This is a genomic window from Mycobacterium scrofulaceum (genome assembly GCF_001667885.1).
Classification (GTDB): domain Bacteria; phylum Actinomycetota; class Actinomycetes; order Mycobacteriales; family Mycobacteriaceae; genus Mycobacterium; species Mycobacterium scrofulaceum_C.
The window spans coordinates 225,250-271,228 of sequence record NZ_LZJW01000075.1; the positions used below are offsets into that span (position 1 = coordinate 225,250).

Here is a 45,979-nt window from a genome sequence, read left to right on the forward strand (position 1 = left end):
CGCACCGCCAAGATGTCCTGCAGAGGTCCGTCGTGGATGGATTCCGAGATCCGCCGCTGCTCGACGTCGGAAGCGGTCATCGTCTGCGCGAGCAGCTCCTCGCGCAATGTGCTGAGCCCGGCCACCGAGCGGGTGTGCCGCTCTTCCACCCGGACCGCGACAAATGCTGTGACACAGAGGAATCCGTAAAGCAGGAAGCGGAACGTGGCCTCGGTGACGCCGATCGATCCGACCATTTCCGGGTCTTCGAGCACCGCGATCGCGAACCCCACCATCGAGAAGAGCAGCACCACGGCCGCTCGCCGGGACGAGACGTCGAGCCCGATCAGGATCGGCAGCGCCATCATGATCAGCAGCGGATGCAACCCGTTGGTCGACAACACCTGGAAGACGGTCAGCACGACCACATCGATGACCGTGAACGCGAACGGCTCCAGGCGGCCGACGCGGGTCAGCCGTCCCCGGGTGAGCCATCGTCGGCTCGGCGAGAAGGCCAGCGTCAGAGCGCAGAGCGCCATCGCGCCGTACAACACGATCAGCACGGATTGCTGGGTCCACTCGGACCGGCGGGTGCCACTGAGCATCGCAGCGACCATCAAGGCCACCACGCCGATGCGGAGGACCGACGCGAGCCGATACGAGCGCAGCTGATGCAGCTTGCGCACCCGATCCAGTTCCGCGTCACTGGCGAACGCCACGCGAACACAGTACTCATCCGCGCCGGCCGTCTCGGCGCAAAGCGCCCAGGTGTGCATCAGAGTTTCCGCTGGTTGTCGCGCAGTTGCGGTCTAGACTCATCGCCATGGCCGGCCCAGCAACGCCCGAGAAGGTGCGGGTGGTTGTCGGCGACGATCACCCCCTGTTTCGTGAGGGCGTCGTTCGGGCGCTGTCGTCGAGCGGTTCGGTCAATGTGGTCGGGGAGGCCGACGACGGCTCGGCCGCACTGGAACTGATCAAAGAGCACCGGCCCGATGTCGCCCTGCTCGATTTCCGCATGCCCGGCATGGATGGCGGCCAGGTGGCCGCGGCGGTGCGGAGTCAGGAGTTGCCGACCCGCGTGCTGCTGATTTCGGCGCACGACGAGCCGGCCATCGTGTACCAGGCGCTGCAGCAGGGCGCCGCCGGGTTCGTGCTCAAGGACTCGACGCGCAGCGAGATCGTCAAGGCGGTGCTCGACTGCGCGCAGGGCCGCGACGTGGTGGCGCCCGCGCTTGTCGGGGGCCTCACCGCGGAGATCCGTCACCGGGCCCAACCCACTGGACCCGTGCTCAGCGCGCGAGAGCGCGAGGTGCTCAACCGGATTGCGCGCGGGCAGAGCATCCCCGTGATCGCGTCCGAGCTGTTCGTGGCTCCGTCGACGGTCAAGACGCACGTGCAGCGCCTGTACGAGAAGCTCGGCGTCAGCGATCGCGCGGCCGCCGTAGCCGAGGCGATGCGGCAAGGCCTGCTCAGCTAGCGGCCGGCCAGTGACCCGATTCGCTGACCGCCGGACCCTCGGCCCGCAGGAGCGCGTTCGCGACCGCCGCGGCCTCGCCCACCAGGTGGCGAGCCTGCCGTTCCACCTCGTAGAGGTGCCCGGCGGCGACGCCGATGTTGGCCAGCTGGCGGCGGGCGTAAACCAGTGGATCGACCCCTGCGGGGTGGTTGGTCCGGTAGGTGACCGCCTCGACCATGCTGGGGCCGCCGCCGGCGCCGGCTCGCTGCACCGCTTCGTCGACCGAAGCACGCACTGCCGCAACGTTTTTGCCGTCGACCGACGAGACGGGTAACCCATAGCAGTCGCGCGGCCCGCGGCGCACACCGGACCCGTCGTGGATGCTCTCGATGACGAACACGAGCGGAAGCCGCCACGACACCGCAATCCGCGCGGCCGATTGAAACTCGGCGGACTTGGCGGCGTCATCCCCGATGACGCACAGGGTGACTCCGCCCGCGCCGGCCACCTGCTGCCCGTAGGCGTCGCCGATCGCGAACAGAATGGACTGCCTGACCGGGTTCGACGTGCCGAAGATCTGCTTCCATTCGGCGGCGAAGAGGCTTTCCTTCGCACCGCCGGCCGCAGCCCGCCGCGGGGCGGTCATCCCGGCGATGGCCGGGCCCAACGGCCGGGCGAGGCCGACCTCCTGGGCGTGTTGGAAGTGGCGAATCGCGGTGTTCAAGATGTCGCCCGGCCGAAGCGCCGCGATGGTGCCGACGGCCACGGCCTCCTGGCCGAAGGCGGCCTCCATGGGCCCGTTGAGCAGGCCGTCGATGCGCCGCTCCTCCAACGCCATGTCAAGCAGGCGCAGTACCCACATTTGGCGGTACAGCTCCAGCTGCTCTTCAACGCGTGCGGCCGACAGTTCGGGTGTGCGAGCCATGTGCCGGGTCTCCTAACTCGTCGCGGGATCGTGGCGGCGTCGGCCGGAGCGCTGCGACGGACGGTGGTCCGCTCGGTGGCTGAGGTGACTGCCGTTGTACACAAGATCAACGTAGGGCGGCTGGGCCGGCCCGAACTCCGCCGATCGGTCCGCAAAGGGGATGAATCCCCGTTCCCCCAATCGGGGGACAGCGCGGCGGCTTAGGCCTGCTCGCGCGGGGTCGGGGAGAGCAGCTGCTCGGCCGCCGAATAGGGGTCCTGGTCGCCGTCGACGACCGTCTCGGCGAGCCGGTCGAGGTCCGGCCGGCTCCGCAGTCGAGTCTGCGCCAGCGACAAGATCTGGGCACGGGCGCGGGCCAGTCGGCGGGAGCGACTGTCGGCGCGGTGGTGATCCTCGATGGCGGCCATCAACTCCGCGATGCCCTCGCCGCGCGCGGCGACGAGGCTGACGATGGGTGCGTCGGTCTCGGCCCGCAAGTCCCGCACGGTCTGTTCGGCGCCGTCACGGTCGGCCTTGTTGACGGCCACGATGTCGGCGACTTCGAGCACCCCCGCCTTGGCCGCCTGAACCGCGTCGCCGGCACCGGGATTGAGGATGACGACGGTGGGGTCGGCGACCGCGGCGATCTCGATTTCCGACTGTCCCACGCCGACGGTCTCCAGCAGGACTACGTGGTAGCCGATCGCTCCCAGCAGCCGGATGGCCGCGGGGATGGCGGCGGCCAACCCCCCGAGGTGGCCACGGGTCGCCACCGACCTGATCAGCACGTCGGAGTCGTTGATGTGCTCCGCCATTCGTATCCGATCGCCCAGCAGTGCGCCACCGCTGAACGGCGACGACGGGTCCACGGCCAGCACCGCCACCCGGAATCCCCGCTCCCGGTAGGCGCCGACCAGGGCGGCGATCGTCGTGGACTTGCCCGCGCCCGGCGGCCCGGTGATCCCGATGACATTTACCGATGACGGTTCGAGGCCGGCCAGCACCTCGTCACGGCGTTCGCCCTCGACCAGGGAAAGGAGCCGACCGGCCGCGCGCGGAGATCCGTTGCGCGCGCCGGCAATCAGGTCGGCGATCTCCATTTACGGGGCGGGGACCTCGATGACGGTGGCGGACCCCATGCCGCCGCCCGCGCACATGGCGGCGACGCCGATTCCGCCACCCCGGCGACGCAATTCGTAGACCAGCGTGACCAGCATCCGCGCGCCCGTCGCCGCCACCGGGTGACCGAGCGAGCATCCGCTGCCGCTGACGTTGACCGTGTCGGGGTCGAGATCGAGCAGCTTGACGGTGGCCACGCACATCGCGGCGAACGCCTCATTGATCTCGAACAGATCCACATCCGAGACCGAAAGGCCTGCGCGGCCAAGCGCTTTCGGGATCGCATCCACCGGCGCCAACCCGGTGATCGCCGGGTCTACCCCGACGGACGCCCAGGACCGCACCGTGGCCAGCGCCGGCAGGCCGAGCTCATCGCTCGCGATGGTCAGCACGGCCGCACCGTCGTTGGCGCCGCACGCGTTGCCGGCCGTGATGGAGAACCCCTCGATCTCCGGGTGCAGCGGCTTGAGGGCCGCCAGCTTCTCCATGGTGGTGTCGCGGCGCGGGTGCTCGTCGACCTCGAACAGCCCGTGGGGTGTCTCGATCGGGACGATCTCCTCTTTGAAGCGACCCTCGTCGATCGCGGCGATGGCGTTGCGATGCGACCGCAGCGCCCACGCGTCCATCTCCTCGCGACTCACACCGGCCTTGACCGCGGCGTTCCAGCCGACGGTGATCGACATGTCCATGTTCGGCGCCTCGGGACGGTCCGGGTGCGTCGGCGGGAACCAATCGACCCATTCGCCGTCCACCTGCATCCGCGACCGCGGGGAGGTCGAGGCGGAGTTCACGCCGCCGGCGATGACGAGCTGATCCATCCCCGCACGCACGCTGGCCGCCGCACCTTGCACCGCCGCCTGCCCGGCCGCGCAATGCCGGTTGTTGGCCAGGCCCGGAACGTGGGTCAGGCCCGCCGTGATGGCCGCGTGACGGGCGACAACGCCGCCGCCGTAGAGCCCTTCCCCCAGGATCACGTCGTCGACGCGCGCGGGGTCCAGATCCTTCGCCGCCTCGGAGACGACGTGGTGGGCGAGGTCGAAGGCGCTGGTGTCGCGCAGGGTGCCCTTTCGGGCAGTGCCAATGGGTGTCCGCAGGGCGGACACGATGACGGCTTCAGGCACGGGTTTCTCCAGTTCGGCGAGCGCGTCGCGAGTGCCCGAGAGCCCCCGCAAGAGTATGAGAACACTATTCTCTCATTGCGAGAGTCAGCGTTGCAAGGAGCGATCGGCTCGCGAGGGGACGCACAATCGCTTACACCGGCATCGAAAGGTGCGACTCTGCTCGGCTCGCCAACCAGGAGGCATCGTCGGCAATGGACGGAATGATCGCGGTTCCCGGCGGCAACGTGTGGTTCAACCGGGTCGGTGGCGGACCGGGTCTTCCGCTGCTCGTCGTGCACGGCGGGCCCGGATTACCCCACACCTATCTGCGCGCCCTGGAACGGTTGGCCGACGAGCGCGAAGTCGTTTACTGGGATCAGCTCGGGTGCGGCAATTCCGAGCGACCGTCGAATCGCGAGTTATGGACCATGCCACGGTCGGTGGCCGAGATGGACGCGGTTGTAAATGGGCTCGGACTCAACCGATTTCACGTCTTCGGCAACTCGTGGGGTGCGATGATGGCGCAGCAGTACGCGCTCGACGTGCCCTCGCAGGCCGTCAGTCTCACCCTCTCGAACAGCATCGCCTCCATCCCGCAGTTCACACAGATGGTGGCCCGGTTGAAGGCCGAGCTCGATCCGGCGATCCAGTCCGCGATCGACCGCCACGAAGCCGCCGGAACGACGTACACGGCGGAATATCAGGACGCCGTCCGCACCTGGAACGAAACCTATCTTTGCCGCGTACGCCCCTGGCCCCCAGAGCTTTCAGAGGCCTTCGCCAACATGGGAACCGACATCTTCGAGACGATGTTCGGGCCGAGTGACTTCCACATCGTCGGGACGATCCGCGAGTGGGACGTGTTCGACCGATTGCCGGAGATCACTCTGCCCACCCTCGTTCTTGCCGGCAGGTTCGACGAATGCGTGCCCGAACACATGTGGGAAATGCACCAACGCATCGCCGGCTCGCGCTTCGAGCTGTTCGAGTCGAGCGCCCACATGCCCTTCATCGAGGAGCCGGCCAAGTTCGACCGGGTGATGCGCGACTTTCTGCGCCAACACGATTCGCCGCGAGCGTAGCCGCACTGCGAGAACCGGCGTGAAATAGCGCAGTGCGGTTACGCTCGTGGGCTTCAGTTCTTGCCCGCCGCCAGCTTGGTGACGATCGACCGGAAGTCCTCGGTGGTGAACGACTGCTGCTCGGCCGAGAGGGCATAGTCCAAGCTCGCCAAGACCGCACGCTCCAGATGGATGTTGAGCACCCGCTTGGTGCTTTCGACCGCCTGCTGAGGCAGCTCCAAAATCTTTTTGGCGCAAGCGGTTGCGTCCGCGACCGGGTCGGCCGACACGTGATTGGCCAGGCCCAACTCGACAGCCCGCCGCGCACTGATGCGGGTTCCCGTCAACGCGAACTCCTTGGCCAGCAGCAGGCTGATGTGCAGCGGCCAGGTCAGCGGACCACCGTCGGCGGCCACCAACCCCACCTGCACATGCGGATCCGCGAGGTAGGCCTCTTCGGCGATGTAGACGATGTCGCTCAGGGCCACCAGGCTGCAGCCGAGCCCCACGGCCGGCCCATTCACCGCCGCCACCACCGGAATCCGGCACCGCGCCATGCCCAAGACGATCTCGCGCCCGTCCCGAATCGTCTTGGCCCGCAGATCGGCATCGGTCGACAGCTCCTTGAGGTAGGAGAAATCCCCGCCCGCCGAGAACGCCCTGCCGGCCCCGGTGATAACCGCGGCGCGGGCGGTGGGGTCATCGGTGAGTCGCTGCCACAGTCGTGCGAGCCCGACGTGCAGATCGTCGTTGACCGAGTTGAGCGATTCCGGCCGGTTCAATGTGATGATCCGCAGCGGTCCGTCGGCTTGGACGTCGATTTCGGCAGGCATGTCGTACACGTCAGACTCCTTCTATATGGTCGTGACCCGCTTCACCCGGGCTCCGCCCGCGCTCGCGATCACTCCTTCTATATGGTCGTGACCCGCTTCACCCGGGCTCCGCCCGCGCTCGCGATCACTCCTTCTCCGGTCGTGACCCGCTTCACCCGGGCTCCGCCCGCGCTTGCGATCACTAGGACAATCCCAAGATGCGTGAAGCGATGATGTTCTTTTGTATCTGTGATGTCCCGCCCATCACACTCTGCGCGCGGCTGTACAGGTAGGCGCTGAGCAGGTCCGGATCGCGGGTCCCGGTTACCGCCAGTGCGGCGTGTCCGACGGATTGCTCGACCCAGGTCATCAGCAGCTTGTCGAGCGATCCTTCGGGCCCGTGCGAGACGCCGTCGAGCTGTTCAGACAGCCGCCGCCGGACGTGATGCGTCAGCATCTCCGACTGGACCGCTGCCCAGGCCAGCTCCTCGCACACCGGCCCATCGGTGCGCGCGTACAGGCTTCGCACGAGTTTGCCGTACCGGGCGGCGTAGCCGAGGGTGGACGGTTCGCGCTCATGGCCGACGACGGTCATGGCCACCGCCCAGCCGTCACCCGGGGCACCGACCATCCGGTCGGCAGGAATCTTCGCGTCGTCGAAGAACACCTGGCCGAACTCGTTGGTCACACCGTTGATCATGCGCAGCGGGCGCTGTTGCACGCCAGGCTGTTTCATTTCCAGCACGAACGCCGACAGGCCACGGTGGCGTTTGGCGTCCGGGTCGGTGCGCGCCAGCAACAGGCACCAGTCCGCGACGTCGGAATAGCTGGTCCATATCTTGTGCCCGTTCACCACGTAGGTGTCACCCTCGAGGCGGGCGGTGGTGGTCAACGAGGCCAGGTCCGAGCCGGCGCCCGGCTCGCTGAAGCCCTGGCACCATCGCTCGGTGCCGTCGATGATGCCGGGCAGAAAGCGTTGACGCACTGCGTCATTGGCGTGCCGACCGATTCCGTAGATCAGGTAGCCGACGCTGGGCCGCGGCGGTGCGCCGGCTCGGGCGAGTTCCTCGTCGACGATGACGTCATAGACGGGCGGCAGCTCCCGGCCGCCGTACTCGCGGGGGAACGACAGCCCGAAGAATCCCTCCCGATACAGGGCCTGGTGCCACTCGGCCTGCCGGGCCCAGTATTCGTCGCCCGCCCCAGAAAACTCTTTCGCGTGCACGGAAAGCCAGGTCCGAAGTCGCTCGCGGAAGGCGGCTTCATCTGGTGAGTCACGAAAGTCCAAGATCGATCTCCTTCAACGCGACGGGCCACAGCTCCGTCGAGAGCAGGGCGCGTCGCAGATAGACGTGCACCACGCAGTCCCAGGTGTTGCCGATACCGCCGTGCACCTGAATCGCCGTCTCACACACGGTTCGGGCGGCTCGCGCGCAATAAACCTTCGCGACCTGGGCGGCGCGGATCGCGTCGGCGGGCGGCAGCTCGTCGACCGCCCACGCGGCGTGGCGCGACACGCTGATCGAACCCTCAATCAGCGCAAGGCTTTCCGCCAGCAGGTGGGCGATCGCTTGATAGGACCCGATCTGCTTGCCGTACTGTTCGCGGATTTTGGCGTAGTCGCACGCGACGGCGTGCGCACCCCGGGCGATGCCCACCAGGTCCGCCGTGGTGGTGACCAGCGCGAGCGCCCGCCATTGCGCGGCGACGTCCGGGGACACTTCTCCCAGAGCCACCGGCGTTCCCGCGATCATCGCGTCGGTACGGGTCAGGTCCGCGCCCTCGGTGCGGTCGCCGACGTCGGCGGCGATGACCTCGCGGCCGTCGAGGCTCAGGGCCCGCCGGGCGCCGCGCGCGTCGATCGCGCGGCCGTCGACCGCGATGGTCGAGCCCGCACCGTCCGCGCCGACGTGGCGGGTCAGATCGTCGGCGAGCACCGAGCCGATAAACGGCGCGTCGATCAGCCGCCGTCCGAATTCCTCGGCGACGATGGCCACTTCGACGCCGGAGGCCCCGTCCGAGCGCAGCGACCGCCAGCCAGTTGCCGCAAGTTGCTTGTCCAGGCGCGCAATTCGGCTTTGGTCGTCCAGGTCCTGCACCGCCGACGGCCCCAGGTCGTCGGCCAGTTTTGCGGCGGCGTCGCGCAATTGCTGTTGTTCAGCTGTCAGACGTACATCCATAGCGCTCCTTCAGCACTCGGCGCAGCACCTTGCCCGAGGGCAGGCGGGGAATGTCGGGCACGAAGACCACCCGGCTCAGGTGTTTGTAGGAAGCCAGCCGCTGATCGACCCGGGCGGTGAGTTCGCCGGCATCGACCGGTGCGCACGTCGCGACCGCGGCGACCACCGCTTCGCCGTTGATCCCGTCCGGCACGCCGAACACCGCGCAGTCCTTGACCGCTGGATGGCCGTGCAGGACGGTCTCGATCTCGGCGGGCGCTACCTGGAACCCCCGCACCTTGATCATCTCCTTGAGTCGATCGGTGATCCGCAGCCAGCCGCCGCCGTCGAGCCAGCCGATGTCACCGGTCCGGTACCAGCCGTCGTGGATCACCTCGCTGGTCGCTTCGGCTGGCAGGTAACCGGCCATCAGCGACGAGGAGCGGGCCTGAATCTCCCCGACCTCGCCGCGGCGGACCGGTTCCCCCGTCTCCGGCGCGACCACCCGCACCTGCACGCCCGGCACCGGGCGACCGACGGCGTCCAACCGGGCGCCGTCGATCGGATTGCAGGCTATGACAGGCAATTCCGTGGTTCCGTACGCCGGGACCCAGCCGACGCCGGTGCGCCGGGTCACGGTCTGCGCAACGTGGGCGCTGACCGGCGTGGCCCCCCACATGATGTAGCGCAGCGAAGACAGGTCGTAGGACTCGAGCGAGGGGTGTGAGGCGATGGCCAGCGCGATCGGTGCGACCGCCATTTCCACGGTGATGCGGTCGCTTTCGATGTGGTGCAACATCCGCTCGATGTCGAACCGGGGATGCAGCCGCACGCAGGCGCGGGTGCGCAGCGCCGTGAGGATGTTGAGCAGCCCGAGGATGTGCGACGGCGGCGTGGCGATTTGAATCCGGTCGTGCCGCGTGAGCTGCAGCGCCCCCCGCCAGTGCCGCACGGCCTCGTCCAGCGCGGCATGGGTGTGCCGGACGGCCTTCGGCAGCCCGGTGGTGCCGGAACTGAACACCAACACGGCGTCCGATCCCGGCGGTGGCGCCGCGGCCGTCGGCTCCCCCGGCGTGACCGGCTCGTCGAGGTGCAGCATCGGCATCGCGGCGGCCAGCACCGGGTGGTCCCCGACGGCGTGGGTGGGTTGGGTCAGCCCGAGCGCGTGGTCGACCTCGTCACGCTTCCATGCCGGGCTGATCAGTACCGCCGTTGCCGCCAGCCGCCAGATCGCAAGCACGACGGCGACGAATTCCGGCCGGTTGGACGCCATGACCGCGACGCGTTGATCCGCGGCGACACCGTTCTTGGCCAGGATCGCGGCCCAGCCGGCGGCCAATGCGTCGAGCTCAGGCAGGCTGAAACGCCGTTCCTCGAACACGACCGCAGCCGGCTCGGTCACGTCCCGTCCTTCCCTGACAGGCCGGGCTGACCTGACATCCCCGCAAGCTTGAGAAGATCCTATCGCTCTGTGAGAATAGTATTCTCTATAGTGAAGAATGCAAGTACGGAGGGGGCGGTCGAGGTGACGGTCACCCGAAGCAGCGAGGAGACCCCACGGGTGACAAATCCGTCAAACGGCTCCGGCGCGGGCACGGTGACCATCCACCTGGACCGCAAGAAGGTCTCGGTGCCGCTGGTCCCCGGCGAGACGCTGTTGCAGAGCGCGCGGCGGGCCGGCCTGGAACCGCCGTTCAGTTGCGAGGCGGGTAACTGCGGCACGTGCATGGCCAAGTTGGAAGAGGGCCACGCGACCATGCGGGTCAACGACGCTCTCGACGATGACGAGGTCGCCGAGGGCTACATTTTGACGTGCCAGGGCGTGCCGGACACGGATTCGGTCACGGTGCGCTACGAGTAGCGGCCCGAAGAGAGGTGGCGGCGATGGCCAAGGGAATCATGTACGTCGAAAGCCGGCCGAGTTCGCCTGAGCGCGAACAGGAATACAACACCTGGTATGACGAAGTGCACATACCCCAACTCCTGAGGCTCGACGGAATAGTCGCGGCACGACGGCTGCGCCCGGTTGACGGACAGGGCCCCTATATCGCCATCTACGAACTCGAAGGCGACGATCTGCAGGCCATCTTGGACAACATGATCGCCAACGCCGGGCAGCTGAACATGTCCGACGCCCTGCTGCTGGATCCCGCGCCCATCCCGAAACTGTTCGAGACGACGAGCGAGCGGAGCCGCTGAGCCTGATGAACGTCGACGACCTGATCCTGGTGAGCATCGACGACCATGTGGTGGAACCGCCGGACATGTTCCTGCGCCACGTGCCCGCCAAATACAAGGACGAGGCCCCGATCGTCATGGTCGACGACAAGGGCGTCGACCAGTGGATGTACCAGGGCAGGCCGCAGGGCGTGAGCGGGCTCAACGCCGTGGTGTCGTGGCCGGCCGAGGAATGGGGCCGCGACCCGGCCGGTTTCGCCGAAATGCGCCCGGGCGTCTACGACGTCCACGAACGCGTGCGGGATATGAACCGCAACGGGATCCTCGCCTCGATGTGCTTTCCCACCTTCACCGGCTTCTCCGCGCGGCACCTCAACATGACGCGCGAGGATGTCACGCTGGTGATGGTGTCGGCCTACAACGACTGGCACATCGACGAGTGGGCCGGCTCTTACCCGGACCGTTTCATCCCGATCGCCATCCTGCCGACGTGGACCCCCGAGGGCATGTGCGCCGAGATCCGCCGGGTCGCGGCCAAGGGCTGCCGGGCGGTCACGATGCCGGAACTGCCCCACCTGGAAGGGCTTCCGAGCTACCACGACGACGACTACTGGGGGCCGGTCTTCCGCACGCTATCCGAGCAGGACGTGGTGATGTGCCTGCACATCGGCACCGGGTTCGGGGCGATCAGCATGGCCCCCGACGCGCCGATCGACAACCTGATCATCCTGGCCACCCAGGTGTCGGCGATGTGTGCCCAGGATCTGTTGTGGGGCCCCGCTATGCGCAACTACCCCGACCTGAAGTTCGCCTTCTCCGAGGGCGGAATCGGCTGGATCCCCTTCTATTTGGACCGCAGCGACCGCCACTACACCAACCAGAAGTGGCTGCGGCGCGACTTCGGGGACAAGCTGCCCAGCGAGGTCTTCCGCGAACACTCGCTGGCCTGCTACGTCACCGACAAGACGTCGTTGAAGCTGCGCCACGAGATCGGCATCGACATCATCGCGTGGGAATGTGACTATCCGCACTCGGACTGCTTCTGGCCGGACGCCCCCGAACAGGTGCTGGCCGAGCTCAACGCCGCCGGCGCCGACGACTCCGACATCAACAAGATCACCTGGGGCAACGCCTGCCGGTTCTTCAGCTGGGATCCGTTCGCGCGAACGCCTCGGGATCAGGCAACGGTAAAAGCGTTGCGCGCCAAATCATCCGACGTCGACGTGTCCATCCGGTCGCGTGCTGAGTGGGCGCGGCTCTACGCGGAGAAGCAGCTCACGTCGCGGTAGCCGTCCGCCAACGCGCGGCTGACCGCACACTTGAACCCGAACGTGCGGCCAACCGCACGTTCGGGCAGCCAGCTTGACAGTGTCCGAGGGTCACGCCACGGTCGGCTCCAGCCCTGCCAGCGCCGGGCCTAGCTCCTCGAGTTGTTCGATGGCGGCGTTGAATTCGCCGCCGACCGGTGGCAACAACAGAACGTGGTCCGCTCCGGCCGCCAAGTGTCCGCGGATGCTGCGCGCGATGTTCGCCGGATGACCATGAGCGACAGCGGAATTGACCAGGCGGTCGCTGACTTCGTCGATGTCGCGCGACGAGTACCCCAGCCCCGCCAGCCGGGACGTATAGGATGGCACGGCGAGTCTCGCCGACACCGACTCGCGTGCGGCCTGGATGTCGCGAACCACCGACAGGCCGACGACCAGCAGCTTGTCCGGTCCGAGCACGCCGCGCGCCTGCGCTGTGAACGCCGGAGGTAGCCCGGCTGGCAGCGCCCCGTCGGCGAGATCCCTTGCCAGCGCCAGCATCTTGGGTCCGTTGGCGGCGACGATGCGGACGTAGGGCGCGCCCGGCGCCGGCGGCCACGTCGGGGCCTTCATCCCTTCCAGATAGTCGCGCATCGTGCTCAGTGGGCGCCCGAATTGCCGGCCGACGCTCGCCGCCTGCTCCGGATATCCAATGCCGATGCCCAGCACGAGCCGACCCGGATACGCCTGCGCCAGTTGGGCGGCCGCGGCGTGCATGGTCTGCGCGGGCCGCGCCCAGATGTTGGCGATGCAGGTGCCGAACACCATGCGCTCGGTGTCGGCCAGGAGCATGCCGAGTTGCACCAGGGCGTCCTTGCCAATCACCTCGTTGGTCCACGCGGCGCCGTATCCGGCCCGCTCGAGCCGGTGCGCGGTCTCGCGTAGCGTGTCGGCGGACGGTGTGTCGGTGAACGAGACGGGCAGGCATACGCCCAGCGGGCCCAGCGCCTTTCGAGTCGCGTCGACGACCGCGTCAGCCACGGTATCGCTCACTGTCCGAAGTAGTGGCCGGCGTCGAGGTCCTCGAGCAGCCCGGCGTGTTCGGGCCGCCAACCCAGCACCTTCTGTGTCAGCTCGCTCGACGTCGGGTTGTCCAGGGCCGCGAAGAGCGCCAGAAATCCGAAATGCCCGGCATTTTCGGCGGGAATGCTCACCGTCGGCACACCCAGATGCCGTCCGATGACGCCCGCGATATCGCGGAACGGCACGCCTTCGTCGGCCACCCCGTGGAAACGGCTTCCCGCGGGCGCGTTTTCGAGAGCGAGAAGGTAAAGGTGCGCGGCGTCGAGGGTGTGAACCCCAGGCCACCGGTTGGTCCCATCGCCGAGATAGGCGGAGACGCCGGTGTCGCGGGCGGTGTTGATCAGGTGGTGGGCGAAGCCGTGGTGGTCGAGGTCGCTGTGGACCAACGGGGACAACCGAATGACCGACGACCGCACTCCCCGTTCGGCCAGTGCGATCACCGCGTTCTCCGAGTCGACGCGCGGTCCGCTGGCCAGCGTGTCGTGCTCGGTTGCGACGCCGCCCTGGCCCAAGAGCGAGAGCAGAAGGGTTCCCGAGGTGCTGACGAAGGGTCGGTCGGAACCGACAAGCGCCTCCCCGATGGCCTCGACGGCGCGCAGATCCGTTTCGGCCGCGGCCAGGAAGTCGTCGAAATCGTGTTTGAAAGCGAGGTGGATGACGCCGTCGGAGGCCGCCGCGGCCGAGCGTAAACCGTCGAGATCGTCGAGGTCACCCCGGTGCACTTTCGCGCCCTTGGCCTGCAGCGTGGCTGCGGACTCGTCCGACCGGGCCAAACCGGTCACCTGGTGCCCGGCCTTGAGCAGTTCGTCGACGACGGCCGAACCGATGTGTCCGCTCGCGCCCGTCACAAAGACATGCATGAATGATCCCTTTCGTTGCGCGGTGTTCGCGACTTCCAGTCAACGATCGCGCGGCTTCAGCTGTCCAAGACCTGTTCCATATGGCGCGATACCGGATCGGCATCATGGCCGCTCACACGCACTTTGCGCGGCCCAGCGGACCGATAGCAGCGTTACACTGCTGGCATGACCGAAAAGGCACCGCCGGTGATCGATCTCGACCTGCGGCTGGTCGGGTATTTCGTCGTGGTCGCCGAACAGCGGCACTTCGGCCGAGCCGCGAGCGCGCTGCGGGTCGCGCAGCCCTCGTTGAGCCGGCAGATTCGCCGGCTCGAGCAGCAGCTGGGCGTGCGGCTGCTGGACCGCACACCGCAGGGAACCAAACTCACCGAGGCGGGCGAAGTGTTTCTGCCGCGCGCCAAGGCCCTGCTGCGCTCGGCCGCACAAGCCGCCGCCCAGGCCCGGGCCGCCGCCCAGCCCAGTCGGATCGCGATCGGATATACCACCGGGATGATCGTCACCCCCGCGGTTCGTGAGATGCGCCGCGAACACCCGGACGCCGAAGTTCAAGTCTCGCACCTGGATTGGGACCAGGCCCTGGACGCGTTGCTCGGTCACCGGGTGGACGCGGTGGTGAGCCGCCTGCCGTTCCCAACCGACGGGCTGCATGTGACGGTCCTGTATGACGAGCCGCGGGTGCTGGCGGTCCCCATCGACCACCGGCTGGCGGGGCGGGAATCGGTCACCCTCGACGACATCGCCAACGAGCCGATGCCGCGGGTGCGCCATTCCGATCCCGCTTGGAGCGCGTACTGGCGCATCGACCCCCGGCCCGACGGGCGCCGGGCGCCGGACGGCCCCTTCATCGACGCGCTCGAGGACAAGTTCGAACTCATCGCCTCGGGGCAGGCAGTCGCCATTACGGCGGGCTTTCACGGCTACAGCTTGCGGCCGGACATCACCACGGTCCCGCTGGAAGGGGTCGAGCCCAGCCACGTCGTGCTGGCGACGCGCGCCGGCGACCGCAGCAGGTTGGTGGCGGCTTTCCGCAAGCTCGCCGAAGCTCATCTCACGGGTCCGGGCGGCTGACGCCGAACGTGAAAGTAGGTTCACGCTCGAGTGCGAACGTGAAAGTAGGTTCACGCTCGCGGGGGCGGGTTCAGAGGTAGCGCCGGCGGTGGCCGATAGTCGGGCTCGAAACCCGACACGTGGATGGGGCTGCCGACCAGGCGGAAATCACCCGCCGTCACAACCACTTCCGGCGTCGCCTCGAGCGCCTCGGGAAGCGTCCTGACGGCCGCCGCAGGCACCCCGAGCGGACGCAGCCGGCGTTCCCACCCGGCGGCAGTGTCGGTCGCCAGCATCGCCGCGACGACGGCCAGCACCTCGTCGCGGCGGGACACCCGTTCGGCCATCGTCTCAAACCCGCCGATGCCCGCCTCGGTGGCGAACGACTTCCAGAAGCCGTCGTGCGTGATGAACAGCGCCAAATAACCTTCGGCGGTCGGAAAGAGCTGAGCCGGAACGTAATACGAGTGCGCGCCATACGGACGCCGCTGCGGCTCGACACCGTCATTGAGGTAGGCGGACGCGTGATAGTTCAGCTGCGACAGCATCACGTCGCGCAGCGAAACGTCGACCTGTCCCCCGGTGCCGGAGACGACCTTCGCCAGCAAGCCCAGCGCCGCGGTCATCCCGGTCGAGTTGTCGGCCGACGAATAACCGGGCAGCGTCGGAGGCCCGTCCGGGTCACCGGTCAAGGCGGCGGTGCCGACGCCCGCCTGCACCACGTAATCGAAGGCCGGATCGTCACCGCCGTAGAGGCCGAATCCGGTGATCGCGACGCACACGATCCGCTCGTTGTGCCGCCGCAATCTGTCATAGGTCAAGCCGAGCCGGCGGATCGCCGATGGCTTCAAGTTCACCAGCAGCGCATGGGATTCGGCCACCAGCTCACCTAGCCGTTGCTGCCCGAGCTCGGAGTTCAGGTCGAGGCAGATGCTCGACTTGTTGCGGTTGAGGCTGGCGAAGTAGCTGGGCCCGACCCCACGGGAGATCTCGCCGCCACGCGGCTCGATCTTGGTGACCTCGGCGCCCAGATCGGCCAGCAGCATGGTGGCATACGGTCCCGCCAGCATGGTGCCCACCTCGAGGATACGTATGCCCGCCAGCGGGCCAGCGTTCTTTGCGGTCAACGCAATTCCGTTGCGAGGGCTGCGATCATCTCACGCGTGCGGCGTTTGGAGGCGACCAGCTCGTCGCGGGTGTCGCCGATGGGCAGCAGTCGCACCGACAAGTCGGTCACGCCGGCGTCGGCGAAGCGCCGCATCCGGGTGAGGATCGCCTGCTCGTCGCCGGCCGCACACAGGTCACCGACATCACGCGCGTCGCCGCGTTCCAGCAGGCGCTGGTAGTTGGGCGACACCTCGGCCTCGCCCAGGATGCGGTTGGCCCGCTCCTTGGCCTCCTCGACTCGCGCCGGCTCACAGAGGCATACCGGGATGCCGGCGACGATCCGTGGCGCGGGGCGCCCGGCATCCGCCGCGGCCTTGGTGATCTTGGGCGCGATGTGGTCTCCGATCGCCCGCTCGTCGGCCATCCACAACACGGTGCCGTCGGCGAGTTCACCGGCCAGTTGCAGCATCACGGGACCCAGGGCGGCGACCAGAACCGGCATCGGAGTATCGGCCCCGATCACCAGCGGATTGTGCACCGTGAACGAATCGTTCTCCACGTCAACCGGTCCCGGCCCGGCAAGGGCGGCGTTGAGGACCTGCAGGTAGTCGCGGGTGTAGGCGGCGGGCTTTTCATACGGCAGGCCGAGCATGTCCCGAATGATCCAGTGGTGCGACGGCCCGACGCCCAGCGCCAGTCGCCCGCCGGTCACGGCGTGCGTCGAGAGCGCTTGGCGGGCAAGGGCGATCGGATGCTGGGCCTGCAGCGGAACCACGGCGGTGCCGAGCTCGATCCGTGAGCTGTGCGCGGCCATCAGCGACACCATGGTCAGGCAGTCGAAATCGTCGGGAACCTGCGGCATCCATGCGGTGTCCAGACCCGCGGATTCGGCCCACTCGATATCGGAGGCCAGCTTGTGCACCTTGCGGGCCATCTCGCCGCGCTCGGCGCCGATCATCACTCCGACGCGCACTGGTCCTCCATGGGTTCGGGGGTGCCGGTCAGCGCGCGGATCTCGCGCACCAGCACGTCGAGCGGTGTTCCGGTGGGGAAAACCGCTGCGGCGCCGGCGGATAGCAGCTTGGGCACGTCGGCGTGCGGAATGGTTCCGCCGACCACGACGGCGATGTCCGCGGCGTCGGCGGCCCGCAGGGCCTCGATGGTGCGTGCGGTGAGCGCGAGGTGGGCACCGGACAGGATGCTCAACCCGACGACCGCCACGTCCTCCTGGACGGCGATCGAGGCGATGTCCTCGATGCGCTGCCGGATGCCGGTGTAGATCACCTCGAAGCCGGCGTCGCGCAGGGTGCGGGCGACGATTTTGGCGCCGCGGTCGTGCCCATCCAGGCCAGGCTTGGCGACCAGAATCCGGGGTGCCACTAGAACACCACCGGTTGCTGGAACTCGCCCCATACCGCCTTGAGCGCGGAGACCATTTCACCGACCGTGCAGTAGGCGTTCGCGCACTCGATGAGGTTGTGCATCAGATTGTCGCCCCCTTCAGCGGCACGTGAGAGTGCCGCCAGACTGGCTTTGACTGTGGCCGAATCCCTTTCGGCCTTGACCTTCGAAAGCCGCTTGAGCTGAAGGTCGCGCCCTTCGGCGTCGAGCTCATAGGTGACGACGTCGTGTTCCGGCTCTTCGGTCATGAATCTGTTCACGCCGACTACCGGGCGGGCCCCGGATTCGATGTCCTGGTGGACCTTGAATGCCTCGTCGGCGATCAGACCCTGCAGATAGCCGTCCTCGATCGCGTGGACCATTCCGCCATGCCGGTCCAGGTCGGACATGATCTCGACGATGCGCGCCTCGGTCGCGTCGGTCAGCGCCTCCACGAAGTAGGAGCCCCCAAGCGGGTCGGCGACGCTGGCCACGCCGGTTTCGTGCGCGAGGATCTGCTGGGTGCGCAGTGCCAGTGTCGTGGTTTCCTCGGTGGGCAGGGCGAACGGCTCGTCCCAGGCCGCGGTGAACATCGACTGGACACCGCCCAGCACCGCGGCCATCGCCTCATAGGCCACCCGGACGATGTTGTTGTGGGCCTGCGGCGCATACAGCGAGGCGCCGCCGCAGACGCAGCCGAACCGGAACATGGCCGCCTTGTCCGTCGTCGCCCCGTAGCGCTCCTTCACTATGGTGGCCCAACGCCGCCGTCCCGCACGGTATTTGGCGATCTCCTCGAAGAAGTCGCCGTGGGTGTAGAAGAAGAACGAGATCTGCGGCGCGAACTGATCGATCGTCATCCGGCCGCGCTCGACCACGGTGTCGCAGTAGGTCACCCCGTCGGCCAGGGTGAACGCCATCTCTTGCACCGCGTTGGCCCCCGCGTCGCGGAAGTGTGCCCCCGCCACCGAAATCGCGTTGAATCTCGGCACCTCGGCGGCGCAGAACTCGATGGTGTCGGCGATCAGGCGCAGGGACGGCTCCGGCGGCCAGATCCAGGTCCCGCGCGAGGCGTACTCCTTGAGGATGTCGTTCTGGATGGTCCCGGTGAGCTTGGCTCGCGGTATTCCTTTTTTCTCGGCGGCGGCGACGTAGAACGCCAGCAGGATCGCCGCCGTTCCGTTGATGGTCATGCTGGTGCTGAGCTTGTCCAGTGGGATGCCGTCGAACAGGATCTCGAAGTCGGCCAGCGTGTCGACCGCGACGCCGACCCGGCCGACCTCCTCGCCGAACTCGGGATCGTCGGAGTCGTACCCGCACTGGGTGGGCAGGTCGAGCGCCACCGACAGCCCGGTCCCGCCCTGCTCCAGCAGGTAGCGGTACCGACGATTGGATTCCTCGGCGGTGCCGAACCCCGAGTATTGGCGGAAGGTCCAGAGCTTGCCCCGGTAGCCGGACGCGAAATTACCCCGGGTGAAGGGAAACTCCCCCGGCTGCGGAGGCTCCGCGCTGACGTCCGCCGGCCCATAGACCGGCTGCAACGGAATACCTGACGGAGTGTGGGCCGTATTATCCATCGGTGAATAACGTACTTGCAAAAAAAGAGAATGCCAATACCATGCGCCTGAGCTGGGCAGACACCGCCTGGCGTCAGCCATCCCCCAGCGATGTGCCCCTCGTTTCGGGCAGCAGGTACGTACTGGCGAGGCTGATCAGGACGAGAACGGCCATCATGGCTCCGATGGCCCCGCCGCCGTAGCGCGTCAGCACAGGCCCCGCGACGATCGGTGGCACGGCGCCGCCGACGATGCCGGCCAGGTTGAGCGACAGCCCGGCTCCGGTGTAGCGATACCGCGTCGGGAACAGCTCCGGGATGAACGACGACATGGGTGCATACGCGATCCCCGCGATGGCGTAGATCCCGACAATGACCCCCGCGAACACGGCGCTGTTGCGAGTGTCGATCAGCGGAATGACGGCGAACGACCACGGCAACCCGACGGCCCATGCGCCGATCATCATCGGGCGGCGCCCCAGTCGGTCGCAGAGCGTGCCCGACGTCACCACACCTACCGTCCACGCCGCCCCGCCCAGCATTCCCGCAACCAGAATCGGGTTGCGCGATAGGCCGGCGTGGCTATGGGCGTAGCTGGTCAGGTAGGTCCCCGCCATGAAGACGAAGGTGTAGACCGCAACGAAGCTGCCCGACGCGAGCAGTAGCCGCCCGGGCTGCAGGCGGATGACCTCGACGATGGGCGCCCGGGAACGCGTGCCGGTCGCCAATTGTGTTCGAAACACCGGGGTTTCCTCGATGTTGAGTCGTACGTACAGGGCGATGGCGATGAGCACGGCGCTCAGCAGGAACGGCACCCGCCATCCCCACCGCACGAACGCCGAACTCGCCTCGCCGATCGTGATGTTCACCACCAAGAACGTCAGGCTGGTGAGGAACAGCGCGACGCCGACGCCCAGCGGGGTGAACATGCCATACCGGCCGCGCTTGGCGTCGGGCGCGTACTCGGCGCCCAGCAGCGCCGATCCGGCCCACTCACCGCCGACGGCGAACCCCTGCAGCACACGCAGGGCCAGCACGATCAGCGGCGCGGCCACACCGATCGCGGCGGTCCCGGGAGTCAACCCGACGGCCACGGTCGACACTCCCATGATCAGCAACGTCGCCACCAACGTGGCCTTGCGGCCCAGGCGGTCGCCGAAGTGGCCGAACACCAACCCGCCCAATGGCCGAGACACGAACGCGGCCGCGAAGGTTCCCATCGAGGCGATGGTGGCCATGGTCTGACTCAGACCGGGGAAGAACACCGTGGGGAAGGTCAACGCCGCGGCGGTGCCGTAGATGTAGAAGTCGTAGAACTCGACGGCGGTGCCCACCATGCAGGCGGCGGCGATGCGTCGAGGGGACGGGGCCGGTTCCATGGGATGGCAGCCTTCGGATCCGACAGCGGTCTTCTGGCTGCGCATCGGCCGATGCTACAAACCGTTGCGGTCGCCCGCAGCCGATGAGCTACGCCCGGCAGAGGATTTCGCCGTGCGGGAGGGCGATCCAGCCGTCGGGGGCGGCCGCCCAGTCGCGCCACGCGGCGGAGATCTCCTCCAGCTGCGCACCGGTGGCCAGCCCCCACGCCAACAGGTCGCTCGCGATCCGCGAGTGCAGTATTCGATCGGCCCACATGCCGCCCCACCACTCGCGCGTTGATGGGGTCGCGTAGCACCACACGCTGCCGGACGGCGTGATGTCGCCGAAGCCCGCCTGCTGGGCCCAGGACAGCAAGCGCCGGCCCGCGTCGGGCTCACCGCCGTTCGCACGAGCGGCCCGCTCGTAAAGGTCGCGCCACAGATCCAGCGCCGGCACTTGCGGGAACCAGATGAATCCCGCGTAATCGGCGTCGCGGGCCGCCACCAGTCCGCCGGGCGCGCACACTCTCCTCATCTCCCGCAGCGCCCCCACCGGATCGGCGACGTGCTGGAGCACCTGATGCGCGTGCACGACGTCGAATGTTCCGTCGGCGAAGTCGAGCCGGTGCACGTCGGCGGCGGCGAATGAAACATTCGACAGGCCACGTCGCCCGACCTCGGCGCGGGCCGCGTCGAGAACGTCGGCCGACTGATCGACGGCCGTCACCGGCCCCGGTGCCACCCGGGCGGCGAGATCGGCCGTGATCGTGCCCGGCCCGCACCCGACGTCCAGGACCGACAGTCCCGATTTGAGGTGGGGCAGCAGATAGGCCGCGGAGTCCTCCGCGGTGCGTCGTTGGTGACTCCGCAGCACCGATTCGTGGTGGCCGTGCGTGTAGGTGGCCCCGCTGTCGCCGTTCATGCCCGAAGCCTACGGGCTTCGATCATATTATGAAACTTCTATCCCAATATATGAGACTAGTCGACCGGCACGTTCAGGATCGGGCGGTCGACCGCGGCGCCTGGGCCATCGAAGTGCCACCACTCCCCCGAGTACGGCACCAACCCGCCGTATTTCATCGCATTTCGCAGCGCGGCCCGGTTCGCTTGCTCGTCGGCGCTGACGCCCTCGGTGGCGAAAGCGTTTGCGCGCGAGGAAAAATCGTCGAAGTCGGTGCCCATGTCGGCCAGGCAGAGCCCGTCCGCGTGGAGCCCGGACGCGCAGGGCTGCTGGGCCGTCGTGAATGTCACGTCGACCGAGCGCCCCGACTCGTGGCTGTGCGCATACTGACCCGGCCGCGCGACCCAAGCCGGGTTGGGGACGACGTTGAACATCTTGACCTGCACATCGTGCGGCCGATAACAGTCCCAGAACACCAGCAGGTGCCCCTGCGGGCGCAGCGCGGTCGCGGCCGTCGCCAACCCGGACGCCATCGACTGGTGCACCAGACATCGGGCGTCGGATGGGTACAGCTGCGTGTGCGTGAAGTTGTTGGTCGTCGCGTAGCGCAGGTCGATGATGGCGTCGGGGACCGCGCTGCGGACATCGACGAATCCGGCGGCGCGGGCCGCATCGCTCACCGGCGGAACGTCGGGACTCGCGTGCGCGGTCCCGACACCGAGCAGACTCGCGGCGAGCGCGAGCGCAAGGTTCGTGCGCAACAGTGGCATCCGGTCATTGTCGCCGCCGGTCGCCGCGAGTTGCGGTAACTCCTACGAGATGTCGCCCTCGACGTAGCGTTGCAGGTTCGGTGCCACCGCCGCCACCACCTGATCCTCGGACATGGACGCGATCGGCTCGATCTTCCAGACGTAGCGCAACAACGCGAAGCCGATCAGCTGGGTGGCGATCAGCCCGCTGCGCCGCAGCCGATCGTCCTCGTCGGCCCCGAGGGTGGAACCGCCGATCAGACCGCGCTCCACGATGAGCCGCAGCTTCTCTCGGGTCTTGTCCTCGTGGGCGGCCGTCAGCACCACGGCGCGCAGGATCGGACCGATCTCCTCATCGGTCCAGGTGTCCAAGACCGTGCGTATCAACTGCCGGCCCAGGTCCGCCCTGGGCGTCGCCCACGTCGCGGACACCGCGTCGAGCCATTTCTGCGGCGGCGTGGTGGCGGCATCGAGCAGCCCCTCCTTGGAGCCGAAGTAGTGGTAGATGAGGGCCGGGTCGACGTCGGCGCTGCGGGCGACGGCGCGGATCGCCGTGCCGGCCCACCCGTGCCGGGCGAACTCGTCCCGAGCGGCAGCCAGGATGCGCGCCGCCAGCACACCGCGCTCGTCGCGCGGGCCGGGGGTGATCGATCGATTCGGCACGTTCTCACCCTACCCCGTAGTTTCATCTTGCGTTGAAACTATTCTCAACGTAGCGTGAAACTGTGACGAGACTCAACGGCCCGCAGACCACCGGCCGTGAATACCGGAACCTCAGCGAGCCGATGTACGCGTCGCGCACCGACATCAACGCCGCGATCACGGTCCGTGACGGCACAACGCTTTTGGCCGACGTGCACCGGCCCGATGCCGACGGCCGCTTCCCGGCACTGCTGGCCGCGTCGCCGTATCCGCGGCAGATGCAGGACCTCGGCGCCCCGGCGGGGTTCATCGAGGCGGGCAGGACGGACTTCTGGGTGCCGCGCGGTTACGTGCACGTCATCGCGAACCTCCGCGGCACCTGTGGCTCGGAGGGCTCCTTCAACTTCTTCGACGCGCAGGAGCGCCGGGATGTGTACGACCTCGTCGAGTGGACCGCGGCACAGCCGTGGTGCGACGGCAACGTCGGCATGATCGGCATCAGCTACTTTGCGATGACCCAGCTCGAGGCGGCCGTCGAGCGTCCGCCGCACCTCAAGGCGATCTTTCCCCTTGCCGTGACGGCCGACCTGTACGAGGGCGCCAATCACCATGGGCTGGTGAGTTCGTCATTCATCACGCCGTTTCTCGCCATGATGGGCCTGACCTCCGACCGCAGCGACAAGTTGTGGCGCAGCAAGCCAATCGGATTGGCGCGGCGCGTCCTGAACAGCCCGGGCGTACACAAGAAATTCGAGACCAAGAACGGCGAGGCGGCGGTGACGATGCTGCGCCAACTGCTCAGGCTGCCGCATAACCCCCACCCGTGGGACGAATTGTGGCAGGAGGCGGTGGTAAAGCACCCCACGCGCGACGAATGGTGGGAAGAGCGAAACCTGTTGCCACTGCTCAAGGAAATCGACATCCCGGTCTATTTGGGGTGCGACTGGCAGAACGTTCCGTTACACCTGCCGTCGACCTTCGCCGCGTGGGACGGGTTGTCGGACAACCCATGCGTGCGAATGGGCATGCTCGGCGAGTTCGGTCTGACCTGGCCGTGGGAAAGCATGCACACTGAGGCGCTGGCCTGGTATGACCATTGGCTCAAGGGCCGCGACACCGGAATCATCGACGGGCCGCCGATCCGCTACTTCCTGCCCGGCGCCGACGAGTGGCGAACCGCCGATTCCTGGCCGCCGGCACCCGCCCGGCATCGCGAACTTTCCCTGCGGGCCGACGGCGGTTTGGCCGCCGATGAAGGCGATCCGGGCAGCCGCGAATTCATGGTCGTCGGCTCGGGTGTGGGCCGGATCAGACCCAGCGAGATCGATCCGCCTTCGATGCTGACCTGGACCAGCGCGCCGCTGACCGAGGACGTCGATGTGGTGGGTGACATCGAGCTGCGGCTGGTTGCCTCTGCGACGGCGATCGACACGGCGTGGATCGCGACGCTGCATGACGTGGCATCCGACGGAGAAACGGCCGAGGTGACCGCGGGCTGGCTGCGCGCCAGCCTGCGCGAGGTCGACGAGGCGGCCAGTCGCCCGGGCGCGCCGGCGCTGCCGTGCCGCAACCCCCAAGCTGTACCGCTGGGCGAGGACGTCGAGTACCGAATCCCCTTGGTGCCCAACGCTCACCGGTTCAAAGCCGGCCACCGCATCCGGCTGACACTCAGCAGTGACGACCAGGACCCGGCGACGCCGGCGATCATGAACTTCCGTCATGCCAGCGTCGGCACGTCCAGCTGGAACACGGTGCGCTCGTCGTCGCGACTCTTGATTCCCGCGCTGGACTAGGACGTTGCCCAACTGACATCGATCATCTATCGTCCGGGATAGCCGATCGGCTAGCCTCAGGCCGGCGGCTCGAAGGAGCGCAAGCGATGGCCGGTTTCGGCGTGGGTGTCATGCACAACACGATCAATTCGCGGTTCGGCCCGAAGCCATTGATCCGCGCCGACTACTTGACCGGCGTCGCCTGCGGGGCGGACTCCTTCTGGGTGGCCGACCATCTCAATTCAGTGCTGCCCCCATCGATGTGGACGCCCAAGCACGTGGGCGCCGCCCGGTTGATCCCCAAGATGGATGCTCACCTCGAGCCCTGGACCATGCTGGGCTATCTCGCGGGCCGCAATCGGCTCGGTCGGATGCGCCTGGGCGTGGCCGTCACCGACACCGGCAGGCGCAACCCTGCCGTCACCGCCCAGGCGGTCGCCTCGCTGCACCTGCTCACCCGTGGCAAGGCGGTGCTGGGCATCGGAACCGGCGAGCGGGAAAGCAATGCGCCCTACGGCGTCGACTGGTCAAAGCCAGTGGCGCGCTTCGAGGAGGCGCTGGCAACCATCCGCGCGCTGTGGGACGCACGCGGCGAACTGGTGACGCGGGACTCGGCGTTCTTCCCTTTGCACAAAGCGACTTTCGCCCTTCCCCCATACAGAGGCAAGTGGCCCCCGATCTGGGTTGCCGCCCACGGTCCGCGGATGATGCGAGCCACCGGACGCTATGCCGACGGCTGGTTCCCCGGAACGACCCGTGCCCAGGAGTACGGCGAGCAACTCGACATCGTGCGCGGTGCAGCTTCCGACGCGGGGCGCGACCCGATGTCCATCACTCCCGCGCTCATCCGGTTCATCGTGACCGGCCGCTCCCGCAACGAGATCGACGAAGTTGTCGACTCGGATATCGCGAAGGTGTTCACGCTCAACTCGCCCGCCAAAGACTGGGCGCGCCACGGCGCCGAACACCCACTGGGGGCGGATTTCACCGGCGTGCAAGACCTCCTCCCGCAGACGATCGACGAGCAGACCGCGCTGTCCTATGCCGCCAAGGCGCCGCGGTCGCTGGTCCGCGAGTTGTTTGCGGTCGGAATGCCCGATGAGGTCATCGAGCAGATCGCCGAGTTTCGCGACAACGGGTTGCGCCACGTGGTCGTCGGCAATGCCGGTGCGATTCAACCGAGTTTGCGCAAGAGCGCTGCCGCGACCGCGCCCTACGTCAGGGTCGTGCGAGGCCTGCGGAAGCTATGAGCGAGGAGTCACTATGCCGATGATCGACCTGACCTTCGTGCGTGGGTCGGTGGACGACGAGGCGCTGAGCCGGTTGACCGACGAGCTGGTCACCGCGCTACTGCGGGCCGAACGCGCTCCGGACACCCCGTTCTTGCGCGATAACACCTGGGTTTACACGCATGCGATCGACGCGGCCGAGCTCTCGGTGGGCGGGCGCGGTCCGGGTGCGCCGCGATTTCGGGTCGACGTAACGATTTTCGCGGGAGCGCTCGACAACGATAGGAAAGAACAGCTCGCAGCCGAGGTGCACACCGCGGTGTGCGCGGCGGCGGGAATCGAACCGCAGGGCGGGCGCGCATTTCATGTGTGGACGTTGATCCACGAAATCCCCGAGGGAAATTGGGCCGGCGGCGGCCAGATCATCTACTACCAACAGGTGAAAGGCCTAGTGGCCGAGGGCTGATGGCCGTCACCGAGTACCAGACGACGGCAACTGTTTCGCCAAATATGGCGCCGTTCGGCTGTGCCTCGCGCGTGCAACCTCGTCGGGCGTACCCGCCGCAACGACCCGACCGCCGTCGCTGCCGGCTCCGGGCCCTAGGTCGATCACCCAGTCGGCACCCGCGACCATCCGCATCTCGTGTTCGGCCACCACCACGGTATTGCCCGCGTCGACCAGGCGGTGCAGTTGACGATCGAGCAGATCCACATCTGCGGGATGAAGCCCGGTGGTCGGCTCGTCGAGGACATAGAGGGTATGCCCTCGGCGCGGTCGCTGAAGCTCGGAGGCGAGCTTAATCCGCTGCGCCTCACCACCTGACAGCTCGGTCGCCGGCTGTCCGAGACGGAGATACCCCAGTCCGACCTCTCGCAACGTGGTCAGGCTGCGCGCCGCCTTCGTCACGTCGTCAAGGAAGTCCGAGGCGTCGTCGACGGTCATCGCGAGCACGTCGGCGATCGTGCGGCCGCGGTACCGCACCTCGAGTGTCTCGTCGGAGTAACGCGCTCCGTGGCACGCCGGGCACGTGGCGTATGTGCCCGGCAGGAACAGCAATTCGACGGACACGAACCCCTCTCCCTGACAGGTGGGGCAGCGACCTTCGGACACGTTGAACGAAAACCTGCCCGCCGTCCAACCACGGCGGCGCGCCTTCGACGTCGCGGCGAATTCGTGGCGCACGGCGTCGAACAAGCCGGTGTAGGTTGCCAGCGTTGAGCGCGGCGTCCGTCCGATCGGGCGCTGGTCGACCGATACCAGCCGATTGATCGCCTCGACACCCTCCGCCGTCACGCCGACGCTCGCGTCGCGATCGAGATCGACTATCTCGGAGTCGTTTTCGTCGTCATCCGGATGGGCCGGCTCGGCCGCGCGTCCCGTGCCGAGGTGGCTGTTCACAACGTCGCCGAGGACCTTGACGACGAGCGTCGACTTGCCTGAGCCGGACACCCCGGTCACCGCGGTGTACACACCAAGTGGCAGGTCCACGTCGAGGTCGCGCAAATTGTGAAAGCAGATCCCGCGCAGCCGCAACTGCCCGGACTGACTGCGGGATTGACGAGAGGGCGGCCTGCCCTCGTCGAAAAGGTATCTGCGAGTGACCGATCCCTCGATGTCGGCGAGACCCCGCACCGGACCGCTGTAGAGCACGTTCCCGCCCAGCTCGCCCGCCCCGGGCCCGACGTCGACGATCCAGTCGGCGCGGCGCACCACGTCCATGTCGTGCTCGACCACGAATAACGAATTGCCCGCGCGCCGCAGGCGATCGAGCACGTCGAGCAGTGGTTCAGCGTCCGCGGGGTGCAATCCGGCCGACGGCTCGTCGAGCACGTAGAGCACACCGAACAGGCCGGCGCGCAGCTGGGTGGCCAGACGCAACCGATGCAACTCGCCGGGTGACACCGTCGGAGTGCGGCGAGAAAGCGTGAGATAGCCGAGGCCGAGATCGAGGAGTACCTGTAGGCGCGCGACGAGGTCGGCGGCGATCATCGTCGCCACTTCGGTCAACTCACCGGAATCCGTTGACTCGTACGCGGCCGCGGCATCGGTCCGGGAAGCCGTGGGGCGTAACGCGTCCGCGAGATCGGCCAACGGCATTCCCGCGTAGTCGGCGATGGTGCGCCCGGCGAATGTCACCCTCAGCGCCTCCGGCCGCAGACCCGAACCGTCGCATACCGGGCATTCGACACTGTCGACGAATTGCAGTACGCGGCGGCGCATCATCGCGCTGTGGGAGTTGGCCAACGTGTGGCGGACGTGACGTTCGGCGCTGGAGAACGTGCCATTGTAGTAATAGTCGGCTTGCACGGGATGCTGGCTCGGATCGATTTCGACCGTTGGCTGCTCATCGGTGAACAGGATCCAATTGCGTTGGCGCTTAGGAAGTTTGCGCCATGGCATGTCGATGTCGTACCCCAGCGTCACCAGGATGTCGCGTAGGTTTTGGCCCTGCCACGCGCCCGGCCATGCGGCGACGGCGCCTTCCCGGATGGTCAACGAAGGGTCGGGTACCAGTGTCTCTTCGGTCACGCGATGGATTCGTCCCAACCCGTGGCACTCAGGGCACGCCCCCACCGCTGTGTTCGGGGAGAACGCGTCGGAATCCAGTCGTTCGGTGGCATCCGGCGGGTAGGTTCCGGCGCGGGAGAACAGCATCCTCAGCAGGTTCGACAGCGTGGTGACGGTGCCCACGGTCGACCGCGACGTGGCCGAACCCCGTCGCTGCTGCAATGCGACGGCGGGAGGTAGCCCGGTGATGTCGTCTACCTTCGGCGCGCCGGCCGGCAGTAGCAAGCGACGGGCGTACGGGGCGACCGATTCGAAGTAACGGCGCTGAGCCTCGGCATAGATGGTCCCGAAGGCCAACGACGATTTGCCGGACCCGGAGATTCCGGTGAACGCCACCAGCGCGTCGCGGGGCGCTACTACATCGACACCACGGAGATTGTGGACCCGCGTCCCGTAAACGCGCACACAAGGGTCGAGCTCTTCCGTGCGTCGGTCGGGTTTTGCTGTCATCGTGTTCAGACGAGTACCCGCGCTGCAGCCCAGCAAGCATGATGTTTGCTGCTGAACCGCGCGGCGCGCCTACGGGTACGGGAAAAACGAAGCGCCATCCGTCCAGTCGGCCAAGGCGGTGGCGTTCTGCTAACTGTTGTTGATGGAAACCCGCCTCCGTAGCGGGGACGCCAGTGCCGCCGCGGCCACGCTGGTCAGCGCCGCCGCCGACGGCTTCGGTGACCAGCGCAGAGCGGACATCGCCCACCCGAGCGGCTTGTCGAGTTGCGGATCCGACCCGTTGGGGTTGGTGACCGTCTGCGATTGATCCGTCGACGCGGCGAAGATGTCGAGCGTCGCCGGCAAGAACGCCCTCATGTCCTGTGGCCCCCGACTCGTGACGAGGTTCCGGTCGCGCACGACCTCCCGGTCAAGCCAGGTGGCGCCGGCGTTCACCAGATCGTCGCGGATGCCCGGCCACGAGGTGAGGGTCCGCCCATCGAGCAATCCTGCGGACGCTAGCACCCACGGCCCGTGGCACAAGGTGGCGATCGGCTTGCCGGCGTGGTCGAACGCGCGCACAAACTCCCGGGCCGCCGCCGACTGCCGCAGCAGATCGGGATTGATGAAGCCGCCCGGAAGCAGCAGCCCGTCGTAGGCGCCAGGATCGGCCTCGGTGACGACCTTGTCGACGCCGACCCGGCTGGCCGGCATGTGCAAATTGACCCCGCGGATGCGGCCGCGGCGCAACGACACGACATCCACCTTCGCGCCCGCCAATTGCAGTGCGCGCAAAGGAACTATCAATTCCACCTTCTCGAAACCGTCGGCTGCCAACGCCGCGATTCTTCGCCCAGAAAGTCGTCGTGCCTGCGACATTTGCTCTCTCCCTCAGATATGGCGCTCGAAGCGCCTGTTTACCGTTCTTCTCGTGCCGGCTGGTTGCTCAACCGGCCGCGAATGTGTTCGCTCGCGTGAGTGGCGCATCCCCTCAACGCGCCTGTCCTGCCAAGGCAGGACCTACCCGCGGGCGTCGCCACAATTCCCAGCCCAACCGGCAAACCCCGATGCCTGCGAGCAGGCCGAGCGCTGCGAGCGCGGGCATCTGCAACAACGCAGGCAGGGTTGCCGCCGCCGCCACTCCGGTAAGGCTGCGGTCGACCGGGGCCTGCCGGTGGTCGCGCCAGCGGTAGGCGACATCCGCGAAGTAGAACAACGCCACGCCGCCTGCCACTGCGATCGCGGGCACCAACGGCAGCGGGACGGTGGCGTGCTCGATGGCGGCGTGCGCTCCCACGGCGAAAAGCATGATGCCTGCGACGAGCGGTAGATGGAGGTAGCTGTAGGCGTCGCGGGCAAGATGGGCCCGTTCTGTACCGGTGGTCTGCTCCAGCCGCTGCCGGGCTCCGGATGTCAGACCAAAGTAGGTCCACCAGAAGGTAGCCATGACGGCACACCCAAGACAAGAGCGGCAATGACCTCCCATCGGCCGAGATTCCTTGCGGCGCCGCCTAATTCCACCACTACCTCGCCGAGTGCGACGATGATGATCGAGCCGTGACGCGATACGAAGTAGGAGGGCGAGACGCGGAACCCGCCCAGGCCGAGCACGGCCGGTGCGCCGTAGTCAATCACCGCCGCGACGACCCACAGCAGTTCGCGGCCGGGCGACTCGACGAAGGCGGCGGCCACGATGCAGGCGGGCGCGGCGACGAACGCCGGCGCTATTCGCCGCGTGCCCCTCCGCAACGCGGTGTCCTCCTGCGAAGAAAGGGCGACGAACTTCGCCACGTGGATCAACCGGACCACCAGCAGGGCGATCCCGAAGACCAGCGCCCCCGACGCGAATGCCGCGGGGAGGGCTGCTGCAGCGACGAGCATCGCCGCCATCGCAGCGATGACTACCGCTTCGTGCCACACGTTCGCCGTGTCGAATGTGTTGATAAGCCAGGTGTAACCCACCCAGGCCCACCACACCGCAAGCAGCGCCAGCGCGGCCCGGCCGAAACCTGTGGGCGAAAGATCGCGCATCACAAGCAAAGTGACCTGCGACATGGCAAAGGTGAATACCAGATCGAAGAACAGTTCGAGGTTGCCCTCGGAGCGTGGGCCCGCGCGTTGATCCCGGTTCTCGTCGTCGGCCATGGCACCACTTCCCCCGCTCGTCCACAAAACGCCGCGAACACCCGTCGAATCGACGAGCGCCTGACTAGACGTCGAGCTGCTCCGTGCCCACCGCTCAGCGCCACCACTGTGAGTAACCCGAGAAATCAGGGTCAATCCGAAAATCCGCCGCCCGTCATGACGGTGCGGATGTCAGACGTTTGTGGGAATCCCACAGCAAGCCGTTGAACCTTTTGAACCAGAACATGATTCGAAAGCCTGGCAAAGGCGATCACGGCGCAACGAGGAGCCGTTCTGATAGCTCCAGTCGAGGTCGGGGAGCGTTCGACAATTGTCTCTTCCGTCTACTGCCGCGGCCGGTTTTCACGGCTTTAGCCACCAGAGAGGTGACCCTTCGACCCCAGGATCCACGGCCCCGCCACGACGATCGATCCATCCAAATGTGCTTTCACCGACGTGGATCTCACCAGTGTCGTCAAGTATGCGGGTTACCGGTCCCGGCACCGAGAGCATGTCGACGCAGACAGCATGCCGGCACCCTCGGGGACTTCACCGCCGTGACCTGCCCGCGACTTCGGCGCATAAAAGTGCCGGCCGGCTAAGAACGGTTTCAAGCGGAGGTTTAGGGGACCACTCCCCGTCCTCAAGGACTGGTGGCCAGGGGCGGTCCTCAAGGACTGGTGGCCAGGGGCGGGATCGAACCGCCGACCTTCCGCTTTTCAGGCGGACGCTCGTACCGACTGAGCTACCTGGCCGGAAGGCATGAATTGCCTCGCCGAATTGGCGACCCTGACGGGACTCGAACCCGCGACCTCCGCCGTGACAGGGCGGCGCGCTAACCAACTGCGCCACAGGGCCTTGCTGCTGCTCCGCGTCACCGCGTCGCGTACCCCCAACGGGATTCGAACCCGTGCTACCGCCGTGAAAGGGCGGCGTCCTAGGCCACTAGACGATGGGGGCCAGAACCGAATCACTCCGGGGTACTCACAACGAGGTTTCGTTAGGAGCCACGTCAGCTTAGGTCACCGCGGGCCCAATCCTCAAACGAGCCCCGTTTGGGGCCCAAGTATCCTGAATCTCCGCGGCCCCTATAGCTCAGTTGGTAGAGCTACGGACTTTTAATCCGCAGGTCCCAGGTTCGAGCCCTGGTGGGGGCACCAGCGCGCGGTCGATCACCCGAGCACCGCGCTGGTGTAGGTCACGTCGGCGAAGGCCTGGGCGACCTCGTCGTCGGCGTAGGCGAAGCCGTTGGCCGCGTGCAATTCCGCGACCGTGCGTGACGAAGTCCGCCAGCCGCGTTGGCTGAGGTGGTCGACGATGTGGCTGCGCTCGCCGTGATAGACGAGGTCGTTGAAGTCGACCTCGAACCCGAGCTCGCTCATGCGGTCGTGGTGGGCGCGCCAGCGCGGGTCGGTGAATACGGCGGTGTCGGGCACGAAGTCGAAGGCCAGCCGGCTGCCGGGCGCGCTGAGGGCGGTGATGTTGTCGAACAGCGCGTCCTGGGCCGCCTCGGGCAGATACACCAGCAGCCCCTCTGCGCTCCAGGCTGACGGAGCCTGCGGATCGAATCCCGCCTCGCGCAGAGCCGTCGCCCAATCGTCGCGCAGATCGACGGCGACGGTGTGCCGCTCGGCGGTCGGCTCGGCGCCCAGATCCTCGAGGGTCAAGGTCTTGAACTCGATCACCTCCGGCATGTCCACCTCGTAGACGACGGTGCCGGCCGGCCAAGGCAGACGATAGGCACGCGCATCGAGCCCCGATGCGAGGATCACCGCCTGACCGATGCCGCCCCGCGTAGCCTCAAGGAAGAAGTCATCGTAGAACCTTGTGCGACAGGCCATTCCCCGCGCCATTCGCTGCGGGTCGAATTGGGAGGTCCCACCGGCCGGGATCTCGCCGTTCACCAGCCGGACGTAGACGTCGATCCCGACCGCACGCACCAGCGGCGCCGCGTAGGGGTCGTCGATCAACTTCGCGTCGGAAGACAGCGCTCGCTGCGCCGCAACCATGGTCGCCGTCGCGCCCACGCTGGTCGCCAGGTCCCAACGATCACGATCGGTGCGCGCCATGGTGCTCCCTCATCCGACCCGAATTAAATAGACAATCTAGTCAGTATCACAGGGCCGATCGCCCTCGCGGGACTACCCTGCGACCTGTGACCGACTTCGCCCAGCGGACGATCGACCTGGCCCGCCGAAACGTCGCGGAGGGCGGCCGCCCGTTCGCCACGGTGATCGTCCGGGACGGCGAGGTGTTGGCGGAGAGCGCCAACAAGGTGGCGCAGACGAACGACCCGACCGCCCACGCGGAGATCCTGGCCATCCGCGAGGCGTGCATGAAGCTGGGTACCGAGCACCTGGTCGACAGCACGATCTACGTCATGGCGCACCCGTGCCCGATGTGCCTGGGGTCGCTCTACTACTGCTCACCGAAGGAAGTCGTCTTTCTGATCACCCGCGAGGCGTACGAGGACTACTACCTCGACGACCGCAAGTACTTCGAGGTGTCCACGTTCTACGACGAATTCGCCAAGTGTTGGGACCAGCGGCGGCTACCCATGCGCTACCAGCCCCACCAGGGCGCGGTGGACGTCTACCGGTTCTGGAACGAGCGCAACGGCGGTCAGCGCCGGTCCACGGTGGTCCCGTCACCCTGACCAGTCGCCGTTGGCAACGGGACAAATCTTGATTACTATTTGCGTATGCATGCAGATAGTAGTGCAGGCCGATTGCCCGACGATCAGACAAGCCTGGTGGTCGAGGTCTTTCGAATGCTGGCCGACGCGACCCGCGTGCAGGTGCTGTGGGCACTGACCGAGCGTGAGATGTCGGTCAACGAACTCGCCGAGCACGTGGGCAAGCCGGCGCCGTCGGTCTCCCAACACCTGGCGAAGCTGCGGATGGCGCGGCTGGTCCGCACCCGCCGCGAGGGGACCACGATTTTCTACAGCCTGGAGAACGACCACGTCCGCCAGCTCGTCATGGACGCCGTCTTCAACGCCGAGCACGCGGGGCCGGGCGTGCCCGGTCATCACCGCAGGGACACCGGCCTGAAGGCCGTCAGCGAATCAGCGCAACCGCCGGCCCGGCGGCGTAGCGGCACCAAGTGATTGATCCGAGGAGACACCGATGACCGAGCAGCACGACCACGATCAGCCCCACGCGCACGAGCATGAGCACGGCGACGTGAGCCACGCGCACGCGCACACCGCGCACGAGCATGACCACGTCCAGCACGAGCACCAGCACAGTCACGCCGACGGCACCGAGCACAGCCATCAGCACGTACACCAGGCCGGCTTAGAGGACGCGCACGGCCACGCCCACGGCTAGCGGCGCTCAGGACGACACGGGGCAGTAATGCTTCGGGTCGCCGCGCTCGTCCAGCGGCGGCAGATTGCGTGCCGGCGTCTGGGGCAGCGGCGCGTCGGCCGGGATCCGCCCGGACGCGCGGTCGAGGCCAGCGCGCGCCCGCGGATGCTTGCGGTACCTGGGTGGTACGAACGCGAAGACCAGCCGCACCAGGTTGCCGAAGCGTCGGTGCAGCCACTCGTCGCGGCCGGTCCACTCAAAGCCCAACCGTTCACGAACGGCCGGGTGATACAAGCCGACCGTGAGCCAGACGAAGAACGGCCGCGACAGCTTGGTCAGGCCGCCCCACAGCCAATCCGGGAGCCAGGGAGCGATCGGCAGCTTGTCATAGATGGTCAGATCGAGCACGGCCCGTGTCGCGTAATTGTCCTCTAATACGTTGCGGCACATGTGATCCCAGTAGGCCTGAAATTCTTCCCAGGTCTTGGGCACCGGGCGCATGCTCATGCCGTACATCCGGTACCACTGGATGTGTTCGTCGAAGAGTTGGCGCTTGTCGGCCTCCGTCAGGCCGGCGCCGAACCGCTCGGCCACCATGATCGTGCCCATGAAGAACGTGGAGTGCGCCCAGTAGAAGACGTCGGGGTTCAGGGCGTGATACCGACGCCCCTGGTCATCGACGCCCTTGATGTCGGTGTGGTAGTCGCGAACCTCGGCACCCGTCGTCGGAGCACGGTCGCCGTCGAAGACCACCCCGCCGATCGGATACAGCGACCGCATCACCCGCGGTAACGGCTCCCGGAAGAACGTCGAGTGTTGCTCCACCGCGGCCCCCAACTGCGGGTGCATGTTCTGCATGGATCCCGCGAAGGGGCCCTGCAGCATGCCGCGCCAGTCACCGAAGTACCGCCACGTCAGCGAGTCGGGGCCCAGCGGGACAGGTGGCGCCTCGTAGCCCAAGGGCGATACCGGGCAGCCAGCGGCCACGGCGGGCCCGCCCGATTCGTCGCGCGCGACGTCGCTGGTCAGCGGCCGGGGTCCGGACGTATGTTGGGTCACTATTGGATTCCTGAAGGTATCTGCAAAACTGACTACGTGCGTTGTCAGTTCTAGCTTAGGAGCGATGTGCAGTCCGGTCAACGACGGGGCCGTTGGACCGGCGTCCCCTTGGGTGATCGCCTGGCCCTGCGTCGCGACAACCTCATCGCCGCCGGTGTGCAGTTGCTCGGCAGCGGCAGCCGGCCCGCGCTGACGGTGCGCGCGGTGTGCCGCGAGGCCGCCCTCACCGAACGGTATTTCTACGAAAGCTTCTCGGACCGCGACGAATTCGTGCGCGCGGTCTACGACGACGTGTGTACACGCGCGATGAACACGCTCACTTCCGCGAATACCCCGCGGGAGGCGGTCGAAAGGTTCGTCGAGCTGATGGTCGACGATCCGGTCCGCGGGCGCGTCCTGTTGCTGGCGCCGGCGGTCGAACCGATCCTGACCCGGTCGGGCGCGGAGTGGATGCCCAACTTCATCGAACTGCTGCAGCGCAAGCTGTCGCGGATCGGCGACCCGGTGCTGGAGAAGATGATCGCCACCAGCCTGGTCGGCGGCCTTTCCAGCCTGTTCACCGCCTACCTGAACGGGCAGCTCGGCGCCACGCGGAAACAATTCATCGACTACTGCGTGAACATGCTGTACATCACGGCCGCCCCGTACGTGCCCGCCCCCGACTTGGGCTAGCGCGACCGGTTTACCCACTCCGCCGCGGCGGCAACTCTGATGACCTGAGCGTCAACCGGAATGCGCGATCTAACCGTTACGCGACGCGCGGCCAGGCAGCTTGATGCTACTGAGGTACACAGATATATTGACTGCTACCCGTCGACACAGATAACTGGAGGGGCCCCATGTCAGCAGAGCTGACAAACCTACAGCTGCTGCACGAGCTCGAACCGGTGGTCGAGAAATGCCTCAACCGGCACGAGAGCATGCACAAGAACTGGAACCCGCACGACTACATCCCGTGGTCCGACGGGAAGAACTTCTACGCGCTGGGCGGGCAGGACTGGCACCCCGAGGAGAGCAAGCTTTCCGACCTCGCCCAGGTGGCGATGGTGCAGAACCTCATGACGGAAGACAACCTGCCGTCATACCACCGCGAGATCGCGATGAACTTCGGCTTGGACGGCGCCTGGGGCCAGTGGGTCAACCGGTGGACCGCCGAAGAAAACCGGCACGGCATCGCGCTGCGCGACTACCTGGTCGTGACCCGCGCCGTGGACCCCGTCGAGCTGGAGAAACTGCGCATCGAGGTCGTGAACCGGGGCTTCTCTCCCGGCCAGAACCAGCAGGTCCGGGCCGACCTGTTCGCCGAGAGCCTGTTCGACTCGGTCATTTACGTGACCTTCCAGGAGCTGGCGACCCGGATTTCGCACCGCAACACCGGCAAGGCCTGCAACGAGACCATCGCGGACCAGTTGCTGCAGAAGATCTCCGCCGACGAGAACCTGCACATGATCTTCTACCGCGACGTCAGCGAGGCCGGGTTCGAGATTGCGCCCAATCAGGCAATGAAAGAGCTGCACAAGGTGCTGCGCAACTTCCAGATGCCCGGCTACCAGGTCCCCGAGTTCCGGCGCAAGGCCGTCTTCATCGCCGTCGGCGGCGTCTACGACCCGCGCATTCACCTCGACGACGTCGTCATGCCCGTCCTGAAGAAATGGCGCATCTTCGAGCGCGAGGACTTCACCGGTGAGGCGGCGGCGATGCGCGACGACCTCGCCCTGCTGATCAAGGAACTCGAGCAGGCCTGCGACAAGTTCGAGATCTCGAAGCAGCGCCAGCTCGAGCGGGAAGCCCGAACCGGCAAGAGGACCACCGCGTTCGAGCTGCACCAGACCGCCGGCAAGCTGGCTATGAGCCGCCGGTAACAAAGCGTTGCGCATCGGTCCCATCACGCTCGCCAGCCCGGTGGTGCTGGCCCCGATGGCGGGCGTGACCAACGTCGCATTCCGAACGCTGTGTCGTGAGCTCGAGCGGTCGAAGGTCGGCACGGTCAGCGGGCTCTACGTCTGCGAGATGGTGACGGCGCGCGCGCTCGTCGAACGCCACCCGGTCACCATGCACATGACCACGTTCGCCCCCGACGAGTCGCCGCGCTCGTTGCAGCTCTACACGGTGGATCCGGCGACCACGTACGACGCCGCCAGGATGATCGTCGACGAGGGCCTCGCCGACCACATCGACATGAATTTCGGCTGCCCGGTGCCCAAGGTCACCAAACGGGGCGGCGGCGCCGCGCTGCCGTACAAGCGGCGGCTGTTCGGCCAAATCGTCGCGGCGGCCGTGCGGGGCGCCGAGGGTTCCGGGGTGCCGGTGACCGTCAAGTTCCGCGTCGGCATCGACGACGAGCACCACACGCACCTCGACGCCGGCCGCATCGCCGAAAACGAGGGCGCCGCCGCGGTAGCGCTGCACGCCCGCACGGCGGCGCAGCGCTACTCCGGCACCGCCGACTGGGAACAGATCGCCCTGCTCAAACAACATGTGACCACGATTCCGGTGCTGGGTAACGGCGACATCTACGACGCCAGAGACGCGCTGGCGATGATGGCCAAAACCGGATGCGATGGCGTCGTCATCGGACGCGGCTGCCTCGGCCGGCCGTGGCTTTTCGCCGAACTCTCGGCCGCGTTCACCGGCAGCCCGGCCCCCGTCCCGCCCACGCTGGGCGAAGTCGCCGACATCGTTCGCCGGCACGGGCGGTTGTTGGCCGCGCACTTCGGCGAGGACAAGGGGATGCGCGACATCCGCAAGCACGTCGGCTGGTACCTGCACGGCTTTCCGGCCGGCTCGGAGCTGCGCCGAGCGCTGGCGATGGTCAAGACCCTCGACGAACTCGATTGTCTGTTAAGCCAATTGGACGGCACGGTCCCGTTCCCGGACGCGGCCAGCGGTCCCCGGGGCCGGCAGGGGTCGCCCGCCCGGGTCGCGTTGCCCGACGGCTGGCTGACGGACCCCGACGACTGCGCGGTGCCGGCCGGCGCCGACGTGATGCACTCCGGCGGCTGATCAACCGCTCGAAATCGCGTCCGGGCCGATAACTCAGTACGATGTGGACCTTGCTGCAGTGCGCGTTCTGCGGCGGATCGGTAACGCGTCGCCAGCCGAGCGCGACAAAGGAGTGCGATCCGCGGGTGGCACGAGCCGCAGCGCCGACGACGCCGCGCGCCGCGACGGCATCGCGCACGGACACGCTGACATCCGCATCAGAGCTTCGGAGGCCGGTAGGACATGAGTGACGCCGAGGACGACGCCACTCGCGACGCTCGCCGCGCCGCGCTGGGCGCCGCCCCGTGGGAGCGATTCTCGGAGCCGCCAGCCGACTACAGCGTGCACCTATGGCAGACGGACGCCGGCGTCGAGACCGTGCGGCCTCCGGCAGCCGACGACGAAGGGTCCGGGTCCCACACGGGCGGCGGCGTCAGCGTCGCCGACCTGATCGCCAAGCTCGGCGCCCCGTCGACCGGCCGGTCCACGCACCGCCACGCGGAGCCCGAGCCCGAGCCCGCGTTCGCCGAGGCCGAATCGGACATCCCGCTCGGGTTGCGGGACACCCAGGTGATCGAGGACCTGGCCTACTCGCTCGACGCCGTCTCGGAGCTCCCCGACCTCGAGGCCGGCGACCGCCGGGACGACGACGGGCCGGCAGCCGACGGGACCCCCGACGCTCACGCGCGTAAACCGCGCCGCCGGCACCGGCCGATGCTGCTGGCCGCCCGCTCGGTGGCGGCGCTGTTCGCCGTGCTGGCCGTGGCGTTGACGGGCGGGGCGTGGCAGTGGAGCACCTCGAAGAACGCCCGGCTCAACACCGTCAGCGCCCTCGACCAGCAGTCGGATGACATTCGCGACCGCAACGGACAATACGGGGACGAGGACTTCCTGATCGTCGGCCTGGACTCCCGCGCCGGCGACAACGCCAACATGGGCGCCGGCAGCACCGACGACGCCGACGGCGCGCGGTCCGACACCGTGATGCTGGTCAACATCCCGGCCAACCGCAAGCGCGTGGTGGCGGTGTCGTTCCCCCGCGACCTGGCGATCACCCCGATGCAGTGCGAGGCGTGGAACCCTTCGACCGGCAAGTACGGGCCGCTCTACGACGCGAAGACCAAAAGCTGGGGCCCGAAGATGGTCTACACGGAGACCAAACTGAACTCGGCGTTCGCCTTCGGCGGCCCGAAGTGCCTGGTGAAGGAAATCCAGAAGCTGTCCGGACTGAACATCAACCGGTTCATCGCCGTCGACTTCGCCGGGTTCGCCAAGATGGTCGACGCGCTGGGCGGTGTCGAGGTGTGCTCGAAAACCGCGCTGCACGACTACGAGCTGGGCACGGTGCTCGAACACGGCGGCCGCCAGGTGCTCGACGGCCCGACCGCCCTGAATTATGTGCGGGCCCGCCAGGTCACCACGGAAACCAACGGCGACTACGGCCGCATCAAACGCCAGCAGCTGTTCCTGTCGTCGCTGCTGCGCTCGCTGATCTCCGAGGACACGTTGCTCGACCTCAACAAGCTCAACAACGTCGTCAACATGTTCATCAGCGACACCGTCGTCGACAACGTGCAGTCGAAGGACCTGATCCAACTCGGTCAATCGTTGCAGGGGATGGCGGCCGGGCACGTCACCTTCGTCACGGTGCCGACCGGCGTGACCGACCAGAACGGCGACGAGCCGCCGCGGATGGCCGACATGCGGGCGCTGTTCGACGCCATCATCAACGACGATCCGCTGCCCGAGGAAAACGACCAGAACGCAAAGAATTTGGGGACATCCGACGACAAGTCGGGTCAGACGAAGGCGCCCGCCACCAAGCAATCGCCCGCCCCCACCGCGGCCCCGGAGGCCCGACACGAGCAGGTGACCACCACCACCCCGAGCGATGTCACGGTGCGGGTCTCCAACGCGACGACGCAGAGCGGCCTGGCCACCACGGCCACCAGCCAGCTCAAGCGCAACGGCTTCAACGTGATGACACCGGACGACTATCCGAGCTCGGTCAGCACGACGACGGTTCTGTTCTCGGCCGGCAACGAGCAGGCCGCGGCGACCGTCGCGTCCTCGTTCGCCAACGCGAAGGTCCAGCGAGTCTCCGGCTACGGGCAGGTTGTTCAGGTGGTGCTCGGGCCCGACTTCAAATCGGTCGCCACCCCCCAGCCGAGCGGTTCATCGATCAGCCTGCAGATCGAACGCGGCTCCGGCAGCGCGCCGGCCAAACTTCCCGAGGACCTGACCGTCACCAACGCTGCCGACACCACCTGCGAGTAAGCGCTTTTGGGCGCTCCGCCGCCCGTTTTGCGCGCCGAGACCGTACGCTTGGCAGTATGCGGACCGCCTACCACGAGCAGCTCTCGGAGTTGTCCGAGCAGCTCGGCGAGATGTGCGGGCTGGCGGGTATCGCCATGGAGCGGGCCACCCAAGCCCTGTTGCAGGCCGACCTGGTGCTGGCCGAGCAAGTCATTTCCGACCACGAAAAGATCGCCACGCTGAGCGCCCGCGCCGAGGAGAGCGCCTTCGTGCTGCTGGCCTTGCAGGCACCGGTCGCCGGTGACCTGCGGTCCATCGTGAGCGCGATCCAGATGGTGGCCGACATCGACCGGATGGGCGCGCTGGCCCTGCACGTCGCCAAGATCGCCCGCCGCAGGCACCCCCAGCACGCGCTACCCGAAGAGGTCAACGGCTACTTCGCCGAAATGGGCCGGGTCGCAGTCGAATTGGGTAACAGCGCGCAAGAGGTGGTGATGTCCCGCGATCCGGAGAAGGCCGCCCGGATTCGCGAAGAGGACGACGCGATGGACGATCTGCACCGCCACCTGTTCTCGGTGTTGATGGACCGCGAATGGAAGTACGGGGTGGCGGCCGCGGTCGATGTCACCCTGCTGGGCCGGTTCTACGAGCGCTTCGCCGACCACGCCGTCGAAGTGGCCAGGCGCGTCATCTTCCAGGCGACCGGAAAGCTTCCGGAAGAGGAGACGAAGCCGGCCTCGCGGTAGGCGTCCGGGTTAGCCGAAGCGGCCGGAGATGTAGTCCTCCGTCGCCTTCTGGCTGGGGTTGGAGAAGATCTTCTCGGTGTCGTCGACCTCGATCAGCCGCCCCGGCTTGCCGACGGCCTCCAGGTTGAAGAACGCGGTGTAATCGCTGACCCGCGCCGCCTGCTGCATGTTGTGGGTGACGATGACGATCGTGTAGTCCTGCTTGAGCTCGCTGATCAACTCCTCGATGGCCATCGTCGAGATCGGGTCCAGCGCGGAGCACGGCTCGTCCATGAGCAGCACGTCGGGTTGCACGGCGATCGCCCGCGCGATACACAAGCGCTGTTGCTGACCGCCGGACAACCCGCCGCCCGGCCGGTCCAACCGGTCCTTGACCTCATCCCACAGGTTCGCGCCGCGCAGCGAGTACTCGGCGGTCTCGTCGAGCACCTTGCGGTTGCGCACGCCCTGCAGCTTCAAGCCGGCCACCACGTTGTCGCGAATCGACATGGCGGGGAACGGGTTCGGCCGCTGAAACACCATGCCGATCGCGCGGCGCACGCCGACCGGGTCGACTCCGGCGCCGTAGATGTCCTCGTCGTCGAGGAGCACGCTGCCCTCGACCCGTCCGCCGGGCACCACCTCATGCATCCGGTTGAGCGTGCGCAGCACCGTCGTCTTTCCACAACCTGACGGGCCGATGAACGCTGTGACGCTGCGCGGCAGGATCGACAGCGTCACATCCGCGACCGCGTGAAACGAACCGTAGTAGATGTTGACGGCTTTGAGGTCCAACCGTTTGGCCACTTACTGCTCCTGCCTATGACTTCTTGGTGCCAAGGAACTTCGTTATCACTCGGGCCCCGATGTTGATTGTGGCGATCACCAGGATGAGGGTTAGGGCGGCACCCCACAACCGATCCGTGGGGACCGGGCTCACGCCCGCGCCGGCGCTGGTCTGGTTGTACATCATGCCGGGTAGCGTCCCCATGAAGCCACTGAAGATGTCGAAGTTCATGGATTGCGCGTAGCCGACCAGGATCAGCAGCGGGGCCGTCTCGCCCATCACCCGGGCCATCGCCAGCATGATGCCGGTGATGATGCCGGACAGGCCGGTGGGGATCACCACCCGAATGATCGTCTTCCACTTCGGTACGCCCAGCGCATAGCTGGCCTCGCGCAGATCCACCGGGACGATTCGCAACATCTCCTCGGTGGCTCGCACGATCACCGGCAGCATCAGCAGGACCAGGGCAAGCGACACCGCGAACTGGGAGCGGGGAAGGCCCAGCGTCGCCACGAACAGGGCGTAGATGAACAACGCCGCCACGATCGAGGGCACTCCGCTGAGAATGTCGACCATGAACGTGGCCAGCCTGCCCAGCGCCGTCCCGCCGCCGTATTCCGTCAGATAGATGGCGAGCATGATGCCGACCGGGATGGAGATGAGCGCGCACACCACTCCCTGCAGCACGGTGCCCACGATCGCGTGGTAGGCGCCGCCGCCGGCCACGAAGGCGGTCATGCCCGCTTGCGAGTGCGTCCACCAGACGGTCGACGCGATCGCCCTGAATCCCTTCGCGACCACCGAGTACAGCACCAACACCAGGGGCGTCACCGCGATCACCATGGACAGCGAAACCAGTGCCAGCGCAACGTGATCCGTGACCCGGCGGCGCCGGCTGGGCCGCGAGAAAGTGCGCGGCTTCAGCGGCCGGTCCAACATCGAGGTCATCGGGCGCCCCATCGGGTGCCGGCGGCGGCGCCCCGCGCCAGGGCGTCGACGAGGAAGGTGAGCACGAAGAGCGCCAGCCCCGCCGCGATGTAAGCGCCCGCCTTGTACTGGTCATTGAATTGGGCGGCTGTTCCCGCGATCTTGGTCGCGACGGTCGAGCCGCCGTCGAACAGCGACCAGCCGAACATTGCCTGCGTGCCGCGCAGGATGATCAGCAGCGCGACCGTCTCCCCCAACGCCCGGCCCAGTCCCAGCACCGCCGCGCTGATGTAGCCCGACCACCCGAACGGCAGCACGATCGTCTGCACCACTTCCCAGCGGGTGGCGCCGAGCGCCAGCGCGGCCTCGATCTGCTCTTGCGGTGTCTGCATGAACACTTCGCGGGTGACGGCGGTGATGATCGGCAGGATCATCACCGCCAGGACGATGCCGCCGGTGAAGATGGTGCCGCCACCGGCCACCGACGTGTTGCCGTCGGCGAACAGGAAGCACCAGCCCAAGGATCGGTTCAGCCAGGTGGCGACGGGTCCCAGCTGCGGCGCCAGCACGTAAAGGCCCCACGCGCCGTAGATGATGGACGGGACCCCGGCAAGCAGGTCGACGGCGTAGGCCAACGGGCCGGCCGTGCGCCGCGACGAGTACTGGGTGATGAAGATGGCGACGCCCAGGGCGACGGGCATGGCCAGCAGCAACGCGAACACCGACACGAACACGGTGACCTTCAGCAGATCCGAGATGCCGAAGTGCATCGCCGAGGTGTCGGTGGTGACCCAGTTGCCGCCGTAGCTGAAGAAGTTCTCCCGATCGCGCTTCAACGCCGGCACCGCACGCAGCAGCAGGAATCCGCCGATTGCGCCGATCACCACCACGATCAGCAGGCCCGAACCGGTGGCGAGCCAACGGAACGCACGATCCCCGACGTGCGGCCGGGCCGCTCCCCACGGGGAGATCGGTATCAGCGGCGCCTCGGGGAAGGGCGCGGCCACGGTCGCGCCCGAACCGGCGTCGGCGGGGTTTGGCGTGGTCACTGTGATCCCGGCACAGTTCGGTCGCTCCTTAAGCCCGGGGCCACTTGGTCACTGCAGGGCGTTGATCGCGGCAACCAGCCGCTCTTTGACCTTATCGGGCAGCGCGACATAGCCGGCCGATGAAAGGTCCGCCTGCCCGCTGCCGGCGGACACCGTGAGGAACGACTTGATCGCGCCGGAGGTGTCGGCGTCGGAGCCCTTCGAGCACACGATCTCGTACGTTGCCAGGACCAAAGGGTAGGACCGCGGGTCCTGGGAGCTGTACATCGGATTCAGGTCGAGCACCAGGTCGTTGCCGTCACCGACGAAATTGGCGGTCCGCACGGCGTTTCCGGCGGTCTCGTTGGTGAGCGGGATGACGCCGCCCTTGTTGGTGCCGATTTGCGCGTAGGGCAGGCCGGCCTGGTCGGCGAAGCCCTTCTCGACGTAGCCGATGGCGCCCGGGGTGGATCGCACGGCCTGCACGACACCGGCCGACTTGGTCGCCCCCTCCCCGACGCCGCCCTGGAACTCGGTGCCCACGCCTTTCGTCCAGCTCTGCGGCGCGGCCGCCGTCAAGAATTTCTGCACGTTGTCGGTGGTCCCGGACGAGTCCGTACGGTAGATCGGCGTGATCTTGGTGTCGGGCAGCACGACGCCGGGATTGAGGGCCGCCAGGATCGGGTCGTTCCAGGCCGTGATCCGCCCGCTGAAGATCTTGGCCAGCGCATCACTGCTGACCACCAGCGCCGGCACCCCGGCGAGGTTGTAGACCAAGGCGATCGGCCCGAACACCAGCGGCAGGTCCCACGCGGGGTTTCCGTCGCAGCGGGCGGCGGCCGGACCGATCTGGTCCGCGGCCAGCGGGGAGTCGGCCCCCGCAAAGTCGACATGGCCGGCGATGAACTGCTCGCGTCCGGCGCCGGAACCGGTCGGGTTGTAGGAGACGCTCTTGCCCGGGCAGTACTGGCCCCAGACCTGGTTGAACAACGCCATCGCGTTCTGTTGAGCCGTCGAGCCTTCCGCGGTCAGCTTGTTCTTTCCGCTGCATCCCGCCGTGCCCGTGGGGCCGGAGACCGCTGCCGGCGACGCCCCGCGTCGGTTCTGGTCGCTGCCACAGCCGGTGAGTGCGCCGCTGCCGGCCGCCATCGCCACGACCAGCGCGGCCAGCGCTCTGCCTCCCCTGTCGAGCCTCACCGATCTCGCTTCCTGACGCGTAGTCGTGCCCGCGTACGCCGCCGGCCGTCTCCCAAGAGGTTGCCAGGTCGGCGCGAAAATATGCTCCGACGCAGCCCGCGGCAACCTCTCACTAGCAGGCGCAAGTGAACGGCCGGGGCCACCTGACCACCTGCCCGCACGTTTTCAGCCGGCCGAAGGTACCGCGTAGGCGGTGTCCACGCTGTAGGTGGTGAAACCCAGGCCCTGGTAGGTACGCACCGCGGCTTGGTTGTCGGACTCCACGTAGAGCAGCACGGTCGGTCCGGCCGAGCCGGCCAGCCGCTGCGCCAATGATTCGATGCCGATGGCCGTCAGCATCTGGCCCATGCCCCGGCCCTGCGCGGCCGGGTCGACGCCCACGACATACACCTCCCCCAACCCGGGCTGATCGGAGTGCACCTTGGTCCAGTGGAAGCCCAGCAGCTTCCCTTCGTGACCGTTCCCGGCGTCGTCGAAGGCCAGGAACAAACCGGCCGGGTCGAACCAGGGTTCGTCGCGCCGCTCGGCCAGCTGGGCTTCGGTCCAGCCGCCCTGGCGCGTGCGGCGTTGGCCGAGACCGCCGGGAGCAACCGATTCTGGGCGCACGGCACGCTCGAGCCGGCCCGGGCCACCGCCACCGCGCTCGGCCTCGTTCCGGTCCGCGAGCTCCTGCAGATGCGACGGACGCTGCGCGACGTCCACGACTTGGTGCGCCCCGTGCCGGGGGTGCGGGTCCGCACCTACGCGGGCGCCTCCGACGACGCCGAGTTGCTGCGTGTCAACAACGCCGCGTTTGCCGACCATCCTGAACAGGGCGGCTGGACCGAAGCCCAGCTGGCCGAGCGGCGCGACGAACCCTGGTTCGACCCGGCCGGTTTGTTCCTGGC

42 protein-coding genes, 4 tRNA genes and 4 pseudogenes (1 of these 50 cut by a window edge) are annotated in these 45,979 nt (G+C 67.4%); 19 read left to right on the forward strand and 31 right to left on the reverse strand.

Annotation, left to right across the window (positions count from 1 at the left end):
- Positions 1-698, reverse strand: the 5' portion of a protein-coding gene (locus tag A5681_RS11540) for a sensor histidine kinase (RefSeq protein ID WP_067274140.1). The gene continues 523 nt to the left of window position 1, outside the view; the window shows 698 of its 1,221 coding nt (coding positions 1-698); its start codon is at positions 696-698; the stop codon falls past the left edge of the window.
- 104 nt (positions 699-802) lie between these two features.
- On the opposite strand from A5681_RS11540, the gene A5681_RS11545 reads away from it, so the two are divergent.
- Entirely contained in the window at positions 803-1,456 is a 654-nt protein-coding gene (locus A5681_RS11545) for a response regulator (protein WP_067273925.1), read from the forward strand.
- On the opposite strand, the gene A5681_RS11550 is transcribed toward A5681_RS11545, so the two are convergent.
- From A5681_RS11550 to A5681_RS11560, 3 genes are all read right to left on the reverse strand, one after another.
- The gene (locus tag A5681_RS11550) at positions 1,449-2,360 is read right to left on the reverse strand and encodes a thiamine pyrophosphate-dependent enzyme (protein ID WP_231996285.1); all 912 of its coding nucleotides are present in this window, start codon (positions 2,358-2,360) and stop codon (positions 1,449-1,451) included. The genes A5681_RS11545 and A5681_RS11550 overlap by 8 nt on opposite strands.
- Before the next feature lie 200 nt (positions 2,361-2,560).
- Positions 2,561-3,439: a methylmalonyl Co-A mutase-associated GTPase MeaB gene (gene meaB, locus A5681_RS11555; RefSeq protein ID WP_067273928.1), complete on the reverse strand. Its 879-nt coding sequence runs from the start codon at positions 3,437-3,439 to the stop codon at positions 2,561-2,563.
- Entirely contained in the window at positions 3,440-4,579 is a 1,140-nt protein-coding gene (locus tag A5681_RS11560) for a thiolase family protein (RefSeq protein ID WP_067274146.1), read from the reverse strand.
- A gap of 191 nt (positions 4,580-4,770) precedes the next feature.
- Between A5681_RS11560 and A5681_RS11565 the strand changes: the two genes are divergently transcribed.
- A complete protein-coding gene (locus A5681_RS11565) occupies positions 4,771-5,640 on the forward strand; it encodes a proline iminopeptidase-family hydrolase (RefSeq protein WP_419866312.1) in 870 nt (289 codons plus the stop codon).
- Positions 5,641-5,693: 53 nt separating this feature from the next.
- Here the strand turns inward: A5681_RS11565 and A5681_RS11570 are convergent, their stop codons facing one another.
- From A5681_RS11570 to A5681_RS11585, 4 genes are all read right to left on the reverse strand, one after another.
- Positions 5,694-6,461 carry an enoyl-CoA hydratase/isomerase family protein gene (locus A5681_RS11570; RefSeq protein ID WP_067273931.1) on the reverse strand — a complete coding sequence of 256 codons (768 nt, stop codon included), beginning with the start codon at positions 6,459-6,461 and terminating at the stop codon, positions 5,694-5,696.
- 172 nt (positions 6,462-6,633) lie between these two features.
- Positions 6,634-7,719: an acyl-CoA dehydrogenase family protein gene (locus tag A5681_RS11575; RefSeq protein WP_067273934.1), complete on the reverse strand. Its 1,086-nt coding sequence runs from the start codon at positions 7,717-7,719 to the stop codon at positions 6,634-6,636.
- Positions 7,706-8,611, reverse strand: a complete 906-nt coding sequence (locus A5681_RS11580) for an acyl-CoA dehydrogenase family protein (protein ID WP_067273936.1) — start codon at positions 8,609-8,611, stop codon at positions 7,706-7,708. The genes A5681_RS11575 and A5681_RS11580 overlap by 14 nt, the downstream gene beginning before the upstream one ends.
- Entirely contained in the window at positions 8,589-9,992 is a 1,404-nt protein-coding gene (locus A5681_RS11585) for a class I adenylate-forming enzyme family protein (protein WP_067273939.1), read from the reverse strand. The genes A5681_RS11580 and A5681_RS11585 overlap by 23 nt, the downstream gene beginning before the upstream one ends.
- Before the next feature lie 123 nt (positions 9,993-10,115).
- Here A5681_RS11585 and A5681_RS11590 point away from each other — a divergent pair, with 123 nt between their 5' ends.
- Genes A5681_RS11590 through A5681_RS11600 form a run of 3 tightly spaced genes read left to right on the forward strand, consistent with a single transcriptional unit; the run spans position 10,116 to position 12,057 of the window.
- On the forward strand, positions 10,116-10,451 hold the full coding sequence (locus A5681_RS11590) for a 2Fe-2S iron-sulfur cluster-binding protein (RefSeq protein ID WP_067273944.1): 336 nt from the start codon (positions 10,116-10,118) through the stop codon (positions 10,449-10,451).
- Between the two features lie 23 nt (positions 10,452-10,474).
- The gene (locus A5681_RS11595) at positions 10,475-10,789 is read left to right on the forward strand and encodes a DUF4286 family protein (RefSeq protein ID WP_067274151.1); all 315 of its coding nucleotides are present in this window, start codon (positions 10,475-10,477) and stop codon (positions 10,787-10,789) included.
- Positions 10,790-10,794: 5 nt separating this feature from the next.
- Positions 10,795-12,057 carry an amidohydrolase family protein gene (locus tag A5681_RS11600; protein WP_067273948.1) on the forward strand — a complete coding sequence of 421 codons (1,263 nt, stop codon included), beginning with the start codon at positions 10,795-10,797 and terminating at the stop codon, positions 12,055-12,057.
- A gap of 90 nt (positions 12,058-12,147) precedes the next feature.
- On the opposite strand, the gene A5681_RS11605 is transcribed toward A5681_RS11600, so the two are convergent.
- Positions 12,148-13,068 carry an LLM class flavin-dependent oxidoreductase gene (locus A5681_RS11605; RefSeq protein ID WP_067273951.1) on the reverse strand — a complete coding sequence of 307 codons (921 nt, stop codon included), beginning with the start codon at positions 13,066-13,068 and terminating at the stop codon, positions 12,148-12,150.
- A complete protein-coding gene (locus tag A5681_RS11610; RefSeq protein ID WP_067273955.1) occupies positions 13,065-13,958 on the reverse strand; it encodes an SDR family oxidoreductase in 894 nt (297 codons plus the stop codon). The genes A5681_RS11605 and A5681_RS11610 overlap by 4 nt, the downstream gene beginning before the upstream one ends.
- 165 nt (positions 13,959-14,123) lie before the next feature.
- Here A5681_RS11610 and A5681_RS11615 point away from each other — a divergent pair, with 165 nt between their 5' ends.
- Positions 14,124-15,026, forward strand: coding sequence for a LysR family transcriptional regulator (locus A5681_RS11615; RefSeq protein WP_067273958.1), 903 nt, complete (start codon positions 14,124-14,126; stop codon positions 15,024-15,026).
- 50 nt (positions 15,027-15,076) lie between these two features.
- Here A5681_RS11615 and A5681_RS11620 read toward each other — a convergent pair whose 3' ends face one another.
- The 8 genes from A5681_RS11620 to A5681_RS11655 all read right to left on the reverse strand — a co-directional run bounded on the left by A5681_RS11620 (position 15,077) and on the right by A5681_RS11655 (position 22,718).
- Positions 15,077-16,075 carry a CaiB/BaiF CoA transferase family protein gene (locus A5681_RS11620; protein WP_419866316.1) on the reverse strand — a complete coding sequence of 333 codons (999 nt, stop codon included), beginning with the start codon at positions 16,073-16,075 and terminating at the stop codon, positions 15,077-15,079.
- Between the two features lie 53 nt (positions 16,076-16,128).
- A complete protein-coding gene (locus A5681_RS11625) occupies positions 16,129-17,085 on the reverse strand; it encodes an LLM class F420-dependent oxidoreductase (protein WP_067273964.1) in 957 nt (318 codons plus the stop codon).
- Positions 17,070-17,492, reverse strand: a complete 423-nt coding sequence (locus tag A5681_RS11630) for a cobalamin B12-binding domain-containing protein (RefSeq protein WP_067273969.1) — start codon at positions 17,490-17,492, stop codon at positions 17,070-17,072. The genes A5681_RS11625 and A5681_RS11630 overlap by 16 nt, the downstream gene beginning before the upstream one ends.
- Positions 17,492-19,069 (reverse strand): methylmalonyl-CoA mutase family protein, encoded by a 1,578-nt coding sequence (locus A5681_RS11635; RefSeq protein ID WP_067273972.1) that lies wholly within the window; start codon positions 19,067-19,069, stop codon positions 17,492-17,494. Before A5681_RS11635 ends, A5681_RS11630 begins: the two co-directional genes overlap by 1 nt.
- A 73-nt stretch (positions 19,070-19,142) precedes the next feature.
- The gene (locus A5681_RS11640) at positions 19,143-20,426 is read right to left on the reverse strand and encodes an MFS transporter (protein WP_067274154.1); all 1,284 of its coding nucleotides are present in this window, start codon (positions 20,424-20,426) and stop codon (positions 19,143-19,145) included.
- A gap of 88 nt (positions 20,427-20,514) precedes the next feature.
- Positions 20,515-21,327 carry a class I SAM-dependent methyltransferase gene (locus A5681_RS11645; protein WP_067273975.1) on the reverse strand — a complete coding sequence of 271 codons (813 nt, stop codon included), beginning with the start codon at positions 21,325-21,327 and terminating at the stop codon, positions 20,515-20,517.
- Between the two features lie 56 nt (positions 21,328-21,383).
- Positions 21,384-22,076, reverse strand: coding sequence for a M15 family metallopeptidase (locus A5681_RS11650; protein WP_067273977.1), 693 nt, complete (start codon positions 22,074-22,076; stop codon positions 21,384-21,386).
- A gap of 42 nt (positions 22,077-22,118) precedes the next feature.
- A complete protein-coding gene (locus A5681_RS11655; RefSeq protein WP_156737938.1) occupies positions 22,119-22,718 on the reverse strand; it encodes a TetR family transcriptional regulator in 600 nt (199 codons plus the stop codon).
- Between the two features lie 122 nt (positions 22,719-22,840).
- Between A5681_RS11655 and A5681_RS11660 the strand changes: the two genes are divergently transcribed.
- The 3 genes from A5681_RS11660 (at position 22,841) to A5681_RS11670 (ending at position 26,164) form a co-directional block, all read left to right on the forward strand.
- A complete protein-coding gene (locus A5681_RS11660; RefSeq protein ID WP_082968324.1) occupies positions 22,841-24,490 on the forward strand; it encodes a CocE/NonD family hydrolase in 1,650 nt (549 codons plus the stop codon).
- An 86-nt stretch (positions 24,491-24,576) separates the two neighbouring features.
- Positions 24,577-25,719: an LLM class flavin-dependent oxidoreductase gene (locus tag A5681_RS11665; protein WP_067273983.1), complete on the forward strand. Its 1,143-nt coding sequence runs from the start codon at positions 24,577-24,579 to the stop codon at positions 25,717-25,719.
- A gap of 13 nt (positions 25,720-25,732) precedes the next feature.
- Entirely contained in the window at positions 25,733-26,164 is a 432-nt protein-coding gene (locus A5681_RS11670) for a tautomerase family protein (protein WP_067273987.1), read from the forward strand.
- A gap of 6 nt (positions 26,165-26,170) precedes the next feature.
- Here A5681_RS11670 and A5681_RS11675 read toward each other — a convergent pair whose 3' ends face one another.
- The 6 genes and pseudogenes from A5681_RS11675 to A5681_RS11700 form a co-directional block, all read right to left on the reverse strand.
- A complete protein-coding gene (locus A5681_RS11675; protein WP_067273990.1) occupies positions 26,171-28,717 on the reverse strand; it encodes an excinuclease ABC subunit UvrA in 2,547 nt (848 codons plus the stop codon).
- Between the two features lie 309 nt (positions 28,718-29,026).
- Positions 29,027-29,575, reverse strand: a pseudogene (locus tag A5681_RS11680) (type 1 glutamine amidotransferase domain-containing protein); the annotation flags it as partial.
- Between the two features lie 112 nt (positions 29,576-29,687).
- A pseudogene (locus tag A5681_RS28175) lies at positions 29,688-30,841 on the reverse strand (low temperature requirement protein A).
- Positions 30,842-31,498: 657 nt separating this feature from the next.
- Positions 31,499-31,575, reverse strand: a tRNA-Phe gene (locus A5681_RS11690).
- 26 nt (positions 31,576-31,601) lie between these two features.
- Positions 31,602-31,678, reverse strand: a tRNA-Asp gene (locus A5681_RS11695).
- Between the two features lie 29 nt (positions 31,679-31,707).
- Positions 31,708-31,780 (reverse strand) — tRNA-Glu (locus tag A5681_RS11700).
- Positions 31,781-31,904: 124 nt separating this feature from the next.
- Between A5681_RS11700 and A5681_RS11705 the strand changes: the two genes are divergently transcribed.
- Positions 31,905-31,980 (forward strand) — tRNA-Lys (locus tag A5681_RS11705).
- Between the two features lie 12 nt (positions 31,981-31,992).
- Here the strand turns inward: A5681_RS11705 and A5681_RS11710 are convergent.
- The gene (locus A5681_RS11710; RefSeq protein ID WP_067273995.1) at positions 31,993-32,889 is read right to left on the reverse strand and encodes a class I SAM-dependent methyltransferase; all 897 of its coding nucleotides are present in this window, start codon (positions 32,887-32,889) and stop codon (positions 31,993-31,995) included.
- Between the two features lie 86 nt (positions 32,890-32,975).
- Between A5681_RS11710 and A5681_RS11715 the strand changes: the two genes are divergently transcribed.
- From A5681_RS11715 to A5681_RS11725, 3 genes are read left to right on the forward strand one after another with little or no spacing between them, the layout of a single operon-like run.
- Entirely contained in the window at positions 32,976-33,476 is a 501-nt protein-coding gene (locus A5681_RS11715) for a nucleoside deaminase (RefSeq protein ID WP_067273998.1), read from the forward strand.
- Between the two features lie 45 nt (positions 33,477-33,521).
- Entirely contained in the window at positions 33,522-33,929 is a 408-nt protein-coding gene (locus tag A5681_RS11720; RefSeq protein WP_067274000.1) for an ArsR/SmtB family transcription factor, read from the forward strand.
- A 19-nt stretch (positions 33,930-33,948) separates the two neighbouring features.
- Positions 33,949-34,152 carry a zinc transporter Slc39a7 gene (locus A5681_RS11725; protein WP_067274003.1) on the forward strand — a complete coding sequence of 68 codons (204 nt, stop codon included), beginning with the start codon at positions 33,949-33,951 and terminating at the stop codon, positions 34,150-34,152.
- Positions 34,153-34,158: 6 nt separating this feature from the next.
- Here the strand turns inward: A5681_RS11725 and A5681_RS11730 are convergent, their stop codons facing one another.
- Positions 34,159-35,190, reverse strand: coding sequence for an oxygenase MpaB family protein (locus A5681_RS11730; protein WP_067274006.1), 1,032 nt, complete (start codon positions 35,188-35,190; stop codon positions 34,159-34,161).
- A 66-nt stretch (positions 35,191-35,256) separates the two neighbouring features.
- On the opposite strand from A5681_RS11730, the gene A5681_RS11735 reads away from it, so the two are divergent.
- The 5 genes from A5681_RS11735 to phoU all read left to right on the forward strand — a co-directional run bounded on the left by A5681_RS11735 (position 35,257) and on the right by phoU (position 41,174).
- Complete coding sequence (locus tag A5681_RS11735; RefSeq protein ID WP_067274009.1) at positions 35,257-35,862, forward strand: TetR/AcrR family transcriptional regulator; 606 nt, start codon at positions 35,257-35,259, stop codon at positions 35,860-35,862.
- Between the two features lie 167 nt (positions 35,863-36,029).
- Positions 36,030-37,052, forward strand: a complete 1,023-nt coding sequence (locus A5681_RS11740; RefSeq protein ID WP_067274011.1) for an acyl-ACP desaturase — start codon at positions 36,030-36,032, stop codon at positions 37,050-37,052.
- Positions 37,053-37,059: 7 nt separating this feature from the next.
- A complete protein-coding gene (dusB, locus tag A5681_RS11745) occupies positions 37,060-38,193 on the forward strand; it encodes a tRNA dihydrouridine synthase DusB (protein WP_067274014.1) in 1,134 nt (377 codons plus the stop codon).
- A 222-nt stretch (positions 38,194-38,415) separates the two neighbouring features.
- Complete coding sequence (locus A5681_RS11750; protein WP_067274017.1) at positions 38,416-40,449, forward strand: LCP family protein; 2,034 nt, start codon at positions 38,416-38,418, stop codon at positions 40,447-40,449.
- 56 nt (positions 40,450-40,505) lie between these two features.
- Complete coding sequence (gene phoU / locus A5681_RS11755) at positions 40,506-41,174, forward strand: phosphate signaling complex protein PhoU (protein ID WP_067274020.1); 669 nt, start codon at positions 40,506-40,508, stop codon at positions 41,172-41,174.
- 9 nt (positions 41,175-41,183) lie between these two features.
- Here phoU and pstB read toward each other — a convergent pair whose 3' ends face one another.
- The 5 genes and pseudogenes from pstB to mshD form a co-directional block, all read right to left on the reverse strand.
- A complete protein-coding gene (gene pstB, locus A5681_RS11760; RefSeq protein WP_067274023.1) occupies positions 41,184-41,960 on the reverse strand; it encodes a phosphate ABC transporter ATP-binding protein PstB in 777 nt (258 codons plus the stop codon).
- A gap of 13 nt (positions 41,961-41,973) precedes the next feature.
- Entirely contained in the window at positions 41,974-42,888 is a 915-nt protein-coding gene (gene pstA, locus A5681_RS11765; protein WP_067274159.1) for a phosphate ABC transporter permease PstA, read from the reverse strand.
- Entirely contained in the window at positions 42,885-43,916 is a 1,032-nt protein-coding gene (pstC, locus tag A5681_RS11770; RefSeq protein ID WP_419866313.1) for a phosphate ABC transporter permease subunit PstC, read from the reverse strand. The genes pstA and pstC overlap by 4 nt, the downstream gene beginning before the upstream one ends.
- A 48-nt stretch (positions 43,917-43,964) precedes the next feature.
- Entirely contained in the window at positions 43,965-45,092 is a 1,128-nt protein-coding gene (gene pstS / locus A5681_RS11775; RefSeq protein ID WP_067274030.1) for a phosphate ABC transporter substrate-binding protein PstS, read from the reverse strand.
- 165 nt (positions 45,093-45,257) lie between these two features.
- Positions 45,258-45,647 (reverse strand): annotated as a pseudogene (gene mshD / locus A5681_RS27090) (mycothiol synthase); the annotation flags it as partial.
- Between mshD and A5681_RS27095 the strand changes: the two are divergent.
- A pseudogene (locus tag A5681_RS27095) lies at positions 45,642-45,979 on the forward strand (mycothiol synthase); the annotation flags it as partial. The pseudogenes mshD and A5681_RS27095 sit on opposite strands and share 6 nt — an antisense overlap.

What these genes read in the sequence shown, in the direction of transcription:
- A5681_RS11545 (WP_067273925.1), top strand. Translation starts at nt 803, where the DNA reads ATGGCCGGCCCAGCAACGCCCGAGAAGGTGCGGGTGGTTGTCGGCGAC.
- A5681_RS11550 (WP_231996285.1), bottom strand. Translation starts at nt 2,360, where the DNA reads ATGGCTCGCACACCCGAACTGTCGGCCGCACGCGTTGAAGAGCAGCTG.
- meaB (WP_067273928.1), bottom strand. Translation starts at nt 3,439, where the DNA reads ATGGAGATCGCCGACCTGATTGCCGGCGCGCGCAACGGATCTCCGCGC.
- A5681_RS11565 (WP_419866312.1), top strand. Translation starts at nt 4,771, where the DNA reads ATGGACGGAATGATCGCGGTTCCCGGCGGCAACGTGTGGTTCAACCGG.
- A5681_RS11580 (WP_067273936.1), bottom strand. Translation starts at nt 8,611, where the DNA reads ATGGATGTACGTCTGACAGCTGAACAACAGCAATTGCGCGACGCCGCC.
- A5681_RS11595 (WP_067274151.1), top strand. Translation starts at nt 10,475, where the DNA reads ATGGCCAAGGGAATCATGTACGTCGAAAGCCGGCCGAGTTCGCCTGAG.
- A5681_RS11600 (WP_067273948.1), top strand. Translation starts at nt 10,795, where the DNA reads ATGAACGTCGACGACCTGATCCTGGTGAGCATCGACGACCATGTGGTG.
- A5681_RS11610 (WP_067273955.1), bottom strand. Translation starts at nt 13,958, where the DNA reads ATGCATGTCTTTGTGACGGGCGCGAGCGGACACATCGGTTCGGCCGTC.
- A5681_RS11615 (WP_067273958.1), top strand. Translation starts at nt 14,124, where the DNA reads ATGACCGAAAAGGCACCGCCGGTGATCGATCTCGACCTGCGGCTGGTC.
- A5681_RS11620 (WP_419866316.1), bottom strand. Translation starts at nt 16,075, where the DNA reads ATGCTGGCGGGACCGTATGCCACCATGCTGCTGGCCGATCTGGGCGCC.
- A5681_RS11635 (WP_067273972.1), bottom strand. Translation starts at nt 19,069, where the DNA reads ATGGATAATACGGCCCACACTCCGTCAGGTATTCCGTTGCAGCCGGTC.
- A5681_RS11640 (WP_067274154.1), bottom strand. Translation starts at nt 20,426, where the DNA reads ATGGAACCGGCCCCGTCCCCTCGACGCATCGCCGCCGCCTGCATGGTG.
- A5681_RS11645 (WP_067273975.1), bottom strand. Translation starts at nt 21,327, where the DNA reads ATGAACGGCGACAGCGGGGCCACCTACACGCACGGCCACCACGAATCG.
- A5681_RS11650 (WP_067273977.1), bottom strand. Translation starts at nt 22,076, where the DNA reads ATGCCACTGTTGCGCACGAACCTTGCGCTCGCGCTCGCCGCGAGTCTG.
- A5681_RS11660 (WP_082968324.1), top strand. Translation starts at nt 22,841, where the DNA reads ATGTACGCGTCGCGCACCGACATCAACGCCGCGATCACGGTCCGTGAC.
- A5681_RS11665 (WP_067273983.1), top strand. Translation starts at nt 24,577, where the DNA reads ATGGCCGGTTTCGGCGTGGGTGTCATGCACAACACGATCAATTCGCGG.
- A5681_RS11670 (WP_067273987.1), top strand. Translation starts at nt 25,733, where the DNA reads ATGCCGATGATCGACCTGACCTTCGTGCGTGGGTCGGTGGACGACGAG.
- A5681_RS11675 (WP_067273990.1), bottom strand. Translation starts at nt 28,717, where the DNA reads ATGACAGCAAAACCCGACCGACGCACGGAAGAGCTCGACCCTTGTGTG.
- A5681_RS11710 (WP_067273995.1), bottom strand. Translation starts at nt 32,889, where the DNA reads ATGGCGCGCACCGATCGTGATCGTTGGGACCTGGCGACCAGCGTGGGC.
- A5681_RS11720 (WP_067274000.1), top strand. Translation starts at nt 33,522, where the DNA reads ATGCATGCAGATAGTAGTGCAGGCCGATTGCCCGACGATCAGACAAGC.
- A5681_RS11725 (WP_067274003.1), top strand. Translation starts at nt 33,949, where the DNA reads ATGACCGAGCAGCACGACCACGATCAGCCCCACGCGCACGAGCATGAG.
- A5681_RS11740 (WP_067274011.1), top strand. Translation starts at nt 36,030, where the DNA reads ATGTCAGCAGAGCTGACAAACCTACAGCTGCTGCACGAGCTCGAACCG.
- A5681_RS11750 (WP_067274017.1), top strand. Translation starts at nt 38,416, where the DNA reads ATGAGTGACGCCGAGGACGACGCCACTCGCGACGCTCGCCGCGCCGCG.
- phoU (WP_067274020.1), top strand. Translation starts at nt 40,506, where the DNA reads ATGCGGACCGCCTACCACGAGCAGCTCTCGGAGTTGTCCGAGCAGCTC.
- pstA (WP_067274159.1), bottom strand. Translation starts at nt 42,888, where the DNA reads ATGACCTCGATGTTGGACCGGCCGCTGAAGCCGCGCACTTTCTCGCGG.